The following is a 57,671-nucleotide window of genomic DNA, read 5'->3' on the forward strand; positions in this document are numbered from 1 at the left end:
AAGTCTATTTTGAGGTAGCTAAGGATAAAAATAGACCATTTAAAGTAAAGGCCAAAAAAATAAACACCAGTGTGCTTGGAACCTCCTTTAATGTCAATGCCTATGAGGATGAAATCCCTAAGGTAAGTGTACTAGAAGGTAAGGTACTTGTAGAGACCATTTCCAAAAAGCAAAAGGTGGCTTTGGTTGCCAATCAGGAAGCAATACTAAATCCTAATAATACCTTGAAGAAGCAAACAGTGGATATGGAAAAGGTATTGGCGTGGAGAAAAGGGCTTTTTTATCTAAACAATATATCCTTGGAGGAATTGGGGCGAATAATAGAGAGAAATTATGATGTCCATATCATTTTTGAAGACAAGGCAACAGCTAATCAGACCATCTCAGGGAAATTCAAAAAGGACAGTTTATCAAATCTTTTGAATCAAATACAGTTCATAAAAAATATTCATTGGGAAAAGGTTTCCAATGGTAGAATAAAAATAGCTTCCAGTGAAAAATAGTATGCCTATGAATTAAATCCTAACTCAAGATTACCATTAACCTATGATTTGATACAATAAAGTGGTAAGCCAAAAGTCGGAAATCGGCTTACCACTGCTCATTAAGAATTTTAAGTATCGACTAATGAAACCGTTAAAATTAACTTAACTAACCTTTAAATTTATGTTTAATACTATTACAAAACAATTGCTGTGTAAAACAAAGCTGTTGTCCATATTGGTAGGGCTAAATTTGTTGTGCACACAACTATCCTTAGCAGCTAGAGAGCAAGGGATAAATCCAAAAGAAGTCAGTATAGAATTTGAAGCTGACAATGCTAGTTTGCAGTCTGTTTTTCAACAGGTTGAATCCATGACAGAATTCGTATTTCTATACGATGAGTCGATAATTAATAGCGAATTAAGGTTTAGCTTAGCCAAGAGCAAACTTACTGTAGCAGCACTTTTAGATAAATTATCTACAAAATATCCATTGAAGTTTCAGCAGCTTAATAATAGTATTTCAGTTAAACTGGAGGAAAGACCTGTTGGGCCTTTGGATAAGATTAAAATTACTGGTACCATTCGAGATCAAGGAGGCCAACCACTACCCGGAGCTACTGTCTTGGTAAAAGGAACCAACCTGGGGACAGTAGCTGACCTTGATGGGAAGTTTACTATCACAACGGATACAGATGCTATTTTGATATTCAGCATGATGGGCTTTAAGGATCAAGAAATCAGTGTTAACAATCGCTCAAACATCAATATGGTACTTCAGGAAGAAAGCGCTGCTTTGGATGAGGTTGTTGTATTTGGTTATAGTGCCGTGGAAAAGAAACACGTAGCATCGGCAGTTTCTGATTTGGATATGGAAAGGGTAGTTAACCGCCCTCTTGCAAAATTACAAGAAGCTTTTAGTGGGACGCTCCCTGGGGTAACCATGATGCAAGCTTCAAATATTCCAGGAGGAGTTCCGGGTAGTATTAATATTCGTGGTATTGCCACTTTACAAAGTGCTTCCCCATTGGTAATAGTGGACGGTATGGAACAAAGTTTAACAGACCTTGATCCCAATCAAATCAAAAGTATAAGTGTGCTAAAGGACGCTGCTTCAGCTTCTATGTATGGTTCCAGAGGAGCTAATGGGGTAATTATCATAGAAACCAAAAGAGGTACTACCGGTAAATTCAAAGTTGATATGCATGCTTGGACTGCGGTTAATGATCCTATTATGATGCCGGACTTTGTCAATTCAGCTGATTATATGAGGTTGAACAATGAAGCAAGGTCTATTCAGGGGCAAAGCCTACTTTATACTGAAGAAGATATCGCTTTAAGTGAACAGGGAGAATTACCTAATACCAATTGGGTAGAGGAAATTATGGAAAGAAGGGCACATTCCTATAATGTTTCCTCTAATATCTCCGGTGGTGGTGGGGTAGGTACCTTTAACCTAATGCTGGCATATCTTAAGGAAAATGGGCTTAATATCAATGAAGGAAGTGAGAAATTTACTGCTCGTTTCAATACCAATATCAATATCAACGATAAGTTTGTTCTTTTAGCTGATTTCTATGCAAGAAGGTTACAAGTGGATAGACTTTATGCCAATACTAATGGTCACGGTTTATATACAGATGCATGGAGGATGAATCCTACTCAAGCAGTATTTTATGATTCAGACCTTCCAGAGCACTATGCCTTATACGATGATCGGAACCCTGTGGCCAGTATTCACCATGGTGGCCTTTATAACAATCTTTATGATCGAAGTACGATAAACTTAAGACCTAAGTATCATATCAATGACAACTTGCACTTAAGCGGTAATGTTTCCTATATGATCAATAAGTCTGCTAATAAATATAAAAGAGAAACTTTTAAGTTTTATGATGAAGAAGGGAGACCAACCACTACCTGGCCCAATGCAGTCGGTGCATCTCAAGGAGTCAGTGTAAGTCAGTTTACTGCAAGAGGTAATATCAATTATGAGAGTAAACTAAGGAATGAAAAAGACAAAATCTATTTGATAGCTGGTTCAGAGATCATGAACCATGTTTATACAGACTATAGAGAAATTGCCAAGGCTTCATTCTATACCAAGATGAACTATTCGTTTGATGAGCGATATCTATTAGAGGTCACTGCGAGAAAAGATGGTAGCTCAAAATTTGCTCCTGGATACCGATGGGGTTTCTTCCCTTCTGCAGCGGTAGCTTGGAATATGCACAATGAGAGTTTTTTCAGGGATCTTAACGAAAGAGGCATAGTAAACAATATAAAATTTAGATTTTCCTATGGTAAAGTAGGGAATGAAAATGTAGCGCCATATTTATGGCAAGAAAGCGTAAATACCTGGGGCTGGACCATGAGGGTGCCTAATCCTAGTTTTACATGGGAAAACCAGACACAAAGTAATATTGGACTAGATGTGAATTTGTTTAAAAACAGGCTTTCCTTAACAGGTGAAATTTATAATAAACACTCTACAGACCTAGTATATGGGGATTTCCCTGTTCCTCCTTTGACTGGTTCCTATTATCTGGAAACATCTGTTAATATCGGTGAAGTAGAAAATAAAGGTTGGGAAGTATCAGCCAATTGGAGTGATAATATTGGCGATTTCCAGTACAGTATTGGAGGTATGTTGTTTGACAATAATAACAAAGTACTTAAAGCAGGTTATAATGTTTCAGACACCTTGGTTTTTAAAGGTAATATTGATAAAATATGGTATAACGGAAGTGCGATAAATAATTATTACGGATATGAAAGTGACGGCTATTTCCAATCTGAAGACGAATTAAACTCCACTGAAGCCAAACTTCCAAACACCCTTCCCGGAGATATTCGATATGTAGATCAAAACAATGATGGTATCATTAATGAAAAGGACAGGGTATATCTAGGAGATCCTTTTCCTCATATGAACTATTCCGTCAATATGAATTTAAGATATAAAAACTGGGATTTCAGTTTCTTAGGTCAAGGAGTAGGTAAAAGACTAGGAAGGGTAAATGGTCTTGAAGGATATCCAGTAATTATGGATGGTAGTACTAATTCTCTTGGTACTCCAAGGCAATATTATATGGATAATAGATGGACTCCTGAGACGCCTAATAGTAGGTTCCCAAGGGTATGGACCGGCACCAGCCCAAATGCCAATTTAAGTGATATATGGTTGAGTGATGCTTCCTATTTCAGGATAAAAACTTTGCAATTGGGCTATACCATTCCTAAACCGATGAAGGGAGTTCAAAATTTGCGCATGTATGTTAATGCGCAGGATGCCTTCACTTTTACCAATTGGGAAGGTCTAGAGCCTGAAGATAATGGAGGAAATGGCAGCTATCCAAGAATGGCTACTTATAGTCTTGGCGTGAAATTCACCATACTTTAAACTAATTCTCAGAAATGAAAAGATTCACCATAATATTAATAATAGCATGCCTGTCCCTTACGGGCTGCGAGAACTTCTTGGATAAGACAGATCCAACAGCAACATCATTTGAAGAGTTTTACAATGATGAAGAGGACCTACGCCGTGTAGTTTATAGTAGTTATAGAGATGTTTTTACACATAATAGTGACCGTAGGTTGATGCTGTATATGCAGGATGGAAGATCAGATAATGCCTATGCCCGGCTAAGTGGCGACCATCATCAGATTATTGGAAATGGCAACCTTAATGCCAACTCTAGTGCCATGGAATACTATTATAGTTTACATATGAAGCACTTAGGAAGACTAAATACTTTTATCGATAAAGTAGACGTGCCCTATGTAGAAGATGAAGCAGTTAGAGAGAGCTATTCCAATATCCTTCAAGGAATCCGTATTTGGCACTATTTTATATTGACTTCAAGATGGGGCGACGTACCTTTTGTCTTGGAACCTGCAGATCTTGATAAAGCTAGACAGCCTGCGACACCAAAAGAGGAAATTTTGGAAACTATTTTCCCTTTGGGTGAAGAAATAGCCAATAAGCTTCCTGTGGGTACTTATTCCTCCAACAAATACATGTTGAACCAGCTTTCTTTAAAAGCCATCATTATGCGCTATGCATTGTATTTTGAGCGCTACGAATTAGCAGCAAGATTGGCCAAAGAGATTATGGATAGTAAAGAATATGCCCTGCATCCTGTTTATGGGGAATTATTCCAATATGAAGCTTCTGATAAAAATGATGAGGTGATTCTTCATCAAAACAGAGAAAGTTTCAGTGGAAGCACGTATGCATTTCCTCATTTAGGCCCTCATTTTAGAACAGGATACGGTCAATCCTATATTGTACCATTAAAATCATTGGTGGACAGTTATTGGACTTTGCAAGGCAATACCATTGATGATTGTCCTTATCATACGAAGGAAGAATACGAACTTGATCCTAATTTAAATAGAGATCCAAGATATGCATTCAGCATTATGGGGCATGGCGATGATTTTTATGGCGAAACAATAGATGTTTACAATCCTGAATCTACCATGTTTTATGAAAAGACCCGTGCTGGAGGTTCTGGATATTGGTTCCGCAAGTTCGTTTCTGATGATGATGCTTTCAAGAATGGAAGTAATATGGAGTTCCCTCTTTTAAGATATGCAGAAGTTTTGTTGACTTACGCTGAGGCAAAAATCATGTTAAATGATGTGGATGCACTGGCCAAGGACTGTATCAACCAATTAAGAGAGCGCGCTGGCTTGGATATGTCTGAAGCAGATGTAACACTTCCAGAATACAGTGCCTTTAGCCAAAATCAATGGGTTCAATTGATCCGAAATGAAAGAAGGATTGAGTTGGCTGCGGAAGGTCGTAGGTATGATGATATTATTCGTTGGAGGATTGCTGAGGATGTATTGAACCAACCAGCTTTGGGACATACGAGGAAAGTGGATGGACAATTGGTTTCCCTAAAAATTGAAGACAGATCTTTTGCTCAGCATCAGTATTTATGGCCATACCATGAGAGTAGTTTAAAAGTCAATCCTGGATTGGAACAAAATCCTGGTTATTAATTTTACTTGTTTTGTATAATTGAATTTGGGCCCAAATAGTAATTCTTTTGGGCCCTTTTTTAAAATCAGTTATATGATTCTTTTCAAGGAATTTTTGCTTCAAATTCACGCTACTATTATCTGAATCTATAAATAGAAAATTATCAAACTTACATGAGAGGACTGCAACTAATTTTGTTTGTGATACTGGTATTTGGTTTACATCCTTTATTGGCACGACAAGAAACATTTGGCCCAGAGACTCAAAACCCCAAAGTAGAAGGTCACAGGGGAGCTGCAGGGTTAATGCCACAAAACACCTTGGAGGCGATGATTGAAGCTGTCAAATTAGGAGTAAACACTTTGGAATTCGATCTTCAAATATCAAAGGACGGAAAGGTCATCTTAGCGCATGATGCCCATATTAATCCAAAATATACCTTAGGAACTCAAGGAGAAGAAATACCGGGAGAAGAGGCCAAAAGGTTAATTTTCTGCAAAATGAATTACGCTGATATAAAGGAATATGACATCGGCAGCAAGTATCATGATAGGTTTCCAGATAAAAAAAGGTTTAAAGCAAGGATACCACTGGCCTCTGATGTGATTGATTCAGTGGAGAATTTTATCCAACACAACGGTTTGGAACCTATATGCTACAATATCGAAATAAAATCAAGCAAGCTAAAAGAGGAAAAAGGACTCGTTTATCCATATGAGGAATATGCGGACAAGGTGATGGATATTTTACTAAGCAAAAACTTGAAAGATCGCTTGGTAATTCAGTCTGGAGATCCCAGGTGCCTAAACTATCTTCATAAGAAATATCCTAATGTGCGATTGTCATATTTGGCTGTTTATAAGAAGGATTTTGAAACCTATATGTCCAAGTTGAATTTTGTGCCTGAAGTGTATAGTCCCTTGTACACGATGGTAGATGAAGCATTATTAAAAAAATGCAAAAGTTCAGGAATGAAGCTGATAACTTGGACAGTAGATGAAGAAGCTGATATCGCCAAAATGATTGAATTGGGAGTGGATGGGATTATCAGTAACTACCCGAATAGGGTTCTTGAACAACTGGCCAATCAATAAATATAAGTAGATTAATTGGCTTGGGCCATTTAAATGTTTTTGAAAGTTTCAAATAGCTTGTTTTGACTCAACATTAGAAGATTTCCATAGACTACTAATTCTTTTTGCATAACTAAATAATCCATAAGAAAAATGAAATTAATTTATATCATATTGTCTATCTGGTTGGGGTTAATTTCCTGTAAAGAAGGTGAGCAGCCTACACCAGAAATGGAAAAACCAAAAAGCACAAAAGAAATCACCGTATTGTCCTATAATATCCACCATTCCAATCCTCCATCCAAGCCTGATTTGATTGATTTAGAAGCTGTAGCAAAGGTGATCAAAGAGAGTAATGCTGACATTGTGGGTTTGCAAGAAGTCGATGTTTATACCGAAAGGTCAGGATCGGATTTACATATGGCCGAAAAACTCGGCGAATTGGCCGGCTATGATTATTATTATTTCTCAAAAGGTATTGACTATAAGGAAGGAGAATATGGAACAGCTATCTTATCCAAGTATCCTTTATCAAATGAAAAGACGATCAAGCTCCCTAAAGAAGAGGGCACTGAACAGCGAACCCTTTCTTTGGTTACGGTAAGTCTTACTGAAGAATCAAAGATTTATTTTGGAAATACCCATATGGATTTTACAAGTGAGTCGAATGGCTTAGCGCAAGCAAAATTTATTACGAAGTATTTTGATGAATCTACGGATAATGAAATTCCCGCAATTGTAGTAGGTGATTTTAATGCCGTTCCCAGCAGCCCCGCCATTCTTCATTTTGATAGATATTTTGAGCGGACTTGTAAATCAGGCTGTGCCAATACAGCTTCTACCAACAATCCAAGAAAGATCATTGATTATATTATTTATAAAAATACTAAGGATTTTGAGGTTGAATCACATGAGGTGATCAACGAGACTTATGCATCAGATCATTTTCCAGTTTTGGCAAAATTGATTTTAAAGGAGTTTTGAGCTTAAACTGTAAATTATTAAAAATAGTCTTAAAGCTTTATAAATCCCCTAGATTGCTAGGGGATTTACTATTTTCTATGATTTTTTGAACATATATTTGGTTAAGTCAGAATGCTTAGCGTTTGCCTTAATAATTCAATATTAACCCAAAAATGTACTTTCATGGACCGTAATAAATCAATACTGCAATCCTTTGCTTATTTTTTGATTGCCTTATGTTTGATATTTGTGGTATTGAAAGTGGCTTCATTTATTTTTATTCCTGTTGCATGGTCTGGACTTTTGGCGATAGCATTATTGCCCGTATGTGATTGGTTAGAAGAAAAAGGAATTTCTAGAAAAATAGCCATCATTGCAAGTATCCTGATGACCACTTTGACCGTAGCTATTATCATTTATGTTTTGGCCAACCAACTGGTTGGTTTAATGAAGAGTACTCCAGCAATAGGGAATAAATTAGAACAGTATCTTATTTCAATTCAAAATAGTCTTCAGGTTTTTGGTGTTCAAATTTCAGAAGGAGACCTGGATATACAGCTGTCAAGTTTGATCGATACAAAGACCATCAGTGGATTTTTGGTTGATTCAGTAGAAACCATTATGACTTTGGGGATAATGCCGGTATTAGTTTTCTTTTTTATTTATTACAGGGAGTTTTTTATGGAATTTTTACGAAGACTTCAAACTAGCCATACTGATAAAAAGTTGGGCGATCGGTCCTGGATAGTTGAGGCAAGTGGCTTAATTAAGAATTATTTAATTGGACTTTCTTTAGTGACCATTATCGTGTTTGTAATGGCCAGCATTGTTTTTTATGTATTGGGAGTGAAATATTTTTTGTTCTTTGCTTTGTTTGTGTCAATATTTAACCTGATTCCTTATATCGGTGTGTTTATATCTTCTTTTATTTCAGTGGTATATGTACTGCTGATTACAGATTCATTGATATATCCCTTATTGACGCTATTACTCTTATGGAGCATTCAGCTAATTGAAAATAACCTGATTACACCCATGGTGGTAGGGATGAAGATAAAATTAAATCCTTTAGCTGTCATCTTGGCAATTATTCTAGGAGGCTGGACTTGGGGGATATCTGGGGTAATGCTTTTTATACCTTTGATGGGGGTATTAAAAATTGTGTTTGATCATGTAGAAGGATTAAGCCCATATGGGTATTTGTTGGGGAATGAAATTCCAGAGTTTAGTCAGAAAGAGACATTATGGTCTAAACTGAAACGTAAATGGAAGGTATAGGTGAGTTTTACAAATTTTTTCTTCTAGAGAGAAATATTGCTTTAATCTTAGTTTTTCGTTTATCTGATGGACTAAAAATAAAGTCTCCATGGGAGGCTAATTGGTGTTAAATTTATTTTCCTATTAGATAAATAAATTTTCCAGATCAATTGCCATAACAACCATGGAGACCTTACTGATATTTATTAACCCTAAGCCTAGACTATATCTAAACCTTGATTTAAAGGTGTGAAAATACTGCAGTTATTACCTATCCTAAACGTTCAAAAAGCTATCATTTATGAACGTTCTTTTTGATATAGTTTTGGTAAGGTTTTGATAATCTGTTGGTTGTTGTATTTGGGTAGGTCTTAAAATACTGCTGAGCTAATAAAAAAGTGGAGCCATTTGATGGCTCCACTTTTTTATAGTAAAATGAATTGAAGGTATTTTCAAATTATCTAAGATAAAGCATCGCTACCTTAATAAATCTTCTTTCAATAGATTATTGGGCGACTTGTCTACCATTAATACTTGTATTTTTAAACTGAAGGTGATGGATATAATCTAATTTGACATCCTGATCCTCGGGAGTAGAAAGTTGGATGTTTTCCAAGCTTAAATAGGATACTTTGTATTGATCAGATTCTCGAGTATTGAATACTTGGTCACATTCTAAATCAATATTTCGAAATCTGATGTGATCAGCTGCTGATGTTCTGATGTTCTTTTCACCTTTAAGGTCAAAAAACTGTGTCCAAGGCTTAATGTATAACATGCTTTTTGCATTTCCTTTTATATCCTCTACCAAGATGTGTTCATAGTGCTGTGGCGTGTCCGGTCTCATTTTTAACCATAAGAGCCGTGTAGCATGTGATACCTTAGTCCTGCGTAGGATGATATTTTTGTTGTGGATGGATTCACTTCCGCAGGTCAAGGCACTGTGGCAATATCCGAATTCGCAGTCTTCTACAATAATATTATAATTTCCACCATTATTTGGATCTTTGTCTGCATTGGGGCCTTTTCCGCCTTTCAAAGCAATGGCATCGTCATTGACGGACATATAGCAGTTTTTTACCAGTACATTTTTGCAGACATCCAGGTCGATGGCGTCAGAACTTGGCGCTTTTTCATGTTGAGGTTCGTGGGGTGCAAAAATATAAAGATCAAGTATTTTTACATTTTCGCATTTATAATAATGAGAGGTCCAAAAGGGGGAATTGATCAATCGGATTCCGGAAACCTGGATATTTTTACTATTTGAAATGAACAGTAGTCTGGGACGCATTTCATCCAGATTGGTACATTCTGGATTCCATTTTCTTCTAAGCCAAAAAGATCTCCAGAACCGCAAACCGTTTCCGTTAAGAGTTCCTTTTCCTGAAATGGTAAATCCATCTAGACCATCGGCATTGACTAAGGCTGCAAAATACTTCCTATTTTGTCCTTCTATACGGGTGTCCAGTAGTTTGAAATGACTGATATCATCACTTCCTTTTAGTACAGCACCTTCCTTAAGATGGAGGTGGGTGCCAGGCTTGAAGAATAAGGAGCCACTAAGAAAAGTCCCTTTAGGTATTATAATAACCCCTCCGCCATTTTTATATGCTTGGTCAATTACTGCTTGGATCCTATCGGTTTGTACAAGGGTACTGTCTACTTCTATACCATAATCAGTGATTTGGTAATGCTTGCCGAGTTCATTAATATCAGTAGCCTTTGTTTCTCTAAACCAATCAGGGATAGCTGTTCCATCAGGGAATACTTCATTTTGAGCTAAAATTGCCTTGGTACTGATAAGTAGGAATAAGAATGTTAAAAGATAGGTTTTCATGAGTATAGTTTATTTATAATAGGCAAAAATCTAGTATTACAAATTGCCATATCATCAGTTGTGCTGCTTAATATGTTTGGAAAGTAAATAAAAGTGTGGAACTAACAATGCTGTAATGTCATGGTTGTCCAGAAATTGAAATTTGGCATTTAGGAGAAATTTTACAGTAATTAATATTGGGTTTGTATTTATTTGTTTGATCCTGAATATTTTATTTAGTGTACTTAAGCGACCAGTAGAATTAATTTTATGCTTAGGCCTTGCGTATTTGTTTATCACTTTCATGTGGTTGGTTTGATTAAGGAGATTTTAACAGTTGCATTCAGTCCCTCATAACCAGATAAGGATTTATATAAGGTAATTGTTTATGCCATATAGAATTGGCATGACGCTGCATCCATCAATTCTAACAATTTGTATTTTCTTCAATTCTCTTATTTATGTGCCTCAGAACAGTGCATAACGGTTTTGTTTTTATTTTACCATAATTTGGTTGAATATCCAGTTTAAGGAAATGAAACCCGAAATGATCATTATGAAAAAATTTTATGGAAATTTACTGGTCTTAATGACCCTTGCCTTCTCGACTTTGTTTTTACCTTCTTGTACTGAGGAAGGCCTGGAACCTGCAGAACCTATAGCAGGTTTTACGACTGTTACAAATGAGCTGGAGGCTACATTTAATAATTCTTCTGAAAATGTTAGCTCTTATTCTTGGAATTTTGGTGATGGCAATACTTCTACGGAAGAAAGTCCCACTCATACCTATGAATACGCTGGAATATATACTGTCGTATTAACTGCTAAGGGAGCTAATGGAACCATAGTTGAAGCCGATGAAGATATTACCATTGTCGAAAATTTGAAAGCAGATTTCGCTTTTGAAATGGAATATTTGGCAGTTAACTTTACCAATTCATCCGAAAATGCGGTTTCTTATTCATGGGATTTTGGAGATGGCAATACTTCTACAGAAGAACATCCTATGCATACTTATGAAGAAGCAGGCACTTATACAGTGGTATTGAACAGTACTGCTCAAGGTGGAACGAGCGTTCAGACCAGCCAGGAGTTGACAGTAGTAGGTCCGCCAATGGCCGCTTATACATTTGATGACGAGGGTCTTACTGTGAACTTTACCAATACTTCAGAGAATGTAATCAGCTATTCATGGGATTTTGGCGATGGGAATAGTTCAACGGAAGAAAACCCAAGTCACAGCTATTCTGCTGCAGGTACTTATACTGTTGTGTTGACTGCTACTAGTGATGACGGGAAAGTAGTTACAACTAGTCAAGAGGTTACTGTTGAAGTTCCTGTAGATACCTCATTATTTACGATCATGTTTATTACCGATGATGCCAATGATGATGCTCAAATAGAATGGCTAAGGGAAAAGGGTTTTAATGTCAACACTTATTATAATGGTGCCTTGAGTACAGCGCCTCAAGAAGATATAGATATGCTCAATGCGGCAGATTTGATAATCATTGGCCGAAGTGGCAGTTCATCTGACTTTGATGGAAATGATAAGATTGCCTGGAATGCCTTGACAGCACCATTGATTCTTAATACACAATGGGCTGCAAGAAATAATCGACTTAACTGGTTCAATAATAGCGGTAATCCAATAGCATATAATCCAGCAGGAGGAGAGGTGATTAGTGCCCAAATTTTGAAAACGGATGATGCCACCTTTGATGAGGTTACCCTAACTGAGGAGAATCAGCTTGCTTGGATCAATACGCCAATCAATTTTCTTTATGCGGCTACAGATACTAATGGAGAAGTATTGGCAGAGAGTGTAGGAGCAGCAGGAGGTGACCCTGGATCAGGCGCCATGTTATATGTTCGCTTTGAGACCGGTACAGAGTTTTATGATGGAGCAGGTGAATCTGCAGCTGGACCAAGGACATATTTTGGTTTTGGTGCTGATGAGGGAGGAGTATCCTATTATTGGCAGCTTACTGATGAGGCAAAGGCAGTTTACTTTGAGGAAATCCTTAGACTAGTTCAGTTATAGGACTCCATCAGGAAATAGTTATAAAATTAATTAATAGGGATTTGTTAGTGAGCCAGCCGTTCTCAAATGAGGATGGCTGGTTTTTTTTAATTATATGTTTACCCGTTTTTCTAACCGTATCTTATTAATCAAAGGAGGTAGGTGTCTTTGTGAGATATATATATTATCTCTGTAAGACTATAGTCTTTGGTCGGATAAAAATTATTCATTCACATAAAATGAAATCTTGTTTCATTGGACCATTACTATTTTGAGCTTTGTCCTATTTTTTCGATTCCTTAATGTATTGGCTGGGGGAGCTGCCAAAGTGTTTGGTGAAAGCCCTACTGAAATTATTGGGAATATTATACCCTACTTTATAAGCAGTTTCGGTAATATTATAGTCTCCAGTCAATAAATATTCGGCAGCCTTATTCATGCGAAAAGTATTGACAAAATCAGCAGCGGATTTGTTGGTCAGCGCCTTAATTTTTCTATAAAATTGGGAACGGCTCATATTGAGCTGCGCAGCCAAGGAATCTATATCTAGATTTTCAGTTTCCAGATTACTTTCTATCAAGCCTTTGATTTTTTCAAGGAATTTTTCATCAGCGGAGTTGATTGCAATCTTTTTGAACTCTGCGGATGATCCTTTTGAAAATATTTCCCGCAAGAGACGACGTTGCTCGAGAAGGTTTTGTACTTGGGCTTTTAATATGTCAGTATTAAAAGGTTTGGTGACATATGCATCGGCTCCTGTTTCATAGCCTTCCATCTTGGCTTCAGCAGATTGGCGAGCAGTGAGTAAAATAATAGGTATATGACTGGTACGTTCATCTGTTTTGAGTTGTTTGCAGAGTTGTAGTCCATTCATATCCGGCATCATTAAATCACTGATGATGAGGTCGGGAATACTATTAACGGCTTTGTCAATACCTTCGATACCATTGGTAGCAGTTGTGACCCTGTATTCCATATTGAAGCTCATTTCTACATAAGACCGAATATCTGTATTGTCATCAACCACCAAGATCAGAGGGGTTTCAGTATCAGAATCGTTGGTATGCTTAGTGGATGGATCAATGCCAGTAGTTAGGGGTTCCTCAATATTTATTTCTTCAAGCTTGCTTGGGGGAATTTCATGCGTTGAATCAATACTTACAGGTAGAAATACTGAAAAACTTGTACCTTTTCCTAAAGTACTGTCCACCTCAATTTTACCACCGTGCAGACCCACTAATTCCTTGCAAAGGCTAAGTCCAATACCTGAGCCTTTTTGCTGCTTTTTATTATGAGGACTCTGATAGAATATTGTGAATATTTTTTCCTGATCTTCTTTGGGAATCCCTTGGCCATTGTCCTGCACAAGGATGGTAATTCCCATGGTTGGACTTGTGGTTTTGTCTACTTTAAGGATGATTTGTCCATTATTAGGTGTGAATTTAAAAGCGTTAGATAGAAGGTTGTTCAATACCATGGTGAGCTTATCGGCATCAAAGTCCATGATAAAATGGTCAGTAGAAGTCATTATTTTAAAGTCAATAGCACCTTTTTTGGCCATTTCTTCAAATGAACTGCCAAGACTAAGAACAAATGAAATTATGTCTGAATGCTGAAGATTGAGTTTTAAATGACCTGATTCCAATTTACGGAAATCCAATAGTTGGTTGATGAGCATTAAAAGTTGATTGGCATTTCGATGCATCAAAAGGTGGTATTTTGCTGCAATTTGTTTTTTGGGTTTTTCTTTCAAAAGTCTTTCCAGTGGATCAATAATCAACGTCAGAGGCGTCCTAAATTCATGGGATATTTCCGTAAAAAATTGGAGCTTGGCCTGATGGATAGCTTCCCTTTTTCTATAGCGTATTTTAGCAATGAGGTAACGGTATACCATCCAGGCAAATAATGCTAAAGCTATCAAGTAAATACCAATAGACCACCAGCTCAGCCACCAAGGTGGTAGCACTTTTATCCGCAAGGTGGCAGGTTGTTCACTCCATATTCCATCACTATTGGCTCCATATACCCTAAATACATAATCTCCAGGAGATAGGTTAGAGTAGGGGGCTATCCTTCTGGAAGCATCTGTGTAAATCCATTCGCTATCATATCCTTCGAGTTTGTATTTGTATTTATTGCTTAGTGGGTTAGTATAGTGCAAAGCTGCAAATTCCAGTCTGAATGTCTTGTCCCACCAAGTAAGTGTGATTTCCTCCGTTGTGAGTAGGGAATTTTTCAATATTTCCCTGTCCCTGACTTTGGTTCCCAAATGCACATCTTCGTGCATGACATTTAGATTGGTCAAAATGACTTTTGGAGGAAAAGGATTAATTTTTATTTGCTCAGGAATGAACGAAGTGAGACCATTTGACCCCCCAAAAAACAGTTTACCGTTATTCTTGTTCAGAAAAACAGCACTTTGCTTGAATTCATTGCCCTGTAAACCATCAAAAATATTAAAGTTCTTTATTTCACCATTAGTTGTGTTGATTTTGCTCAGCCCTTTGGTGTTGCTGGCCCAAACAGCACCATTACCATCAAATGCTACTGCCATGATAAATTCATCAGTGAGACCATTTTGTAGTGTGAAGTGTTTGAATTTTTGTTTGGTAGGATCAAATACACTTAAGCCCGCATCTGTGGCTATCCAAATACTACCACTGTTATCTTCTGTCAAAGAGTAGGTACGGTTACTAAGTGGGCCTGCATCCACTTTATTGGAATGGGAATAATTGATAATGAAAGGTTTGTCATCCAATTTCGGGGAAATGTCTAAAGACATTCTACTTATTCCTCCTTCTTCTGTTGCAATCCAAAGGGTGTTTTCTTGGTCAATCAGAAGGTCCATGATTTGTTTTCCAGCAAGTCCTAAGGTATTGTCGTAACAATGAAAAAGGTCTTTTTCCTTGTCATATCGGGAGAGACCATAAAAAGATCCCACCCAGATATTCCCTTGTTGATCTTCTTCAATGGAAAAAATCCCGATACTACAATCTGTTTTTGCGGCATGGAAAAAAGCATCTTTTTTGGGATCATAATAGGACAGACCATTTTTGGTGCCTATCCAAACCAAGCCTTTGCTATCACAAAATAAACTCCGTATCTGAAGGTCTTTGAGCTTGTTGTCACCAATATAAGTATAAGTGGAATTTGTACTAGTGGTGTCTATAATCGTGATACCATGGTTTTCTGAGCCTACCCAAATCCGGCCTTCATGATCGGTACAAATTGCCCTTACCACATTGTCTATCAATCCTTGGCCATTTTGGTCTTTTCGATAATTTACAAAAGGTTTGGTGTTAAGATCTGTATGGTTGATCCCACCAGATTGGGTGCCTACCCAGAGATGGTCCTGGTCATCCAAATAGAGGTATTTGGTGAATTCATCAGAAAGTGATTGAGGATCCATGGGGTCAGGATAGTAAATAAGGGTGTCATTCTCTTGTTTATAGATTTGGATCAATCCATTTTTAGAAGTAAGCCAGTTATATTGTTCATTTTCCTCATATTTGATATGGTAACTATAACGGGCACGTAACTTTTCTTGAATAAAATTAGGTGCTTGCTCAATGGGGAATTCCTCAAAGTTTTCTTTTCCATAATTGTACCGATAAATCATGGTTTTGGGTTCTACCTGAATCCAAACTTGTTTCAATGAATCTGTTACTATGGCACTTATTCTATTATCCCGAAGAGCTGTGCTGTCATTTCCATTGGCACGAAAAATCTTAGTATTGTACCCGTCATAACGTACTGCCCCTCCCCAGGTGCCAAACCACATAAAACCATATTTGTCTTTTGTGATGGCATATACAGCGTTTTGTGGCAATCCATTATTGACATCTAACTGTTCGAACTTTAACCGCATATTTTGTGCGTTTCCTTTTTCCATAGTGATCTGGATAAAAAGAAAATGAAATAAAAGAGAAAATATAAAAATCCGGGACATGGTTCTCCAAGTTGTTTATGCCAGTAGCGAAAATAGAATTAATTTTCTTTTATCCCACAGGATATGGGAGAGATTAAAGTTCTAACCGTAAAGTCATTTCTTTTTATCAAAAATAGGTGATATGAATTGTGCTGATTATCTGATAAGATAAGATGGGGAAATGATAAATAAAATCGATTTAGTTGTTTTATCCTCTTGATTTTAAGAGTTCTATCCAAGGTTAATACTAAGTTTCTTTTACTTGTTATAAGTCATGATTAAATAATATACTTTTTATAGGAAATTAAAAATACTAGCCGTCTACCAGTATAAGCCATAACACTATTAGCAAACCAGTTTTATAAATTTCGTATAAATCCATTTTTGAAAAATCATTCCTAATTGGAAGTTTGATTCTTTAGAATCTTTTATAAGTCAAGAAGGATAGGGTTTTCATTAAGGGATTCAGTGTTGATTAACAAAACCTCAATAATCTATGAACAACTTTACTAAACTGCTTTTTGCATGTTTTTGCTTGTCTGGGGTCTTTCTTATTGGTTGTAAGGAAGAATTCGATGAGTATTATGCTAGGCCGGAAGGTTTGGAGGGGCCTATTTATCAGGTGCTCTCTGATTCTGTTCGGTTTAAGGGAAATTTTGACCATTATTTGGAATTGGTGGAGAAGGCAGGCTATAAGCAGACACTAAGCTCTGCAGGTTACTGGACCGCTTTTGCGCCCAATGATGAAGCCTTTGAACTTTACTTCCAAGAAAACAATATCAATGGTGTCGATGACATCAGCGAAGAAAAAGCACGTGAGATTGTTTCTTATTCATTGGTTTACAATGCCTATAACCTGACCGATCTTGCTTATTATCAAACTGGACCGCAAATGGATACACTTTCGTCATCATTTCGAAGAAAAACTGCCTATTATAAAGGAGTCTTCAAAGAAATGGTAGAGGGGACAGAGCTGGATATCGTGGCTGCCAATAGGAACGGGATCGGAACTTATAACCTCGATGACAATAATAATAAGTATTTGCCTTATTTTTTACAGCATTACCTGGATCAGTTGGATTTGACTGCTGATGATATTGAAGGTTTTTATGATCGACCGTTTTCAGGCGCTCAGGTTGCCGATGCAAATATTGTTCTGAGCAATGTAATTGCAGAAAATGGTTATGTGCATGTGGTAGACCGGGTAATAGAGCCGATGCAAAATATAGCAGATTACCTCTCTGAGAATCCCAATTATAGCTTGTTCAAATCCATTTTGGAAATGGAGTTTAGAAACAGGCAAAACAATACAGCCATTAGTTATGATGCTGCCTCGTATCCAGAGTTGACTGAACGATTTTCTCCAGTATATGACCTTGGGGGACCTGTTCATGTCAAGTCATATACGGGTGCTTATGCTTTTGCGCCAAATAATGAAAACTTTCTCAGCGGAGGAAATGATGCCCAATCAGACAGTTGGACACTTTTTGTCCCTGAGAATGAGCCGTTGCAGCAATTTTTGGATGAAGTGCTGCTAGAGTACTATGGAGACCTATCGAGCGTGCCAGATCAAATTTTGTTTGATTTTGTTAACATGCATATGTGGCAGTCTGCTATGTGGCCAAGCCGGTTCCAATTGTTTACCAACTTGCTAAATGAGGAGGCTAGATTTGATCCTGAAGCGGATCTTACAGACCAAAAGGTACTCAGCAATGGCTTGTTCTATGGTACCAATAAAGTCCAAGAGGGTAATTTCTTCTTTACGGTTTATAGCCGTCCTTATTTGGATCCTCAGTACAGTATCATGAGAACGCTTTTGGATAGTTATAGATTCACCGTTTCCGATCCAGGTCAAAACTTTGCTTTGATGATGATGTCCAACCAGCAATTGAATGAGGCCGGATTTGAATATGACCCAGGGGCAAGGAACCAGTGGACCTATAATGGAGAGCCTAACCAAGCCTATGAAAGGTTGATTAGGATGGTAGAACTTAGCATAATCAGATTAAGTGATCCTGATGAGCTTGATGATATTTCCGGTTCTGGAATATTGGAAACCTACGGAGGTGAATACATCAAATATGAAAATGGTGTGTTTGTCGCTTCAGGAAATGTAGATAGTGATGAGCCAGTAGGTGTAAATACAGATGAAACTTACCAGGCAAATAATGGAGTGGATTTCTATACTGATGGATTGCTGAATTATACTGAAAAAGTACTTTCGGAGAAAATTTTGGAGACACCCCAGTTTTCCAAGTTTGCTGAATACCTTGCTAATTCCAGTATTTACGATCCTAATTCTTTACAGATCGAAGGAGTTTCTCCAGGCCAGTTTTTTACTGTATTGGTTCCGTCCAATGAGGCCATGGATGCTGCGATCGCTGAAGGGGTAATACCAGCGGACCCATATACCAACGATTCGGAAGAATTGTACGCTATAGCTACTTTCCTCAAATACCATTTTGTTCCAAGGGATATTATCGTACCTGATGGTAAAAAAATTGTCAGTGAAGAGGGTGAAGATTTTTCTACACTTTTCGCTACAGTGGAAGGAGAAATCAAAAAGGTTATTATCGATAACAGTGCCAACGGTTTTCAGCCTCCATACACCATGACAGTGACTGATGAAAAAGGAAATGTAGCCAATGTAAACATCCCTAACAGTAATGTCCTGGGAAGTTATGCGGTATTACATGAGATAGATAGAGTATTAGAAACTAACTAACCCCAATAACCAAAATATTTCTTATGCAAGATTTTACCAAGAAACTTTTGTGGTTTGTCATGGGGCTGACCTTGATATACACAGGGGCAAATGGCCAGCAACAGCAGGCACAAACCCTGGAAATTGTCAAAGGACAGGTCATTGACAAAGAAGATCGGACATCGATCATTGGTGCCACTGTTGTAGAAGTGGATAGTGATGAAAGGACTCTGAGAGGAGTGGCCACTGATGTAAACGGTGAATTTTCCCTGAGAGTATCCAGCAAACAAAATAGGATCAGAATTTCATTTATAGGCTATAAAACCATTACACTTCCTATCGATGGTCGTTCTGAGATCAACGTACAACTGGAGTTTGACGTCAGTGAACTGGATGTAGCCGAAGTGACGGCTGAGAAGATGATTGATCAGGGAATGATGAAAATAGATGAGCGTGACCTGACTTCTTCCTCTACAAGGGTAGATGCTGAACTATTAAAGGAAATGTCAGCCTTATCCATTGACCAAGCCTTGCAAGGAAGAATGGCCGGTGTGGATATTGTATCCAACTCTGGAGATCCTGGTGCAGGGATGTCTATTCGTATTAGAGGTACGACATCCATTAATGGCTCTTCAGAACCTTTGATTGTTGTGGATGGTATTCCTTTCCAAACTGAGACATCCAATTTTGACTTTGCCAATGCCAATGAACAGCAATATGCTCAGCTATTGAATGTGGCACCTTCTGATATTGAGTCCATTACCGTATTGAGAGATGCGGCTGCCACTGCACTATGGGGGTCCAGAGGTTCTAATGGTGTTTTGGTGATCACTACCAAAAGAGGTTCTAAGGGCAAACCAACCGTAACCTACAGTTTCAGAGGTGCTGTGACCAAGCAGCCTGATCAGATCCCCATGCTGAATGGTGACCAATATTCCACTTTGATTGCTGAAGGCTATATGAATAGTTTTGGCGTGCCTTTGAATATTAATGCCAACAAGGAATTCTCTTATGACCCTTATGATCCTTACTATTTTTATAATTACAGCAATAATACAGATTGGATCGATCAGATCACGCAGCTGGGCCATATGACTGACCATAATATCGCCTTATCAGGTGGTGGAGAGAAAACCCGTTACAGGGTATCTGTCAATAAAAATGGTTCAGTTGGTACAACCAAAGGGACAGGATTTGACCGATTTGCGACAAGAATAGGCTTGGATTATCTGGTATCCAAAAAGATTCGTATTATGACAGATCTTTCTTATACCAATTCAAAAACGACTAGGAACTGGAGAAATAACCTTCGTTCTGTGGCCTATGAGAAAATGCCTAATATGTCAGTTTATGAATATGATGTGTATGGTAATTTGACCCCTAACTATTTCTCTCCTGAGTCCAATATCCAAGGATCATTTGCTGGTACCTATAATCCTTTGGCCATGGCTGAGGAAGCTTCCAATGTATCAGAGAGCAATCGGATCATTCCAAAGTTTACTTTGCAATATCACATCAGACCGGATCTGATGTTCCAGTCTGATGTAGCATTCGATATCAATAATACGAAATCATATGATTTTTTACCTCAGGTGGCTACAGGCTTGCCTTTGAACAACCAAAATGTTAATAGAGCTTCTAATTCTGATTATGAGAATTTGATTACCCAGACTTTTAGTAAACTGTATTATACACCAGATCTGGGTGAAGATCATAGTCTGATGGGATTATTGATGTTTACAACCTATGAAGTAAGGAGTGATGGTTATTATGTGGGGACGACCAATGCGCCGTCATCATTCTTGCAGGACCCTTCCTCAGTGACCAGGACAGATAATATCTCACTTTCTTCTTCTACTAGCCAGTCTAGGGCCATTGGCATGTTGGCCAATGTACAGTATGGTTTTTTAGATCGCTATATTATCAATGGCTCTTTACGAAGAGATGGTAGTTCTAAGTTCGGTTCAAATAATAGGTGGGGAACTTTCCCCAGTGTTTCAGGTAGGTGGAGAATTTCTGGTGAGCCATTTATGCAAAGCCTAAGCGTGATCAACGAGTTGAGCTTAAGGGCCAGTTACGGTGAGAGTGGCAATACTCCCCGGTCTAACTACCTGCATTTTAGTACCTTTTCTAATTTGAATTGGAATTACTTGGGCGAAACCGGTGTGGTACCGGATAACTTGGAGTTGACCAATTACAAATGGGAAAGTGTTGGACAGACCAACTTCGGTTTAAACTTGGAGATGTTCCAGAGTAGGTTTATAGTAGGATTGGACGTTTACCGTAAGCGCACTAAGGACTTATTCTTCAATGGCCTTAGGATTCCAAGTTCTTCCGGTTTCTCTTCCATAGATATGAATATAGGTACCATGGACAATAGAGGCTGGGAGCTTTCAGTATTTACTACTCCGTATAAGAAAGGTGATCTCAAAATCGACTTTGATTTCAATGTGGCCAGAAACGAAAACATCATCCAAGAAATTTCTGATTTGTATCAAACCGATAACTTGGAGGCGATGCAGTCCAATGGGAATTATTTTGTGACCATTCAGGAAGGAAACCCATTAGGTTCATTCTATGGGTTCAAATACAAAGGGGTTTACAAAGATGGCGAATCGACCATCGCAAGAGATGCCAATGGTAATGTGATTACAGGTCCTAATGGTGATGTGGTGCAGATGATGTTCAACTATCCAAATATCGCTTATGAATTTCAGCCTGGTGATGCCATGTATGAGGATATCAATCATGATGGAAATATCGACTACAGAGACATTGTATGGTTAGGTGATGCCAATCCGAAGTTGACCGGTGGTTTTGGCCCAAGGATCACTTATAAAAATTTGCAGATTTCAGGTTATTTCAATTTCCGCTATGGGGCAGATATTGTGAATCGCACCAAAATGCTGACCGAAAACATGTATGGTTATGACAACCAGAATACGGCGGTACTTAATCGTTGGAGGAGGCCTGGTGATGAAACTGATATGCCAAGGGCATTGATCAGAACAGGTTATAACTGGTTAGGGTCAGACAGGTATGTAGAAGATGGTTCATTTATGAGGTTTAGAACGCTTACAGTTCGATATGGTATGCCGAAAGCATTTTTGGACAGAATCAAATTAAAGGACTTGAGTTTTTATGTGACAGCAGAAAACCTTTTTACCTGGACCAATTATACAGGTCAGGATCCAGAGGTAGGTTTGATGAGTTCCAATGCGAACAGACTCTTTCAAATTGGGTATGATGAGGCACGTACTCCTCCTTCCCAAACCTTTACCCTAGGTATCAACGCGCGGTTCTAATTTGTTCAATAAAAGAAGATAACCATGTTTAAAAAATATATATCCTATACATTTCTGGTTTTGATGACCATTTTGGGATCAGGCTGTGACAGCTGGCTGGACCTTCGTCCAGTGAATGGGGTGGTCAAGCAGGACTTTTGGCAAACCAAAGAGCAAGTTAGATCTGCTTTGATTGGGGCTTATGCCTCGTTGAATGGTAATTATAGAGGCTACCAACTGACAGAGAGGATGTTTCTTTGGGGTGAGTTGAGAGGTTATATGTTGGCTCTTAATACGGGTGCCAGCTATAATGATACCCAAATTATTTTTGGGAATATCCAAGCGACTAATCCCTTGGCGGATTGGAGTGGTTTCTATGGTACCATTAACCTGTGTAATAATGTCATTGAAAATGGTCCTCAGGCATTGGATACCGATGAAACATTCCAAGTGGAAGACCTGAATAATTATGTGGCAGAGGCAAGAGGCTTAAGGGCGTTGATGTATTTCTATCTCGTAAGGACCTTTGGAGAAGTACCCTTAGTGACTGATGCGATAGACAGTGATGAAGATGAATTGACCATGCCCAAAGCCAGTGAAGAAGAGGTGCTTGCACAAATATTAGAGGATTTGGATCTAGCGGAAGCTGATATTTATGAGTCTTATGAGACTTCAGCTGCTTCTAAGGGCAGGATGACCAAATATGCCATCAATGCCCTTCAGGCAGATGTGCATTTGTGGATGGAAAATTATGAAGAAGCTGTTGAGGCAGCGGACAAGGTGCTAGCAGGTCCTTATAGTTTGGTAGAGCAAGAGAACTGGTTGAGGTCTCTTTTTGTGGAAGGAAATTCGACAGAGAGTATTTTCGAAATCCAATATGAGGCGCCTCAGAACAACGCCTTCTTTAATATGTTCAGCACGGTCCAAGGAAGAAGGTTTTTGGCCTATCCTTCTGTGCTGGAAGACACCTATGGTTTTGATATCAATTTTCCAGAAGAAATTGATGCAAGAAGTATTGATGTTACGCTAAAGTCCAGCGGAGAAATCTGGAAATACATCGGTTTGGGAGAAAGTCAACGTCGCCAAGCGACAGATTCCTATGCCAACTGGATTGTTTACCGTCTTGCAGATGTAATGCTGATGAAGGCGGAAGGGCTCTCCCAAATTGGTAGGGGAGAAGAAGCGCTTGAAATTGTTGCCGAAATAAGAGAGCGAGGTGGTGCAGTGGATGCTACAGAAGAAAGTCCTTCAGCTTCAAGTGCCAATGATATCGTGCGTTATGTATTGGCCGAACGGGCTAGGGAATTGGCTTTTGAAGGAAAACGCTGGTTTGATCTGCTAAGGGTATCCAAAATGGATAATTACTCCAATCTGGATTTAATGTTGAACGCGGCGATTACCAATGCCCCTGAGACTAATCTGAACTCAATTTTGAACCAATTAAGGGATACGCGAAGCCATTACCTTCCAGTGTTTTATCTGGAATTGGATGCCAACCCTGAGCTGGTTCAAAATCCTTACTACATCAAATAAACCTAAAATATCTGCAGATGAATACTATATATATAACATCAAACTGGAGCAGGTGGACAGGATTTCTCGTATCAATACTGTTCTTGGGATTGATCAGCTGTGAATTTGAACCACCTTCCAATATCAATATCACTGATGATACCAATATCAGTGGCTATTTGAGACAAAACCCGGATGAATATTCCAGCCTTTCGAAGGTTTTGGAAATCTCCAATACGGAGGGATACCTTGGCGCTTACGGAACATATACTTTCTTTGCGCCCAATAATGAGGCCCTAGAGGGATATTTGAATGATAATGGTTTGAGCCTTGAAAGTTTAAATGAAGAAGAAGCGAAAGATATTGTAAGATATCACCTGCTCACAGACACCATTTCTACAGCTAATTTTACTGATGGGAAATTGCCCATACCTACAGAATATGGGAAATACCTTGTAACTGGGGCTGAATATGTGGATGGACAGACTTCTATACGGGTAAACCGTCAGGCCAATATTATTCAAAGCAATATCAAATTGGGGAATGGGGTCATGCATGCCATTGACAATGTGCTGTCCCCTCCGACAAAGACTGCTGCAGCGTGGATTGAAGATAAACAAGAATATTCTATTTTCTCAGAAGCATTAAAATCAACAGGTTGGTATGATGTCTTGAATAATGAGGAAGAAGGTGTTTGGTACACTGTAATGGCAGAGTCTGATGAGACTATGGCAGCAGCAGGTTTTGATAGCTATGCTGCTTTAGAAAACCGTTATTCTCATTTGGGAGATCCGAGTAATCCTTCAGATAGTCTGAACTTGTTTATGGCATATCATATCCTGCCAAATATCAAGTATATAGCAGATTTGGTGACAGCTACGGCCCACGAAACCCAAGCCCCGCAGGAAGTAATCACCATTAGACTAAAAGGAGAGGAAGTGTTGGTCAACGAGGATGTATTCTTTGGGGTTTTGGAGCCTGGATCTGCAATCATAAGAGCTGAAAGTGACAATTCTGTTACCAATGGAGTAGTGCATAAAGTAGAAGAGCATTATGCCATCAAGCTGAGAGCGCCCACTGCAGTGTATTGGGATGTGGCTGACCAACCGGAAATCAGGCAGCTGACTCAATATTTCAGGGTACCTGGAGCACCCAACTATACCTTCAAATTAGGTGAATTATCAAAGATGTCTTGGGGAGGAAACTATGTAGACTATATGGTTAATTATATTCCACCTAGCCTGAATGAAATTTATTATAACCATGGTGATTTCATGAAAATAGAGATTCAAGGAAATAGACTTACTTCAGTTGAATTCACTACGCCTGTTTTGGTGAAGGGAAGATATAAAGTGTGGGTTTGCCATTATGGTGACAAGTGGAATAATGGCGCTGAGCTCAAAATGACTTTTAATGGTGAAGATATACCAGGGGCAAGACTATTGGATACACGAATTAAGGCACCATCCGGAATGAATGAAGATGAGTTGGAGTCCAGAGGATGGAAAGAGTACCTGACAGCAGGTTCCAATGGCGGTAGAATTATGGGTCGATTCATCGGTACCATTGATGTACAGACTACAGGAGAGCATACTCTTCGATTTGACAGAATTACCGGTATCGGGCGTAGTAATGGTGGGCTTTGGTTGGATATGATCCATTTTATCCCAGAAGGAGATAACCAGATTTATCCAAAATTTGCGCTTGATGGATCGCTGGTGTATGAAGAGGATGAAGACTAAAATATGCCTTCTGGAAAATCTATGTCCTATAATTTTCAAATAGAAATAAGATGATCAAAAAATATAAAAATCACTTGCTAATAATAATTTTCATTGGTCTGAGCGCGTGCTCAGATCAATGGGAAGAGCATAATAATGCTGCGCAGGATTTGAACAATAATTTGGTACAGCTAATTCGGTCAGATGCTGACCTCAGTACTTTTGCAGATCTTTTGGTGGAGTCCGGATTGGATAAGCAGCTGTCTTCAGGTTCTTATACCGTATGGGCACCGACCAATGCGGCATTGGCAGACTTGCCATCAAGTATTACAGGAGATGAAGAAGCTTTAAAGCTTTTTGTTGGTAACCATATAGGATATCAAGAAAATCTTAGCTATCAAGCCGATGAGGAGCCAGTAAGGGTTAAAATGATGAATGGGAAAGTGAGTGTACTGCGTGAAAACAGTATTACTTCTGTGGATGAATCAGCTTCATTTGAATATGCTGATCGTCTAGCAAAGAATGGAGTACTCTATAAAGTGGATACTTATATGGTTCCCAAAAAGAATATTTGGGAAGTATTGCAGGAAGAGAGTGATAATCCGATCAGTCAGTTGGTCATGAATATGACCATGACTGATGAGTTGACCATGGAAAAGTACAATTACTTCCAATATGATGTCGCGGATTTGAGCAATGAAGACTCTACCTATACTTTTATCATGTTGGATGATGCAGCTTATGAAACATTCCAAATGGAAATGGAACCTTATTTTAAGGACACCCTACCAGATGAAATGTCCATGCCGCTTTCATTAGGGCTTACCAAGGATTTGGTGTTCACGACTTCCTATTATGAAGATGTTCCTGATACCATCCTATCTGTGGATAGTGTAAGGGTCGCTTTTCACCCTGAAAATGTAGTACGCCAGATCAATGCCTCCAATGGAGTAGTTTATATGATGAATGATTTTGATTATAAGCTCTCTGACAAAATTCCAGCGATTAAAATTGAGGGGGAATACTTTGATGCAATAAGTGGCAGTTCAGGTCCTGTAAACATTCGAGCAAGGTCCTGGGCCTCCAATGAGCGTGATCTGTTGGTCTACAATCACAGCACACCGTCTTATCATGTGACCTATAACGTCCCGCAGGCGCATTCCACGAAGTATAAAATTTATTGGTTAGCGAATAATGATAATTACTGGCCGAGAAACAACTGGCAGAGTATAGCGATTGACTCAGTCAGCAATCTTCCTTATGGGAATAAGATGGTGGAGTTTAATAATCTTGAAGAGGTGTTTATTGGGGAACATGAAGTACAAAACTATGGACAATTGAAGCTGATCCTGAAGGCCGAATCTACCTCAAATAATGACTGGAACACTTTGGTTCTGGATTACCTGAAATTAGTTCCAGTATTTGAATAAACCCAAAATCAGAAATCAATGAAGCTAAAAAATATTTACAAGATATGCGCAGCTGCTCTGGCCATTCAACTGGGGTTTGCTGGCGGCATGATGGCCCAAGAAGTAGAGGAGGTAAAGGTACTGCCCAATAGCAAATCTATTTACTTGGAAGAAGTATTGACGGGTAAGATAGTTTCCAAAAGAACTGGAATACCTTTAGAAGGCATAGGTTTGTCCTATAAAGATATTTCAGCAAGCTTCTCCAATTCAGAAGGGGCCTTTAAATTGACTGTTCCAAGTTATTCTACCACGATTGTAGTTAGCTTGGGAGATGATGTGGTTAAAGAAATCCCTTTAAAAGGAAGAAGTGACATTGAAATTGCCCTGTCGGATTTTGAGTTGCGTCAAGCAGGCAAAGGTTTGGTTCAGCTACCTTATGAAGAGAGGTTGTCTCATCAGGTAACAGGAGCGGTATCAACCGTTGACCTTACCGATGCTTGGAAGGGCAAAGCCAATTCTCCTGAAACGGCATTTCAAGGAGAAGCAGCTGGAGTCAATATGATCAGAAGAGCCGGTACCCTAGGGATGGGTGCCAATACTTTTATTCGTGGTCTTGGTTCATTGAATGCCAATGCCAAACCTTTGGTGGTTGTGGATGGAATGATCTATGATATGAACGAGTATGAAGGTTCGGTAATCAATGGATTTACATCCAATCCATTATCGTTTATAGATGTTAAAGACATTGATAAAGTAACTTATCTGAAAGACGGAGGATCGATTTATGGCACAAAGGGAGCGAATGGCGTCGTGCTGATTACTACATCCAGGGCGAAGGATTTAACGACAAGAATTGATTTTTATACCTATGGTGGAGTCAATGCACAAAATAAAAACCTTCCAGTGATGGAGGCCGACGAATTCAGACCTTACTTTTCTGAAATGTTACGCAGCAAAGGACTCACTACTAATGAGGCATTGAGTCACCGTTATCTGAATGAAATACCAGATACCCTGGGGTATTATAATTATCACAATAATACCAATTGGCAAGATCAGGTAATGCGCACCAGTTATGATCAAAACTATTTCGTTAAAGTATCTGGGGGGGATAATATTGCGAGCTATGCCTTGTCTATAGGTCATTTGAAAAGTCGAAGTGTGGTGGAAGGAGAGGGATTTTCTAGATCAAACGTAAGGTTCAATGCTGATTTTCAAGTTACGGAGAAATTTACTGCTGGGACCAATATGGCCTTTTCCTATGCGGTTACGGACTTGTACCAATATGGTTCTGAGGTGAATAATATTAGTCCTCTTTACCTTGGTATGGTGAAGTCACCGTTTTTAGCACCGAATATATTCTCAGAAGAAGGTATTGTATCCCCTAACTTGAGCGATTCTGATTCCTTGGGAATCAGTAATCCCCGGTCAATTATTGAAAACACTCAGGCGCAAAACAGAAGGTTCCGCTTCTTTGGTTCTTTCAATGGTAAATACCAATTCAATGATCATTTCAGCCTTCAAAGTTTATTTGGCTTGACCATTGATCAAAACAGAGAGTCTTTTTTCGTGCCTGACTTAGGAGTGGAAGAAGAAAACGGGAGCAATACTATTATAAAAAATAAGATTGGCGGACAGGTGCAAAGGCTATTTTCAACCTATAGTGATACCAGGTTTGATTATAATAATACCTTTGGTTATGCCCATAACTTTGACTTGGGCCTAGGTTTTAGATTCAACAGCAACAAATTGGAGGAAGATAGAGGTTATTCCTTTAATTCTGGTACCGATGATTTTATCACACTAGGATCTGGTGTAGTGAGTCTAAATCAAGCTTATGGTAATACAGGAGAGTGGATTTGGATGAGTTATTATGCTGATGCAAGCTATAATTATCTTAATAAGTATTTTGTGGATGTCAATGTAGCAGTAGATGGTTCTTCAAGATTTGGTCGTGAGGCTAAGGATGGTATCAGTCTATTTAACCATAAGTTCGGAGTTTTCCCTTCTATCAGTGGGGCATGGTTGATCTCTTCTGAGGATTTTATGGCCTCTAATCCGCTTGACCTAATTAAATTACGTTTGAGCTACAGTCAAACTGGAAATGATGGATTCGGAAATTATAATCAATATCAATTGTATAGGGGATCCAATGTTATGGCTGTTCAGGGCTTGGTAAGGTCGAATATTGCCAATGATCAGATCCAATGGGAAACCAATTCAAAAGTAAACGCAGGTATTGACCTAGCTACTGCCAACAGTACATTAGGTTTTAGTATCGATGTATACCAAAATACCATTTCCAATATGCTTACTTACCAACCACTTAAAACCATGGTAGGTTTGGACTATTATTTGACCAATGGCGGTGAAATGGTTAACCGAGGAATTGATTTGGGTATTTCAGCTAAAGTATTGGACAGAGATGTCAAATTGGATATCGGACTTCAGGTCGGTACCTATACCAATGAGGTTAAAAAGTTGCCTTATGACGAAAGAATTACCCCTATCGCTGGAGGCGAGGTCATCACCATTACTGGTGAGTCTGCAGCTATGTTCTACGGATTTGAAACCGATGGTATTTACAGTACGAGCGAAGAAGCTACTTCTGAGGGTTTAGTAACTTATACAGAAAGTGGAAACTTGATTCCGTTTCAGGCTGGTGATGTAAAGTTTATCGACCAAAACAATGATGGCGTGATCGACGAAAGTGACAAGACCATCATAGGCAATCCCAATCCTGATTTTTATGGTGGCTTTACGGCCCATGCTACCTACAAGCGCTTTACGTTTGATGCGGCATTCTCCTTCAGTTACGGAAACGACGTTTATAACTATTTGAGACAGCAAATGGAAAGCATGTCTAGTTATGAAAACCAGTTCTTAAGTGTTAGAAATCGATGGAGAGCAGAAGGTCAAGAAACCGACATGCCGAGACTGGCCTATGGAGACCCTGCTGGGAATAGCCGTTTTTCTGATAGATGGGTAGAAGATGGCTCATATCTAAGACTGAAAACCCTTAATATCAGTTATGATATTCCGGTCAACGGTTCCATTATAAAGAATGTGAATGTATATGCGGCTGGTCAAAACTTGTTGACCATAACCAACTATCTAGGCTATGATCCAGAATTCAGCTATACCAGTAGTGTTTATGGGCAAGGTGTAGATGTGGGGTTAAGTCCGCAATTTGCTAGTGTGTTGTTGGGACTTAAAATCGGATTGTAATCATGCAAAAGTTAACGAGAATCTTAAAAGCCCAAAGTATGAAAATGATATCTATCCCTTTTAAAAAGTATATAGCAGCGGCCACGATAAGTGTGGGCTTGTTTTCCTGCTCTGATATGCTGGATGTGGAGCCAACTTTAGAGTTGGATAAAGACCGATACTATCAAAATCAGCTGGATGCTGATGTGGCTGTGATGGGCGTGTACGGTGAAATGATGAAGCTGGCCGAGCAATATGTGGTGTTGAATGAAGTTAGAGCCGATTTGATGGAGCCCACCATGATGGCTGATGCTGACTTGGTTGATTTGAGTAATCATAGTGTAGTGGCATCTGATAACAACAAATATGCAGATCCAAAGCCATTTTATAGGGTTATTTTAAATTGTAACGATGTTTTAGAAGGTTTGGAAAGAATGCGGGATGAAAACAGGATTACAGAGGATCAGTATAATCAGCGCCTATCTGATGTGGCAGCGGTGAGAACTTGGGTTTATTTACAATTAGGTATTCATTTTGGAGAGGTACCTTATGTGACCAAAAGTATTGAATCTATTGATGATGTCAACAATCCTAGTCTTTTTCCAAAGCTAAGCTTGATGGAATTGATAGATGAATTGGTTGAATATATGGAATCCATGCCTTATCTGGATGCATATCCATCCAATATTGGTTTAGTGGGAAGCTCTGCGGGGTATGACCTAAGTACTTATTTCGTAAATAAAAGAGGTCTTTTGGGTGACCTGTATTTATGGCAGGGGAATTATATTAAAGCAGCAGAAATGTTCAGGACCATCATGGAATCATCAACTTCAATGGGGCCTGGTGCAGGAGCAGTATATTATGATAGAATGCGACTTTCTTGGAGTTCTTCCAATTATTTTAATGTACGGTATGGAAAAGAGAATGATATTAATTCATTGTTTAATGATAATATCAATGGTTGGCGGTCTATTTTCGGTCGTCCTGCAGGAGAGCGATATTCCTATGATGTATGGGTTTGGGTAATGCACTATGACAGTGATTTTGCTCCTGAGTATCCTTTTATTAGGCTTTTTGCCAATGAAGGCGAGGGGGAATATCAACTTAAACCTTCGCAATCCATTCTTGACAAATGGAACAGTCAAACTCAGTGGAATAATGTGGAGTTTGATGCTCGTGGAATACTATCTACTAAAAACTGGGGAACCATGGAGCCAGAAGTAGGTAAGTTTACCTTTAATTATAATGCCATGAGCACTCCGCTGCAAAAAGAGGGGAAATGGATATTAGAAAGAGCTGCTTCAGTACATCTCAAGTTTGCCGAAGCTGCTAATATGGATAACCTGGATGGTATCAGTCAGCTTTCAAGAGCCCTTATCAACGAGGGTATTAGGGAAGCTTTTACTCCAGATGACTTTTCTGGTGATGATGTTACTGATATTCAAAACACCCTAGAATACGGTGCTCCTTATGATTTTGATGCCAGACAAGGGGATTTTCCAACTTACAGGGGGCCTTGGTATAGACATCAGGGAATCAGAGGAAGGGCATATTTGCCTCCTATAACCTTGCCAGAAGATATTACAGGTGTACAAGAGGAAAAGTATTGGACAGAAGACCTGATTATCCAAGAGTCTGCCTTGGAACTGGCATTTGAAGGACACAGATGGCCGCAACTGCTTAGGATCGCGATGAGAAGGGATCCATCTGTTTTAGCTGACAGGGTATATGATAAATTGTCCAAGTCGAAAAATGCAGAAGCTGTGGGCAGAGCTGCAGGAGTTAGATCCAAGCTAATGAGTGGTGATTGGTTTTTACCATTTCATTGGGAGGAGTAAAGAAGGGTAGAGACCTAAAGACCTGTCAGGTTATGAAAACCAGACAGGTCTTTTTTAGGATTGACCATCCTATAAATAGGTTATCATTAGGTTGAGTCAAAGTTTTAATCCTATTTATAATATGCTTGTTTTTAAATAATTACAATTTTAACTATTGTTTGACCTAAAATAGAATCGTTTGAGGTGAATGGATTAATTGGTGTGGACACATCTAAGGATAAATTTGAAATTACTACAATTGAATAATAAATCATGTTAACCAACTTATTAGAAAAAAAAGGTGTAGGACGAATTACCTCCCTATTTTTGTTATCATTTATTTTTATCTCATCTCTAGCTTCTGGTCAGGACCTAAGGCAGATGGAAGCGCTTGATAGGGGACTTGTGGCGATTCCGACTGAAGATGGTGGTAATTTTGTGAGCTGGCGTTTACTGGGGACAGAACAGCATGATCTTGGTTTTAACCTTTACCGAATTTCAAAGTCCGGAGATAGTAAAAAACTTAATCCCACGCCATTGACCAAGGTTAGTAGCTATTTGGACAAAGGAGATTTGGGAAGCAATGTATTGTATGAACTGAGAACTGTTATTAATGGTAAAGAGCAGCCATTATCTGAACAGAAAAAGGCATGGGAAAATAATTATTTGTCCATTCCCCTAAAAACCCCAAAAGGTTATATGCCCAATGACGCTTCTGTAGGGGATTTGAACGGAGATGGTCAATATGAAATTGTATTGCATCAAGCAGGAAAAACTCACGATAATTCCCATAAAGGCTTGACAGACCCACCTATTCTTCAGGCTTATACCCTTGAGGGGAAGATGCTTTGGGAAATTAATTTAGGCATAAATATCCGTGATGGTGCCCATTATACCCAGTTTATGGTCTACGACCTAGATGGCGATGGCCGGGCTGAAATAGCCTGCAAAACAGCGGACGGTACTACAGATGGATTAGGAACAGTCATTGGTGATCCAAAGGCAGATTGGCGCAATAAAGATGGTTATATCTTAGAAGGCCCTGAATTCTTGACAATTTTTGATGGGCTTAGTGGCAAGGCACTGGCCACTACGGATTATATTCCTCCAAGATATCCTGGGAAATTAAATCCAAGTACTGAGGAATTGAAGTCCTTATGGGGTGATGGCTATGGTAATCGTATGGATAGGTTTTTAGCCGGTATTGCTTACCTAGATGGAGAACGCCCCAGCTTGATCATGACCCGCGGATATTATACAAGGACGGTGCTTGCAGCTTGGAATTGGCGGGAAGGTGAATTGTCTGAAGTATGGACATTTGACAGTGAGGACGGTGATCCTTCGCATAAGCCTTACGGAGGACAAGGTTACCACAGCTTATCGGTGGGAGATATAGATGAAGACGGGAAAGATGAGATTGTATTTGGGGCCATGGCCATTGATGATGATGGTTCAGGTATATATAGTACTGGTTTAGGTCATGGAGATGCATTACACCTGTCGGATATAGACCCTGAGAGGCCAGGGATGGAAGTCTTTGGGATTCATGAACATGTGAGGCATGAGCATGGGGCCAATTTAAGGGATGCGGCTACAGGGGAAATTATTTGGTCTTATCCTTCTCCAGATGTAGGTCGTGGTTTGGCCATTGATATAGACCCTAGGTACCAAGGCTACGAGAGTTGGGCTTCGGGTGAGGGACTTAAAGGACTTTGGAACGCCAAAGGAGAAATGATTTCTGAAAATAAACCCCGATCATGCAATATGGGGATTTGGTGGAATGGAGACCTGCTCCGTGAAATCCTCAATGGTGTGGACATAGACAAATGGGATTTTGAAAATGAACGATCCCATAGGATTTTTAGCGGAGTAGATTATACTTTGGCTAAAAACAATGGTACAAAGTCCAATCCGGCATTGTGTGCGGATATCTTTGGTGATTGGAGAGAGGAGCTTATCGGAAGAACAGCTGATGGGAGTGAACTGAGAATTTTTAGTACGACTATACCAACGGAATTCAGGTTTTATACCTTGATGCATGATCCCGTATATCGACTGAGTATTGCTTGGCAAAATGTGGGTTATAATCAGCCAGCTCATACTGGTTTTTACCTGGGCGCCGGTATGGCTACTCCAGCATCACCGATGATCTCCAACAAATAATAAGACTTGTAAATGGATTATATGAAAAACGATTAAAAGAATTTTCTTTATTTATTAACTCTAATTACTCAAACTGGAATAGATGGGGATTCAGCTTATTTTTATCAAAATTCACAGTTTGATTTAACCATTATATAGGTCCTGTTATTTATCAGGACCTATATTTCTTAATTCATCACCAGCTTTAGTAGACTTATTAGGATCTATTAAAAAGGTTATTACAGCATAATGATTAACAAGCCATGACTAGAAGGAATTCAATTTTCAGACTTTCTATTTTTTTATTAATCTTTCAATTGTTGACGATTGAACTTAGCTATGGAAATAAAATTTCAAAAAAAGCATGGCTATTCACAAATACAGTTAACTTTTCTGAGTCCAAAACGAGCATCAGAAGCCATCATGAGAAACCTAATTGGTGGAAGTACTTTTCGAATTATTATAGCACTTTTGAGGAAAAGGTTGAACGTGAGTCGAAAGATAATAGTATTGACCTGGAGGCTATCAATGCGGTAAAAAATAGGGTATTATTTAAAAAGGAAGAAAGTGGGGAAATTTTTATAGATCATGGTGAAGCTGAGGTAGTAAAAGCGGCCTTGTCCATGCTGCAGAAAGATTTGAAATCAGTTTTTGATGCAGCGCTTGATATTAATTCAAAAGAACCAAGGCATGCTAAGGTGATTGTGGGAACTGTAGGGAATAGCGAGGTTATAAGCGAATTGGAAGAAAAGGGATTGGTAGACCTCTCTACGGTAAGGGGACAATGGGAGGCTTATTTGATCAAAAATATAAATTGGCAAGGGGAAGAGGTCTTAGTAATTGCAGGTAGTGATAGTAGGGGGACAGCTTATGGTGTTCTTGAATTATCAAGAATTATAGGGGTTTCACCTTGGGTATGGTGGGCTGATGTGGTCCCTGAGCAACAAGATGTATTTGAAATTCCTGAGAATTTATTCATTACAGATGCGCCTAAAGTTAAATTTAGAGGTGTTTTTCTCAATGATGAAGATTGGGGATTGCAGCCTTGGGCTGCAAAGACTTTTGAACCTGAAACCGGTGATATTGGTCCCAAAACCTATGAAAAAATTTTTCAATTACTTCTACGGATGAAGGCCAATACGATATGGCCAGCCATGCATCCTTCTACCAAAGCATTTTATACCATTCCAGGAAATCAGGCAATGGCAGCGAAGTATCAAATACACATAGGAACTTCACATGCGGAGCCGATGCTTAGGAACAATGTAGATGAGTGGGACCATAAACGATATGGAGAATATAATTACGCCAGCAACAAAGAAATGGTCAAGCAATACTGGCAGGACCGGGTAAGCGAATTAAAAGAAGATGACCGCTATATTGTTACCTTGGGGATGCGGGGCATACATGATTCAGGTATGCAAGGTGATTTTACCACTGAAGAGCGCGTGAAAATGCTCGAAAACATTATTGGAGATCAAAGGAAAATGTTGAAGAATACCCTTAATAAGGATATTACGGATATTCCACAGGCATTTGTTCCCTATAAAGAAGTCTTGGAAATTTATAGTGAGGGAGCCAAGGTTCCTGAAGATGTAACCCTTGTGTGGCCAGATGATAATCACGGCTATATAAGACAGCTTTCCAATAAAGCTGAGCGCATGCGTTCCGGTGGAGCAGGAGTATACTATCATATATCATATTGGGGGCGTCCGCATGACTTTTTATGGCTAGAATCAGTTCCTGTATCATTGATATGGGAGGAAATGAACAAGGCTTATCATACCAATGCCAAAGATATCTGGATTGTCAATGTCGGAGATATCAAACCCAATGAAATCGGTTTAAGTTTTTTTTTGGAGATGGCTTGGAATCCGTCCCAGTTCTCGCCAGAAAGCCTAAATACTTATTATACCCATTTTGCAATAGAGCAGTTTGGAGAGACTCATGGCCATGAAATCGGAGAAATACTTTCGCATTATTTTCAATTGGGCTTTTCCAGAAAACCTGAACATATGGGATGGACTAGTGTATATCCCAATACGGATATTCAAGATCCAGAATTATCCATGTTTAATAACGGAGATGAAGTACAGCAGCGATTGGATGCTTATATTCAGTTGGAGCAGCAGGTTGAAGCATTGCAAAATAAAATACCTGAAAATTTGAAGGATGCATTTTATCAGTTGGTGGGCTATAAAGTATTGGGTGCTGCTAATATGAACAAGAAGCTATTGTATGCTTACAAAAGTAGGGTTTATGCAGGGCAAGGAAGAAATAGTGCGAATATATATGCAAAAAAGTCGAAGCAGGCCTTTGAAAAAATTAAAGAGATAACTGAAAGCTATAATCAACTAAATGGAGGAAAATGGTCATATATGATGACCGATAATCCTAGAAAGCTTCCCGTTTATGGTATGCCTGAAACAGGTGCCGAGTTAAATCATTCAGAAAAGATTGGAGGGGGTATTATTCCTGAAGGCTTCACTGAGGCTGTAAAGCCAGATACAGAAGTTGCTTTACCTGGCTTTGTCTCTTCTACAGATCGGGAATATTTTATAGATATTTTTAGTTCAGGTCAGGAAGCAATAAGTTGGACAGCCCTCTCCAATGATCCATGGATCCAAATTTCCGCACAGGAAGGCAAGACGACTACTGAAGATCGAATTTGGGTGTCGGTTGACTGGTCCCTTTTTCCAAAAAACCAACATAGAACTTCATTTATTGAATTAGATTTAAGTGGAGATACTTATAAGGTACAGGTAAATGCCAAGCAATTAGATATCACTGGAAATCAAGCAATATTTGTGGAAGATAATGGCACTGTTTCTATAGAGGCAGAGCATTTCAGTGGATTACAAAATATTACAGGTGCTGAATGGAAGATCATACAGGGGCTAGGGAGGCAAAATGATGCCGTGGGAACTTTTCCGGTATCTGCAATACCTCTCCCTATTGAGAAAAAGCAGGTGCCAACTCTTTCGTATCAGTTCATAAGTCCATCCAGCGGCAAAGTCAAACTTAGGGTTCATTGTTTGCCCTCTCAGCCTATCAATGAAGATTATGGCCTTAGGTTTTTAGTAAGTATTGATGGCGCGGACCCTATCCTTATGGATGCTTCACTCAAGGAGGCCATGGATGAGCATAACGGGGAGTGGAAGACCAATGTACTACGTGCTGTGAATTTTGTTGAGACGGAAATAAGTTTGCCAAATACAGGAATGCATACCTTAGAAATCACCATGGTGGATCCCGGTGTGGTAATCGATAAAATGGAGATAATAATTAACGATGAGCCAGTTACTTATTTTGGTGCGAGGGAAACCAGAAACCAATAATTGATAAGAACTACGTTAATTTTTGTCCTAGAAAATAAAGCGAATATTACATAGTTCGGTCTTATTGTCTGGGGAACTTGTATTGTTAAAGAAGATCTTAATAATAGTATTAAATACAAAGATAATGGCTTTAGAAAAGACTTGGCGTTGGTTTGGGGAAAATGATTCCATCACATTAGCACAACTTAAACAGATGGGTGTGGAAGGAGTGGTCACGGCTTTACATCATATTCCGAACGGAGAAGTATGGACCATAGATGAAATCCAGAAAGTTAAAAATAAGATTGAAAAAGCGGGCATGCGTTGGAGTGTAGTGGAAAGTCTACCTGTAAGTGAAGGAATTAAAACCCATTCTAATGATCGACCCAGATTAATCGCCAACTATCAACAATCAATTAGAAATTTAGGAGCATGTGGGATAAATACCATTTGTTATAATTTTATGCCTGTTCTTGACTGGGCCAGAACGGATCTCCAGTACAAGCTTCCAAATGGAGCGGAATCTATGTACTTTGATTATCCCACTTTTGTAGCTTTTGATGTCTTTATACTTAAGCGCCCTGGGGCAGAGCAGGACTATCCTGCACCAATATTGAAAAAGGCCAAAGTAATAATCCAATCTATGACTGATGAAGAAGCGGAGAAGTTGGTGAATAATATTATAATTGCTACTCAACAGTTTATTGATGGAGTGGTCGATAGTTCAAGTCTTGACCCAAAAAAAGAATTCCTTTCCTATATTGATGTCTATAAAAATATAGACAGGGAAAAGTTGCGTGAGCACTTAAAGGCTTTTTTAGATGAGGTGGTACCTGTGGCTGAAGAGGTAGGAGTGAGGATGGCCATTCATCCAGATGATCCTCCATTTTCATTGCTAGGCTTGCCAAGGATTATGAGTCAAATGGAAGATTATGAATGGTTACTGAATGCCCAAGAATCTGAAAGCAATGGAATAACTTTTTGTGTGGGTTCACTTTCTGCGCTTAAACAGAACAAGCTTCTAGAAATTATTGATAAAACTGGAGATCGAATTCACTTTGTGCATCTTCGAAATACTGAAGTTTTGGAAGATGGTAGTTTTTATGAATCAGGGCACTTAACAGGATCCCAAGATATGGTCAATATTCTTGAAGCGTTATTAAAAGAGCAAAAGCGTAGAAAATTTTCTGGCCGTAAGGATTTCTTGATGCCTTTTCGTCCTGATCATGGTCTTAAGCTACTGTCTGATTTCAAGGGTAACTTTAATCCAGGCTACCCATTAATAGGCCGCCTTAAAGGTCTGGCAGAAATAGAGGGAATAATGAAAGGTTTAGAGGCTTAAGCTTATTAAACCCTAGATAAGTATTAGGCTATCTATTAATAGGGAAGTTTCATAGTTCTTCATAAATGATGGTGAGTCGAATTTTATCAAACATATTTCAAGTTATTGGTTATAATAAAAAGCTGAATCACAAAAACGGACTTTATTTACACCTTGTTTGCCTTTATTTCTCTTTTGGAAATAGGTGTTGGTACTTTTTGTTGAATGATGGTTGAATGCTTTTATTTATAATATTTCCAAGAAAACTTTGCACTGGTAGTAAAGTATCCCCTAGACATCCCCAAGGAATCTACAAAGAAACTATTAAGGAGAGGCAAGGAAAGTAGGAGTAAAGAGGAGATACAGTGGGAACATCGAGGAGACATAGTGGGAACGTCTAGGGGACGTCCAAATTATATTTGGTCAGTAAAGTAGGATAGACTTGGTTTTTTCCTTAGAATATTACCTGTTTTCGAATAGTCCGATGGGATGTATTGATTATTTTTGGATCAATTGATGGGTTTTAATGAACAGCCTTTTATCTTAGATTTTAAGTTTGTAATGCTAAACTTAAATATTTAGTAGCTTTTCAGTTATGGAAAAAACGCGTAAGATTAAAGATATATTTATTGAAGGAGCTATCCCTCCGGATAAAATTGCTAAATCAATAGCAAATCACAGTACCAAAACGGCCATTGGAGGACATTCAATATTTTTAGGGCAGATCAGAGAAGATAAAAAGAACGGAAGAAATGTAGTGGCGATAGAATATACCGCTTATAGGGACATGGTATTGGAGAAGGCAAGAGAAATCAGAGAGGAAACTTTTTCCAAGTATGATCTTACTTGTATGCATATCTACCATAGCTTGGGAGAAGTGAAAGTTGGTGAAATTTGTCTGTTCGTTTTTACATCATCTGCCCATAGAAAAGCAGCAATTAAAGCTTGTAATGAATTGGTGGAGCGAATCAAATCAGAACTTCCAATTTGGGGAAAGGAAATTTTTGATGACCAAAGTGAGGAATGGAAAGTGAATACTTAAGGGAATGGGTACCTCTCCAATTTTTAGGAATCATCTTCTAAACGATAAGGCTGGGAAGTGAATTAGATACTAAAGATTTCATTTTACAGGAATCAGAAAAAGAGGCTGCCTCAAAAATCCAGGCCTTGTGATTGTAGCGATAGCGAAGAGAAGACTGACTTCCTTCAGGCAGGCAATCTCCCCATAAGTACAATGTGAGTGTTTCGAGATCACTTTGCTTCGCTCGTGATAGCCTGTTCCGGTCTCGATCGGGGACATATTTTAAACTTTTGAGACAGCCTTTTTTATTGAGCTATAGGTTTGATTTAGTAATGATGAGAATTCTTATATATGATTATCCGTTTTAAAACCAGTAAACTTATTTCTCTCAGCCTGTCCGGATTTATCGGGAGATTCCACGGATCTACACAGATTTAATTTAGTGTTTCTGAGAGATATGTGTTCTCTTTTTAGCAAATGTTCTGAATGGTAAAACTTACTGGTACAATTGCGGATATACATATTCCTATATTATTATATAGGAATATCATATCTGTTTCGTGGATCATCAAGTTAATTGTTCGTTGAATGGCATTTTACGAATTCTTTTTCCGGTTGCAGCAAAAATAGCATTGGACAATGCAGCGGCTACTGGAGGAAGAGCAGGTTCTCCTAGTCCAGCTGGAGCCTCATCAGAATCAACAAAGTCCACTTCAATATCGAGTGGTGCATCTTTCATTCTTAGAAATTTGTAAGCGTGAAAGTTGGTTTCTTCCACTGCACCATTTACAAAGGTAACCTTCGGGAACATGGCATGACAGATACCGTCTACGATGGCTCCCTGAACTTGGTTTTCAGCTCCGCTACGATTGATCACACGACCACAGTTGACCGCACAATAAACCTTAACTACCCTGGGTTTACCATTGACCAATTCAATGTCCACCACTTCTGCTACATAGGATCCAAAGGAATACCATGTAGAAAATCCTCTGAAAATACCCTTTGGCGTATTGCCCCAGTTGCTCATTTTTGCGACATGTTCGACAACGCCTTTGTATTTGTCAGGGTCATAGGATAAACGCCCAACTGGATTAACTTTTGCCTTATCGAATATTTCCAGCCGAAAAGCTACAGGATCTTTTTTTAATTCAACACAAATCTCATCCATAAATGATTCGGCTACATAGGCTAGCGTACAAGCCCCAGGCGCTCTCCACCAACCAATAGGCGTGTTGCTTTCATAACCTTGCCCAATGCCTCGGTAATTATCCAGGGCTCCGGCCACATAGCTGTTTCCCCTTGCTCCACGCCCAATGGCCACTCCTGACTGGTACCAGCCTAAAAGTTCATTTTCAGAAAGTGTAGCTTGAAACCTGTACATTTCAGCTGGCCGATAAAAGTCATTTTGCATATCATCCTCCCTGGTCCATTGTACCTGTACTGGTGATTTGGCTGCTGCCGAAATCAAGGCTGCTTCAACACCGTTATCCGTCATCAATTTTCTTCCAAAACCACCACCTTGTCTTGGTGTCGCTACCTTAATGTTTTCTTCGGGTATGTTTAATTTCTTAGATACCTGGGCTCTCAATGAACCTGGTACCTGTGTGGGGCCGTATAATTCAACTTGATGCTCTTTTACATCCGCAAAGAAGTTAAGCGGCTCCATTTGGCCATGGGATAGGGTAGGGATCTCATAAGTTACATCCAGCACTTTGCTGGCCTGACTCTTAGTAGTTTCAAAATCACCGTCATTTCTGGCTGGTTCCACATTTTCATCCATGACCATTTTTTCAAATGAGGCAAAATGTGCTGAGGAACTTTCCAGTTTTTCAGCTGCTTCCCATTCTATTATTAGAGCGTCACGGCCTTTCTTGGCTGACCAAGTAGAAGTAGCCAGTACAGCAACAGAATTTTCTAGTTTGATGACCTTTTTCACCCCATTCACCTTAAGTGTCTCGGCATCGTCCACTGATTTTAATTTTTTTCCATAGGCCGGTGGGCGGGAAACCATGGCGAACAACATTCCTTCTCGACGAGTATCTATGCCAAATAGAGCTTGTCCCGAGGTTATTTTTGATGCATCTACATCATTGACCCTTGTTCCAATGATTTTGAAATCCTTAGGGTCCTTTAGTTTCGGAGAGCTTGGGATTGCTAGCTCGGCAGCTTTGGAAGCAAGCATACCATAATTAAGCGATTTACCGGTAGGTGAATGTTTGATTTTGCCATTTTCAGCATAACATTCCGAAACGGGCACTCCCCAAGTTTGTGCAGCAGCAGTGGTCAACATTTCCCGCGCAGTGGCACCGACAATCCGTAATTCATTAAATCTTCCTCTGATGGAACCGCTTCCTCCTACACTTTGTCTACCAAACTCATCTTTCAAAGGAGCAAATTCTACCTTGACATCTCGCCAGTTTATTCCCAACTCTTCAGCAATGATCATGGGGAGCGATGTTTTGACGCCTTGCCCTATCTCTGGATTGGGCGCCATTATTACTACCTTCCCATCCGAATTTAAAGAGATATAAGCATTGGGCGAGAAAAGGTTTTCCCCTGTCTGTTTTAGGTTTGCATTAGCGTTTAAAAAAGAAAAACTCAAAAGCATTCCTCCACCAGAAATGGCTGAGACTTTCATGAAATTTCTTCTTGATATTGTAGATTTCATATTAGTTCTATATTTTTTCTGATGCAGAATGAATCGCTTTTCTAATCCTAACATGTGTACCACATCGGCAGATATTGGTCATTGATCGATCGATGTCTTCATCGCTGGGTGTAGGATTTCTGGATAATAATGCAGCAGCGGCCATTATTTGACCTGCCTGACAATAACCACATTGGGAAACATCATTTTCTTCCCACGCTATTTGTAGGGGATGATCTCCGGTTTTGCTTAGCCCTTCAATGGTCACTATTTCGTTATCTGAAACAGCGGAAATGGGCAAGACACATGATCTGATGGCATTCCCATTCATGTGAACTGTGCATGCACCACATTGGGCCACGCCACATCCGAATTTAGTTCCCAGGAGATTCAGGTGATCACGTAAGACCCACAGTAATGGTGTATCTTCATCCACTTCTGCAGTCATTGTTTGGCCATTTACTGATAGTGTATATTTTGGCATGATTTAAGATAGTATAGTGGTGAAATATAGTCTGTTAAATAATATATGTTTAAGTTAAATTTTATGCCTAAGACTTAATAATAGTTTTCAAACTATAAATTAGAAATTTCAAATAAGCCTAAAAATTTTTAGTAGTATAAGGAGGCCGTATTATAAATTAAACGATTTTCTATTCAATATATCGAACAATTTTATAATTTATGGCTTGATTTAAGTTACGACTTTTTGAATAAAAGTAAACATTGATGGAGAGTTTTATAGCTTAGAGTAGCTCGTAAAGCTTTTTATCTCAATGTTTAGATTTGAATAATATTTGAATTATGAATCAATTGTCTGGATGGATGATTGGGTAGGTCTTAAAAAGTATAAAAGATATAATTGATTCTTAATTTGAGCTAGTGGATTTTGGGGACATTTATCAATCATTCTATTAGCTGAAATGGATAATCATGGACCAAGCCGAAAAGCTTGGGGAAAACAGTCTATTTTATCTTTGATATTCGCTATTTATTAAATGCCGTTTATTTATGGATCCAGATTGCAAATCTGGACTAAGAAGAGAGTTTATGAACAAAAAAGAGGTGTAAACCCAGCTTTACCCTAGCTTTACCCCAGCTTTGATACAGCTTTGCCCCAGCTTTGGTATTACTTTGGGGTAAGGTAGGACCAAGCCGAAAAGCTGTGGAAAAACGGTCTATTTTATTTTTGATCTTCCCTATTTATTAACCATATATGGATAAAGATGAACATGGATATTTATTTATAATACATCTGTGTTTACTTTTACGCAATTGACTGTCTAGGCAGGTATGTGAATTAAACTACGCTTAATCTGGCAAGGGTAAACAAAATTTAAGTTTGAAATTATTCACTCCCAGAAATATTTATTGATCCATAATCATATTTCAAAATAAAGGATAAAACCGTGTTCATTTTAAAAGTCTACATATAAAAAAAGGTCGGAATAAATCCGACCTTGGTGGGCCCACCTGGGCTCGAACCAGGGACCCCTTGATTATGAGTCAAGTGCTCTAACCAGCTGAGCTATAGGCCCGGAAAAGCATGTTTTAGAACGTTGTTCTATTGGATCCGATCAGCTATTCAATTCTCATTGCTTAGATGACTTTTTCCTTGCTTTTGGGAATGCAATGTTACATATTTGATTTCAAAACAACAACAATTACCTGTATGAAAATTGATAAAAATGTAGATTTTTTTGTCTTCGATCTCGGCGGGGTGATCATTGATTTGGATATCCCTTTTACCCTCAAGCAATTAGATGAAAGTTTAGTGAATGAAAAAAAATCGGCTAAAGAAAACTTTATGGCGCATCCTGTACACCATGCCTATGAAAAAGGGGAAATCGATGATGCTACTTTTAGAACTGAAATAAGAAATGTTTTCAAAAAGGACTGGACAGACCAACAAATAGATAATATTTGGAATGCGATGTTAGGTAAAATCCCTATGCATAAAATTGAGTTATTGAGAGCGCTTAGGAAAACACATCCAGTTTATATGCTTTCCAATACCAATGCTATCCATTTTAGAAGAGTGGAAGAAATTTTATTGGCAGATACAGGCGTTGGGAAATTTGAAGAGCTGTTTGACCACTTATTCCTGAGTTATGAAATGGGCTGTAGAAAACCTGATACCATTATTTATGAAAAGGTATTGGAACATATTGGACAGCCTGGCGAAAAAGGGATCTTTTTTGATGACACAGCACCGAACCTTTTAGGTGCTGAAACAGTTGGCTTAAAAACATGTTATATTAATCACCCTAATGCTTTGATGGATTACTTCAATAATGTACAGTAAAAAAGAATATTTCCGGCACATATCCCTTTTTATCATCACTTTTGTTTGTGCGACCTTAGCGGGAGGAGAGTGGCTATATGGCAGGTCCTTGATGAGTAGTGAAAATCCATTGACATGGCCGTATTTTATTAAATCTATGGCCTTTTCCATCCCTTTCATAGGTATTCTATTGATACATGAATTAGGGCACTTATTTACCTCTATATACCATAAAGTAAAATCTTCATTGCCTTTTTTTATACCTTTTTGGTTAGGTTTTATTGGTGCGCCTTCCATCGGTACCATGGGGGCCATCATAAAAATGAAATCTATGGTGAGCAGTAGGAAGAAATTCTTCGATATAGGTGTGGCAGGTCCTTTGGCTGGATTTATTATTGCATTTGGGGTCTTGACTTATGGCTTTACGCATTTACCTGATTCAGACTATATCTATGAGATTCATCCTGAATACCTCGAAGAGGATTATAATCCTGATGAAGCAGCGGCATTGACGATAGAATTGGGTGATAACTTGTTGTTTTGGACTATGGAAAAAGTGTTGGCAGATCCAGAGAAAATGCCTGATATGGGAGAATTGATACATTATCCCTATCTCTTTGCAGGTTATCTTGCCTTGTTTTTTACAGCCCTGAATTTGTTGCCTATTGGGCAGTTAGATGGTGGACATGTAATTTTTGGTTTATTCCCTAAGTCACACAAAAAGATCTCTTTGACATTTTATAGCTTATTTATGCTTTTTGCTGGCTTAGGAATCGTCAATCCCTTTATGGAAACGAGCTATCTTTTAATTGCCTTACCCCTTTATATAGGCTTTGTTTTTATCTGTTTTAGAAAAACCAGTTTAAGCCTTCAGTCAAAGTGGGCTTTGGTATTGAGCATTGTTATGCTACAATATTCAATCAGTTATTTCTATCCACATGCACAAGGCTATAATGGATGGTTGTTATTTGGTTTTTTATTGGGAAGGGTATTGGGTATAGAACATCCTCCAGTTATTGATGGCAGCCCCTTAAACGGTCCTAGAAAGGCTTTGGCTTGGTTGGCTATATTGGTGTTTATTCTTTGTTTTACACCACAACCATTTCAAATCAGTTGATGCTTGCCATTTTCAATTTTCAAAAAACAGCCTATTAAGGAATTATATTTAAAAAATGTAATTAGCCATTTGCTGGATAAGCTATGGATAAAAAAAGAGTAGGGAATTAATCCCTACTCTTCTTCTAATTCTCTAAAAGCCAAGATCCCTCCTAATACATTTCGGACTTTGGTATAGCCTTTTGTTTCCAAGAATTGCTTGGCATTGCCACTTCTGGCACCAGAACGGCAATGGACTACCAATTCTTCATCTTTATATTTTTCGATCTCATCTAGAGAATGTGGTAATTGCGCCAAAGGAATATTTAGAGCACCTAAATTATCCTCTTCATATTCCCATTCTTCACGAACATCTAAAAAGGCAAATTTTTCATTTTTGTCTAACCTTTCCTTTAATTCTTCTACTGTAATGTCTTCCATAATTATTTTACTAAAATTCTAATTGTTTGGGTGGTGTTACCTTGCCAAGCTTTAATGAAGTACACTCCTTCTTGCTTGCTGACAAAATTAATGATTTTGCCATTTTCAGCAGGTACCACTGAAATATTTATTTCCCTGCCGAATGCATCAAACATTTTGACAAGATCAAATTCTCCTTTTAGGTTAACCCTATTTTGGGTAGCAGGGTTCGGATAAGCTTCTATTCTCGATCCCGGAAGTTCCTCTGGATCTATTTCAGGGGGCGTTACTTGAAGATGGGGGCGGATCATTAAGGATCCCTTTACCTCTGTATTTTCCTGCCAAATACCGTTGGTATTATAAAATACTTCCTCAGAAGTATCATTGGATTTATCTAATCCCACATGAATAAATTCATTGGTAAATTGGGCAAAACCAATATAAAAGACCCCATCCACTTGAATGGCTGTATCCAATTCAAACTTCGTAAATGCTTCTAGTGAATTCTTCGGCTGAATCAATACTTCCTTCGTGAACCTTGGGGGCTCTTCAGGATCGGACCATATCATTAAATCTACCGCGGTACCACTTTGGGCCGCATTGGTGAAGTTAATGCTGATGGCATTGATATAAGCAGTTTCAGAACTTTCATATTTAACGGCTAGCATCCCTGATCTTTGGTTGATACCGGCTGCATAATCTACCGTTCCTCGATCATAAGCATAATAATCTCTAATTGGAATGGTGGTTTTGATCGTATCATTTAACCTGAAATCGACTGTTTCATGGTATAAAGTATCAGTACCTTGAATTTCATCAATCAGATAATTATCGCCAGAACTGAGATATACGACACTTTCCATATCAAAAGCTTCTTCTCTTTCTTCTATATCAAGATCTCCGGGAGGATCACTACTGAAATTCCTGCGCTCATTGGCTAAGGGAACCGGATTAAAAGGAGTATTGGCATTTAAGCTCATAATGAGCTCTTGACTTTCCTTTTCTCTGATTAAAACAGAATACTCCATTGCCCTAAAGCGGTCGTTCAAGTTATTGAACTGATTATTGATGCTCGACAATAGGGGGGCAGTGCTTGCATTAAGCTCATATAATGGGATGGCATTGTATTTCCCTAGAAAGTTACTGTTTGCTTGTGTAAGTGCCCTATCTTGGTAATTAAGGTCATCTGGACTTCTTTTACTATTCAAATAGATATAATCAATCAACCAAGTGTCAAAGGGACCTGAAAACCTGCCTGAATTTTGGAATCTAAACTGGAAGCCATCATGAAAATAAATTGGATCTAAAAGTAGAATCTCCTGCTGAAAGTCTTGGGGCTCATCTCCACCATATTTTTCCCAAATAGTATTCCAATTACCTAAGGAATCCAAAAACAAAAGTTCAAGTTTGTCTGCTTCATCAGGCAATTCGGCATTTCCTCCCGCTTGCCAAAAAAAACTGAAATAAGTGCTGTTCTGCTCACTTTCCTCTAGGGTACTCAAGTCAATCAATTGAGAGCTTATACGGTCACAGATTCCTGAAAGTGTAATATCGGTACTATATGGTTGTCCATTGGATTTGGTACCATCCAGTAAAATTGTCCCTATGCTAGGGGCATCTATGGCCGCTCCCATACTGATATGGGTTCCTTGATTGATCCATTTATTGGTGTCTAGGGAACTTGAGGAAAAATCATCCCAAAACGGTAAAAGCAAAGGCTCTGCTTGAACCTTTGCACTAATATTGTTTTCCATTGGCTTATGGTCAGCTCTATTTACTCCCAACTGCCTTAATTGTGCCTGTACCTGCTGGGTAAAAAGTGGCAGAAGTATCAAAAAGTAAATCCCTATTTTGGCTTTTAAGCTCATTAAAAATTATCTTGATTTTCTAATTCGGAAATCCAAACGTCAATTAGTTCTCCTGTTTTAGCCTCTATACCTGATGGTGGTAGTTGTTTGATTATAGTTCCTTTAGGCACAGTATCAGTGGATACATAATTGATTCTACCCAATCTAAGCCCAGAACCTACTACCAGAAATTCTGCATCTGCCTCTTCCATGCCCACAAGGTTGGGAATAGCCAATGTCTGTTTGCCCAGTCCATCACCCACAACAAGGTCAATTTGGGAACCTTTTGGAATCTCAAAGCCTTCTTTGATGGTTCTTCCTCTATATTTCTGATCCAGTACGACATTTTGGCCAATATCTGGAACATAAATGATTTCGCCCCTTTCCAAGCCATAAATAGCCAACACTTCCTGCGCATTTTTTATCAAACTGTTTACCAGATTAGGCATTTTAATCATAGGGGCATTTTCAGCATTTAAGGTAATATAAATTTTTCTACCTTGTTTTACCTTTGTGCCCGGTCTTGGGTTTTGCTTTAATACGGAGAGTGGTTGGGCATCTGCTACAAAACCACTATCAGCTGATATTTCATACCTTAAATCACGAGAAGACAAATAGTCTTCAATTTCATCATAATGAAAGCTTTCCAAGTCGGGGACAGTTACTGTCTCTCCATGATTGGTGTATCCCGGTAAGTATACCTCAAAAAAGAAAAATAATAAGGCAAATAATAATCCCAGAATAATGATAAGATGGGTTAAGATTTTTTTTGTGCCTGCTTTGAAACTACTCATTGATGAAAATTTGGTTATAATCCCCCGTAAAGGTAATTTTAATTTTGTCTTCTTAGAATGATTTTTTCTATAAATCGTTTACATCACCATAATAAACGTGCCAATAATTGTTAAAAACCTTTAATGCTATTAATCGCCCTATACAAAACCCAATTAATGAATGATCAACCTCTTAGTAATGGCCAAACTGTCACTTTGGATCTTAACGATAAATACGCCTTTTGTAAACAATGATGTACTGAAGCTATAGGTTTGGTTCAATGTTCCAGGATAAATAACATCATGTACTACTTGGCCCGAAGAGGCAATTACCTGTATCTGTACATCCTCAAAGTCTTCTAAATTAAAGACAATATTGAAGATATCAGTGGCTGGATTAGGATAGACCACTGCATTGCCGTTCCCAGGATTTACTGGATCAGGATTATTGGAAAGGAAGAATTCTATATTGTCTAAATAAACAGGATTGGCGTTTGCCGAACCATTTTCTATTACAAAAGCCAAACGAATATTATCCATTTCATCACCGGTAAAGGCAGAGAGGTCGATGAACTCTCTTCTAAACTCTTCATCTGAATTAGGATTGATTGGTGTCGTTCCAGTAATGGTATTGAGTTCTTCACCCATATATTCCGCTAATTCCTGATCGAAATGAACACCACCGTCAGTACTTAGCAGTACCCTCATTCTACTGTTTTCTTTCATCGCACTTGCTGCTCTTTCGAAGAAAATACTCGCTTGACGTGTCAGGCTTAGGTCCATTACGGGAGAAGCAATCCAATAAGTACCATTTGTACTTTCAATATTCAGTCTAGCAAGGTTATCTCCTTGCTCACCAGTTTGCTTGGAGGTCAACTCCCAGGCATTTTCGCCTATTTCAGGACTGATACTTAACCATGGGGAAAGTTCCAATGTATTATCAAAATATTGCCTCCAAGGAGCTTCTATACTATCTGCATCTTGTATATAGTACCTTGAAATTGTACTAGTGCTGCTATTGTTTTGGTCAAAATTTGGAGAACGCAGCGTATAGGTTACTTCATTAAGACCATCTACCAAGGAATTGGGAAGTTCCAATAAGATACTTTCTTCTGGTGCTATATTATTACCTTCTGCTATTAATGTCTGTTGTCTAGCACCATTTACCATTCTATCCATTAGGAAAGTATTTACAGGCAATGTACCTGTGTTCGTCAACCTGAGGACTTCCATTTCTTGTGAACCATCTGTAATAGGTGAGGGGCTGACCACTTCTTCCAATGTTAAGTTATACTTAAACTCCTCAGAAGGTCTGATGCGGATGTTCTTGATAAATAGATTATTGCCGTAACCATTAATACCAATAAATGCAATCCTAATGTTTCCAAGTTCAGCATATTCACTGAGGTTGACTACTTCGGTCCTGAACTCAGATTGTTCGCTGGGAACATAACTGTTTTCATTTTCATCAGCAGTAATAAGACTATCCTGGGTCTTGGAATAGGGTGGGTTCAAAAGGTCAAAGCTATTCCCACAATCCGTGGAAATCCCTATAATCAAGGCATCATCTAAACCATCTTGAGGATAAGGAGCATAAGCCATTTCAAAGACTAATTGGGCATTGGGATAATTACTTAAATTAATTTGCGGAGAAATAAGGAAATCTTGCTTCCCTGCTGCATCATAATTATAGAAGTTGATGCCAATGGCATCTTCTATATTCCCATCAATATTAAGTGTTTCTTGGGCCCAAGTTATGCCTCCATCTTCATTTTTTACTGTCCATAAATTATCAAAATCATCTGCTTGATATTTATAAGGCAGGCTAAGTTCTGCCTGTAGTGTAGGAGAAGAAGATAGTCTGTTATTGGCTATATTATCATCTTCACCACCATTGACCGTCAGGATTTCAATCTCAAAATTGTTTTCACTTAATGGTAAATTCAGACTTGCAAATTCAAGATTGATAGATTCGCCCTGACTTAATGATAGATTAAAGCTTTTTTGCTCAATTACCTGACCATTCAATCGAATCATCAATTCAGCACTGTTCACTGGGTTAATTCCCGAATTAAATACGCTCACTTCTGGAGTTAAACTAGCTGAACAGATATAATTTTGAGGAGTGATGATTTGCTCGACAGCAAGATCTGTTGGGAAAATTACAGGTTCTTGGGTTGCTCTGCCATTAACCAAATTCACCCTTCTAGGGCTATTTGCCAAGACTACATTCATTCTTTCCAACTGCCCTTCTGTGAAAATGTTCATACAACGGTCTGGCGTGTAGTCCATATAATTTTCAATCATATCCCTGGAGCCACATGTTACTCTTGGGCTAGATTGGCAATTATTATTACTGGAACTTTGGTCTGGAGTATCTAGCACATAATCATCCACATCGCAACCTCCATCGCCCCAAACATGTCTCAAACCCAAATAATGTCCAATTTCATGGGTGGCTGTTCTCCCTAAGGAACCGGAGGAAGCATTTCCGCCTGTTCCAAAGTAACGATAATCTATGGTCGTTCCATCCGTTTCGTTGGAGCTTGGTGAAAAATTAAGACCATCTAAATCCGAAATAGGAAAGGATGAATAACCTATATAAGGACTTTGAAGTGTTACCACCCATAGGTTTAGGTACTCGTTTGAATCCCAGTAGGATAACTGACTGATTAAATTAGCGTCGGCTTGGGTATAGGTCGATTTCGTTCCTTGAACCCTATTAATTCCATCCGTGGGAAGGCCCTTGGGGTCTTGCTTGGCCAGCACAAACTCGATATAAGTATCTGCTGCTACATCTAAAAATTCAGCAGGTGTGTTGGAGGCATCATCATTTAACCTTCTAAAATCCTTGTTTAGGATATCTATCTGTGCCAAAATCTGGGAATCAGGAATATTCGCTCCTTCGCCAATCGTTTCCCCGTTATGAATGACGTGGACCACTACTGGTATTTTTCTAACCTCTGTGGCAGCTGATCTAAGCTGAGGCTGAAGTTTTCTAGTTTGGATCTTGTCTGACATCCAAGCTTCAAAGTAATCCTTCGAACCAAATAAACCTAAGGCTTCTTCTTGCTTAGCTTCCAAATATCCAGCTGCACACTTTTCTGGTCTATCTTGACTTGTACTTTCGGAATGAAATATATTTGCCTGTATGCTTTGAGCGAGTACTGGTGAGAGTTCAAAAAACAAAAAGGATAAGACCAACTTTATCCTCAAAATTAGCATTATCCTCTTCATTAATTACTTCTTAAAAACAGGTAATTGATTATTCAGCTACTGAAATATTGATGGCTTCAACTCGATTAATTTCTGGAATGGCTTTTTTTACGGCCTCTTCTACACCAGCCTTAAGTGTCATCGTTGACATCGGGCAAGAACTACAAGTTCCAGTTAATTCAAGTTGTAATACCATTTCCTCAGTTAGGTCTACAATCTTCACATTACCTCCATCTGCTTCTAAATAGGGGCGAATTGTATCCAACGCCGTCTCTATTTTTCCAATTAATTCAGTATCCATTTCTTTTTATTAGGTATTAACCTTTACAACCTTGGTTTTGTTTTTGTCTGCATTTCTGATGGCCACTTGCCTTGCCAGTGATTCAGCCAAGTCTGAAAAGGCTTCTTTTGTAAGTCCTTCTTTCAGCACTGCTGGATATCCACTGTCTCCACTTTCTCTAATTCCTTGAACAATAGGTATTTCACCTAAGAATGGAACTTCAAACTTTTTGGCTAGTCTTTGACCACCTTCTTTACCAAATATATAGTATTTATTATCCGGTAATTCTTCAGGTGTAAAATAAGCCATATTTTCCACAACACCTAAAACGGGTACATTTATTTGTGGCTGCTTGAACATGGAAAGACCTTTGGTAGCATCAGCCAAGGCCACTTTTTGTGGTGTAGTTATGATTACGGCTCCAGTCACAGGTACTGTTTGTACCATTGTCAAGTGGATATCAGAAGTGCCCGGAGGTAAGTCTATCAATAAATAATCCAACTCTCCCCATTCTACATCACTGATGAATTGCTTCAAAGCAGAACTTGCCATTGGTCCTCTCCAGATGACAGCACTGTCTGCTGGGGTCAAGAAACCTATGGACATTAATTTCACACCGTATTGTTCAATAGGAATGATGATATTTTTACCATCTTCCTGTTTAACTGCTGGCTGTTCAGCTTCTACATTGAACATAGTAGGGATAGAAGGGCCTGAAATATCTGCGTCTACCAGTCCTACTTTTGCACCAGTGGCAGCCAAGGCTACTGCAAGATTTGAAGAACAGGTAGATTTACCCACCCCTCCTTTACCAGAGGCAATGGCAATAATATTTTTTACTCTCGGAAGAAGCGGAGCATTGTCACGTACCGTGGTAACATTGGAAGTCATGGTAATGTCCAATTCAAGCTCAGATCCGAATTCCTTTTCCAGTGCTTCTTCACAATTGTTTTTGATCAGTTCCTTTAGTGGGCAGGCAGGAGTCGTCAGTACGACTTTAAAACTTAATTTATTGCCTTCCGCCACTACATCCTGGATCATCCCCAAGGTCACAAGATCCTTTTTAAGATCTGGATCTTCAACTGTGGAGAGTGCTTTAAGTACCTTTTCTTTACTTATAATCATTCGGGAATGTAAATTTTGCGCAATTTAAAGTTTAATAATGCTATTTAAAAACTGTTATCCAGAATATCTGGTTCTTTATGGAGATTATTAATAAATTCCATTAATTATATGGAATAAATTTCACTTCTATTGTAGCTATAACTCTTGGTTTTAAAGAATAGTTTCTGCAGGAGTGGCTTTCCTGCTCTGTTTGTTTCACAATACTTTTCTATCTTTGAGCATATTCTCCATTCAGCATGTCATTAAGTAAAATTACAACAGAAAAAGTCAAAGACAGGGCCGATATTGAAGAGGTGGTCAATGACTATGTACCCTTAAAAAAGAAAGGTCAAAACCTTTGGGCCTGCTGTCCATTTCATAATGAGAAATCCCCTTCTTTTTCGGTTTCCCCAGCTAAGCAAATTTATAAGTGCTTTGGTTGTGGCGCTTCCGGGGATTCCATTCAATTTGTTATGGATGTGGAAGGCATTGGCTTTAATGAAGCCATTCGGCAACTTGCTCAAAAATATGGAATCGAAATAGAGGAGGAAAAGGCAGCCACTCCGGAGGAAGTTCAGGCCTATAATGAAAGAGAAAGCCTTTATATCGCGCAATCCTTTGCCCGCGATTTGTTTTCCGAGAATTTACTTGAAAGCGATGAAGGCAAGTCTATAGGTTTAAGCTACTTTAAAGAAAGAGGCTTTAATCTTTCTATCATTGAAAAATTCGACCTAGGTTATGCCATGGACAGCTGGGATTACCTTCATAAATCAGCGCTAAAGGCAGGACATTCTGAGGATATATTATTAAAAGGAGGCTTAATTCTCCAAAAGGAAGGTGATCCCAACAGAAAGTATGATCGCTTCCGTGGCAGGGTAGTGTTTACCATACACAACCTTGCTGGAAAGCCTATAGGTTTTGGCGCTAGAATCCTTACCAACGATAAGAAGCAGCCAAAATATATCAACTCACCTGAAACGGCCATATACCATAAAAGTGATGTGTTATATGGGATGTATCAGGCCAAGCAGTCTATCAGAAATGAGGATAATTGTTATTTGGTTGAAGGCTACACAGATGTTATTTCCCTCCATCTTTCAGGGATACAAAATGTAGTGGCTTCTTCTGGTACATCCTTGACAGAAAACCAGATCAAACTGATCAAGCGTTTTACAGACAATGTAACCGTACTCTATGATGGTGATGCCGCTGGTATCAAGGCCTCACTCCGTGGTATTGATATGCTATTGGAAGGTGGATTGAATGTCAAGGCCGTGGTGTTTCCTGATGGTGATGATCCTGATAGTTATAGCCGAAAGGTGGGCTCTGAAGCCTTTCAGCAATACCTCCATGAACATGCAAGGGATTTTATAGCCTTCAAAATTGATCTTTATAAGGAAGAGGCGGCCCATGATCCCATCAAAAGGGCGGATACAGTTCGACAGGTTGTACAGAGTGTGGCCAAAATTCCTGATCCAATAATCAGGTCGGTATATGTGAAGGAGTCTGCTCGTCTGCTGCAGATGGAAGAGGAGATCGTCTTAGCTGAACTGAATAAAATATTACTTAAAGGCCAAAAGGATTCCTATTTCAAAGCTAAGGGTCAAGCGGGGCCTCCTGAAGAACCTCCTGTGGACTTCATGGCGCCCGATACACCTTTTGAAACTTTTTTACCGGAGGAGAAGCCCAAGACTTCTATAAAAGATTCATTAGCGCTTCAGGAACGCGAAATGATTAGGCTTTTGGTCAGCTATGGCTTTGAGAAGATCACCGAGGAACTCCATGTATGTGAGTACCTATTTGAAGAAACTGGTGACCTGGAATTTGAAACGCCTATTTACAGGAAAATCTTTGTGGAATATAAAAGAGCATTGAAGAAAGGCGTTTTACCCAATCCTGATTATTTTATCAGGTTAGATGATGGTGAAGTAAAAACAGAGGTGATCAATATGATTTCCCAAAGGCATGAGATGTCAGATAACTGGCAGCAAAAGCACATGATCTATACCAATAGGGAAGGGGATAATCTGCCTAAGACTACTTTTAATGAAATCCACCGATTAAAGAGAAGGGTCTTGGAAAAAATGGTGGATGAAACTATACAAAAAATTAAAGTAGCAGAAGAAAAAGGAGAGGTGGATGAAGTATCAGATTTTCAGATGGTTCTAATGGCCTTGAATGAATCTCTCCGTGAAATCAATAAGCAATTGGGAACAGTAAAGTCCAGGTAGTCCAAACTAAATAAAGGCTTTCTCGGTTTTAGACAATAAAGGATGTATTTTTGCATCCAAATTGACCATTTAATAAAATAATATGGCTGAAGAATTAAAATTAGATTCCATCGAAGAAGCAATTGAAGCAATAAGGGAAGGTGAAGTGGTTATTGTGGTGGATGATGAAGATAGAGAGAATGAAGGGGATTTTGTATGTGCTGCGGAAAAGGTTACTCCCGAAATAATTAATTTTATGGCTACTCACGGTAGAGGCCTGATTTGCGCACCCATCATAGAAGATAGATGTGAAGAGCTTGGATTAGAATTGATGGTAGGTAGAAATACTGCCGCTTATGAAACCCCATTTACTGTTTCAGTTGATTTGATTGGTCACGGTTGTACAACAGGTATTTCAGCAAGTGACCGTGCCAAAACCATAAAGGCGCTTTTGGATGATGATATTCATCCTGATGAGTTAGGCAAGCCAGGCCATATTTTCCCACTTAAGGCTAAAAGAGGAGGCGTATTAAGAAGGACTGGCCATACTGAAGCAGCAATTGATTTAGCCAGATTGGCTGGATTATATCCTGCTGGTGTATTGGTTGAAATTATGAATGAGGATGGTACCATGGCCAGGGTACCTGATTTGATGGAAGTAGCCAAGAAGTTCAATCTTAAGTTTGTAAGCATTAAGGACCTGATTGCCTATAGACTTAAAAATGAATCCTTGATCAAAAGAGAAATAGGGGTAGAAATGCCTACTGAGTGGGGTAATTTTGACTTGATTGCTTATAAGCAGACCAATACCGACGAAACCCATATGGCCTTGGTAAAAGGTGAATGGAAAGAAGGAGAACCCATCTTAGTAAGAGTGCACTCTTCCTGTGTAACTGGAGATATATTTGGTTCTTGTAGATGCGACTGTGGTCCTCAATTGCACAGTGCCATGGAAATGGTAGATAAAGCAGGTAAAGGTGTAGTCCTTTATATGAACCAAGAAGGACGAGGTATAGGCTTGATCAATAAGCTTAAGGCCTATAAATTACAGGAAGAAGGGATGGATACTGTTCAGGCGAACCTTGCTTTAGGATTCCCAATGGATAAGAGAGATTATGGTGTAGGGGCGCAAATCCTCAGGGATCTTGGTGTCTCCAAGATTAAGCTTTTGACTAATAATCCTACTAAAAGAGCAGGTCTTTTGGGTTATGGCTTAGAAATTGTGGATACGGTAGCATTAGAAATAAGTCCCAATGCCCATAATGAGCGCTATCTCACCACGAAGCGAGATAAAATGGGACATCAGATTTTGAAAAAGCAAATCAACAAATTGAAATAATCGAAGAAGCTCTGATAAAATCAGGGCTTTTTTTCTGATAAATGGGACGAAATCACTAACTAATCCGTCTTGGTTTTCGTTATTTTAATATAGATCAAAGCTCAAAATGACATGAAAAAACTATTCTATATATTGATTTTCGCATTTGCTTTTTCTCAAGTGGCTGTAGGTCAAGATTTTCCGTCCGAGATTTGGCATGATGGAAAAGTGGTTTTGGATAATGGAGATGCCTATCAAGGAAAAGTTAAATATGACCTGGATAATAATGTTGTACAGCTAAGAGGGGAAAGTATTCAAACATTTAGCAGTTCTTCCATAAGCCGATTTGAAATTTTTGATGAATACTATGGAGGGATCAGAACCTTTTACAGTTTGCCTTATGATGTTAATTCTAATGGCTATGAGGTACCTATTTTCTTTGAATTATTGACCGAAGGAGAAGATATAACTTTGTTATGCA

The 57,671-nt window shown here is 38.8% G+C and carries 33 protein-coding genes and 1 tRNA gene (2 of these 34 running past the window's edge); 23 read left to right on the top strand and 11 right to left on the bottom strand.

The genetic code is table 11. The annotated features are described in order from the left end of the window. The 6 genes from H7U17_RS17895 to H7U17_RS17920 form a co-directional block, all read left to right on the top strand. Positions 1 to 503, top strand: partial view of a FecR family protein gene (locus H7U17_RS17895; protein ID WP_186758123.1) — the 3' portion only. 460 nt of this gene lie to the left of the window's left edge; 503 of the gene's 963 nt are visible here — the last part of the coding sequence; the start codon falls outside the window, past its left edge; it ends in the stop codon at positions 501 to 503. Between the two features lie 163 nt (positions 504 to 666). Beyond that, positions 667 to 3,885, top strand: a complete 3,219-nt coding sequence (locus tag H7U17_RS17900) for a SusC/RagA family TonB-linked outer membrane protein (protein ID WP_186758124.1) — start codon at positions 667 to 669, stop codon at positions 3,883 to 3,885. A 14-nt stretch (positions 3,886 to 3,899) separates the two neighbouring features. Then, the gene (locus tag H7U17_RS17905) at positions 3,900 to 5,498 is read left to right on the top strand and encodes a RagB/SusD family nutrient uptake outer membrane protein (protein WP_186758125.1); all 1,599 of its coding nucleotides are present in this window, start codon (positions 3,900 to 3,902) and stop codon (positions 5,496 to 5,498) included. A gap of 153 nt (positions 5,499 to 5,651) precedes the next feature. Then, a complete protein-coding gene (locus H7U17_RS17910; protein WP_186758126.1) occupies positions 5,652 to 6,572 on the top strand; it encodes a glycerophosphodiester phosphodiesterase family protein in 921 nt (306 codons plus the stop codon). A 132-nt stretch (positions 6,573 to 6,704) separates the two neighbouring features. Next, complete coding sequence (locus H7U17_RS17915) at positions 6,705 to 7,535, top strand: endonuclease/exonuclease/phosphatase family protein (RefSeq protein WP_230981479.1); 831 nt, start codon at positions 6,705 to 6,707, stop codon at positions 7,533 to 7,535. 162 nt (positions 7,536 to 7,697) lie between these two features. Next, positions 7,698 to 8,792 carry an AI-2E family transporter gene (locus tag H7U17_RS17920; protein ID WP_186758127.1) on the top strand — a complete coding sequence of 365 codons (1,095 nt, stop codon included), beginning with the start codon at positions 7,698 to 7,700 and terminating at the stop codon, positions 8,790 to 8,792. 484 nt (positions 8,793 to 9,276) lie between these two features. On the opposite strand, the gene H7U17_RS17925 is transcribed toward H7U17_RS17920, so the two are convergent. Further along, entirely contained in the window at positions 9,277 to 10,608 is a 1,332-nt protein-coding gene (locus tag H7U17_RS17925) for a rhamnogalacturonidase (protein WP_186758128.1), read from the bottom strand. A 535-nt stretch (positions 10,609 to 11,143) separates the two neighbouring features. On the opposite strand from H7U17_RS17925, the gene H7U17_RS20775 reads away from it, so the two are divergent. Further along, a complete protein-coding gene (locus H7U17_RS20775) occupies positions 11,144 to 12,631 on the top strand; it encodes a PKD domain-containing protein (RefSeq protein WP_186758129.1) in 1,488 nt (495 codons plus the stop codon). Between the two features lie 262 nt (positions 12,632 to 12,893). Here the strand turns inward: H7U17_RS20775 and H7U17_RS17935 are convergent, their stop codons facing one another. After that, the gene (locus H7U17_RS17935; RefSeq protein ID WP_186758130.1) at positions 12,894 to 16,502 is read right to left on the bottom strand and encodes a hybrid sensor histidine kinase/response regulator transcription factor; all 3,609 of its coding nucleotides are present in this window, start codon (positions 16,500 to 16,502) and stop codon (positions 12,894 to 12,896) included. Between the two features lie 532 nt (positions 16,503 to 17,034). Between H7U17_RS17935 and H7U17_RS17940 the strand changes: the two genes are divergently transcribed. The 11 genes from H7U17_RS17940 (at position 17,035) to H7U17_RS17990 (ending at position 40,014) form a co-directional block, all read left to right on the top strand. Further along, positions 17,035 to 19,263, top strand: a complete 2,229-nt coding sequence (locus tag H7U17_RS17940; RefSeq protein ID WP_186758131.1) for a fasciclin domain-containing protein — start codon at positions 17,035 to 17,037, stop codon at positions 19,261 to 19,263. Positions 19,264 to 19,286: 23 nt separating this feature from the next. After that, positions 19,287 to 22,547, top strand: a complete 3,261-nt coding sequence (locus H7U17_RS17945) for a SusC/RagA family TonB-linked outer membrane protein (RefSeq protein ID WP_186758132.1) — start codon at positions 19,287 to 19,289, stop codon at positions 22,545 to 22,547. A 24-nt stretch (positions 22,548 to 22,571) separates the two neighbouring features. Continuing rightward, entirely contained in the window at positions 22,572 to 24,059 is a 1,488-nt protein-coding gene (locus H7U17_RS17950; protein WP_186758133.1) for a RagB/SusD family nutrient uptake outer membrane protein, read from the top strand. Positions 24,060 to 24,076: 17 nt separating this feature from the next. Next, positions 24,077 to 25,780: a fasciclin domain-containing protein gene (locus H7U17_RS17955; RefSeq protein WP_186758134.1), complete on the top strand. Its 1,704-nt coding sequence runs from the start codon at positions 24,077 to 24,079 to the stop codon at positions 25,778 to 25,780. A 74-nt stretch (positions 25,781 to 25,854) separates the two neighbouring features. After that, the gene (locus H7U17_RS17960) at positions 25,855 to 27,189 is read left to right on the top strand and encodes a fasciclin domain-containing protein (RefSeq protein WP_230981480.1); all 1,335 of its coding nucleotides are present in this window, start codon (positions 25,855 to 25,857) and stop codon (positions 27,187 to 27,189) included. Between the two features lie 18 nt (positions 27,190 to 27,207). Next, a complete protein-coding gene (locus tag H7U17_RS17965; protein WP_186758136.1) occupies positions 27,208 to 30,396 on the top strand; it encodes a SusC/RagA family TonB-linked outer membrane protein in 3,189 nt (1,062 codons plus the stop codon). A gap of 2 nt (positions 30,397 to 30,398) precedes the next feature. After that, positions 30,399 to 32,213 (top strand): RagB/SusD family nutrient uptake outer membrane protein, encoded by a 1,815-nt coding sequence (locus tag H7U17_RS17970; RefSeq protein WP_230981481.1) that lies wholly within the window; start codon positions 30,399 to 30,401, stop codon positions 32,211 to 32,213. Positions 32,214 to 32,465: 252 nt separating this feature from the next. Further along, complete coding sequence (locus H7U17_RS17975; protein WP_186758137.1) at positions 32,466 to 34,355, top strand: rhamnogalacturonan lyase; 1,890 nt, start codon at positions 32,466 to 32,468, stop codon at positions 34,353 to 34,355. 242 nt (positions 34,356 to 34,597) lie between these two features. Beyond that, positions 34,598 to 37,672, top strand: coding sequence for a glycosyl hydrolase 115 family protein (locus H7U17_RS17980; RefSeq protein WP_186758138.1), 3,075 nt, complete (start codon positions 34,598 to 34,600; stop codon positions 37,670 to 37,672). 124 nt (positions 37,673 to 37,796) lie between these two features. After that, positions 37,797 to 38,993: a mannonate dehydratase gene (uxuA, locus tag H7U17_RS17985; RefSeq protein WP_186758139.1), complete on the top strand. Its 1,197-nt coding sequence runs from the start codon at positions 37,797 to 37,799 to the stop codon at positions 38,991 to 38,993. A gap of 574 nt (positions 38,994 to 39,567) precedes the next feature. Beyond that, a complete protein-coding gene (locus H7U17_RS17990) occupies positions 39,568 to 40,014 on the top strand; it encodes a molybdenum cofactor biosynthesis protein MoaE (RefSeq protein WP_186758140.1) in 447 nt (148 codons plus the stop codon). A 547-nt stretch (positions 40,015 to 40,561) separates the two neighbouring features. On the opposite strand, the gene H7U17_RS17995 is transcribed toward H7U17_RS17990, so the two are convergent. The 3 genes from H7U17_RS17995 to H7U17_RS18005 all read right to left on the bottom strand — a co-directional run bounded on the left by H7U17_RS17995 (position 40,562) and on the right by H7U17_RS18005 (position 44,181). Further along, positions 40,562 to 42,664 (bottom strand): xanthine dehydrogenase family protein molybdopterin-binding subunit, encoded by a 2,103-nt coding sequence (locus H7U17_RS17995; RefSeq protein ID WP_186758141.1) that lies wholly within the window; start codon positions 42,662 to 42,664, stop codon positions 40,562 to 40,564. Between the two features lie 7 nt (positions 42,665 to 42,671). Beyond that, positions 42,672 to 43,127, bottom strand: coding sequence for a (2Fe-2S)-binding protein (locus tag H7U17_RS18000; protein WP_186758142.1), 456 nt, complete (start codon positions 43,125 to 43,127; stop codon positions 42,672 to 42,674). Between the two features lie 977 nt (positions 43,128 to 44,104). Next, a tRNA-Ile gene (locus H7U17_RS18005) sits at positions 44,105 to 44,181 on the bottom strand. Positions 44,182 to 44,315: 134 nt separating this feature from the next. Between H7U17_RS18005 and H7U17_RS18010 the strand changes: the two genes are divergently transcribed. Both H7U17_RS18010 and H7U17_RS18015 read left to right on the top strand, forming a co-directional pair. Further along, positions 44,316 to 44,948, top strand: a complete 633-nt coding sequence (locus H7U17_RS18010; protein ID WP_186758143.1) for an HAD family hydrolase — start codon at positions 44,316 to 44,318, stop codon at positions 44,946 to 44,948. Continuing rightward, entirely contained in the window at positions 44,938 to 46,044 is a 1,107-nt protein-coding gene (locus tag H7U17_RS18015) for a site-2 protease family protein (RefSeq protein WP_186758144.1), read from the top strand. The genes H7U17_RS18010 and H7U17_RS18015 overlap by 11 nt, the downstream gene beginning before the upstream one ends. A gap of 113 nt (positions 46,045 to 46,157) precedes the next feature. Here the strand turns inward: H7U17_RS18015 and H7U17_RS18020 are convergent, their stop codons facing one another. The 6 genes from H7U17_RS18020 to H7U17_RS18045 form a co-directional block, all read right to left on the bottom strand. Further along, the gene (locus H7U17_RS18020; protein WP_186758145.1) at positions 46,158 to 46,463 is read right to left on the bottom strand and encodes a rhodanese-like domain-containing protein; all 306 of its coding nucleotides are present in this window, start codon (positions 46,461 to 46,463) and stop codon (positions 46,158 to 46,160) included. A gap of 2 nt (positions 46,464 to 46,465) precedes the next feature. Beyond that, positions 46,466 to 48,310, bottom strand: a complete 1,845-nt coding sequence (locus H7U17_RS18025) for a T9SS type A sorting domain-containing protein (protein ID WP_186758146.1) — start codon at positions 48,308 to 48,310, stop codon at positions 46,466 to 46,468. Next, the gene (locus H7U17_RS18030) at positions 48,310 to 49,083 is read right to left on the bottom strand and encodes a PASTA domain-containing protein (RefSeq protein ID WP_186758147.1); all 774 of its coding nucleotides are present in this window, start codon (positions 49,081 to 49,083) and stop codon (positions 48,310 to 48,312) included. The genes H7U17_RS18025 and H7U17_RS18030 overlap by 1 nt, the downstream gene beginning before the upstream one ends. Before the next feature lie 153 nt (positions 49,084 to 49,236). Continuing rightward, positions 49,237 to 52,299, bottom strand: coding sequence for a T9SS-dependent choice-of-anchor J family protein (locus H7U17_RS18035; protein WP_186758148.1), 3,063 nt, complete (start codon positions 52,297 to 52,299; stop codon positions 49,237 to 49,239). A gap of 28 nt (positions 52,300 to 52,327) precedes the next feature. Continuing rightward, positions 52,328 to 52,579 carry a NifU family protein gene (locus H7U17_RS18040; RefSeq protein WP_186758149.1) on the bottom strand — a complete coding sequence of 84 codons (252 nt, stop codon included), beginning with the start codon at positions 52,577 to 52,579 and terminating at the stop codon, positions 52,328 to 52,330. A gap of 9 nt (positions 52,580 to 52,588) precedes the next feature. Next, the gene (locus H7U17_RS18045) at positions 52,589 to 53,683 is read right to left on the bottom strand and encodes an Mrp/NBP35 family ATP-binding protein (RefSeq protein ID WP_186758150.1); all 1,095 of its coding nucleotides are present in this window, start codon (positions 53,681 to 53,683) and stop codon (positions 52,589 to 52,591) included. A 236-nt stretch (positions 53,684 to 53,919) separates the two neighbouring features. On the opposite strand from H7U17_RS18045, the gene dnaG reads away from it, so the two are divergent. The 3 genes from dnaG to H7U17_RS18060 all read left to right on the top strand — a co-directional run. Further along, positions 53,920 to 55,893, top strand: coding sequence for a DNA primase (dnaG, locus tag H7U17_RS18050; protein WP_186758151.1), 1,974 nt, complete (start codon positions 53,920 to 53,922; stop codon positions 55,891 to 55,893). 82 nt (positions 55,894 to 55,975) lie between these two features. Beyond that, entirely contained in the window at positions 55,976 to 57,211 is a 1,236-nt protein-coding gene (locus H7U17_RS18055) for a bifunctional 3,4-dihydroxy-2-butanone-4-phosphate synthase/GTP cyclohydrolase II (RefSeq protein ID WP_186758152.1), read from the top strand. Positions 57,212 to 57,322: 111 nt separating this feature from the next. Continuing rightward, positions 57,323 to 57,671 carry the 5' portion of a hypothetical protein gene (locus H7U17_RS18060; RefSeq protein WP_186758153.1) on the top strand. The gene runs 284 nt beyond the window's last position, so the window shows 349 of its 633 coding nt (coding positions 1-349); its start codon is at positions 57,323 to 57,325; its stop codon lies off the right edge, out of view.

Origin of the sequence: Echinicola salinicaeni, assembly GCF_014280965.1 — a bacterium.
GTDB classification, from domain to species: Bacteria; Bacteroidota; Bacteroidia; order Cytophagales; family Cyclobacteriaceae; genus Echinicola; species Echinicola salinicaeni.

Coding starts and splice junctions, on each gene's coding strand:
- H7U17_RS17965 (WP_186758136.1), top strand. CDS start 27,208: ATGAAGCTAAAAAATATTTACAAGATATGCGCAGCTGCTCTGGCCATT.
- H7U17_RS18055 (WP_186758152.1), top strand. CDS start 55,976: ATGGCTGAAGAATTAAAATTAGATTCCATCGAAGAAGCAATTGAAGCA.
- H7U17_RS17915 (WP_230981479.1), top strand. CDS start 6,705: ATGAAATTAATTTATATCATATTGTCTATCTGGTTGGGGTTAATTTCC.
- H7U17_RS18025 (WP_186758146.1), bottom strand. CDS start 48,310: ATGAGCTTAAAAGCCAAAATAGGGATTTACTTTTTGATACTTCTGCCA.
- H7U17_RS17955 (WP_186758134.1), top strand. CDS start 24,077: ATGAATACTATATATATAACATCAAACTGGAGCAGGTGGACAGGATTT.
- H7U17_RS17920 (WP_186758127.1), top strand. CDS start 7,698: ATGGACCGTAATAAATCAATACTGCAATCCTTTGCTTATTTTTTGATT.
- H7U17_RS18000 (WP_186758142.1), bottom strand. CDS start 43,127: ATGCCAAAATATACACTATCAGTAAATGGCCAAACAATGACTGCAGAA.
- H7U17_RS17935 (WP_186758130.1), bottom strand. CDS start 16,502: ATGGAAAAAGGAAACGCACAAAATATGCGGTTAAAGTTCGAACAGTTA.
- dnaG (WP_186758151.1), top strand. CDS start 53,920: ATGTCATTAAGTAAAATTACAACAGAAAAAGTCAAAGACAGGGCCGAT.
- H7U17_RS17950 (WP_186758133.1), top strand. CDS start 22,572: ATGTTTAAAAAATATATATCCTATACATTTCTGGTTTTGATGACCATT.
- H7U17_RS18040 (WP_186758149.1), bottom strand. CDS start 52,579: ATGGATACTGAATTAATTGGAAAAATAGAGACGGCGTTGGATACAATT.
- H7U17_RS17905 (WP_186758125.1), top strand. CDS start 3,900: ATGAAAAGATTCACCATAATATTAATAATAGCATGCCTGTCCCTTACG.
- H7U17_RS17940 (WP_186758131.1), top strand. CDS start 17,035: ATGAACAACTTTACTAAACTGCTTTTTGCATGTTTTTGCTTGTCTGGG.
- H7U17_RS18010 (WP_186758143.1), top strand. CDS start 44,316: ATGAAAATTGATAAAAATGTAGATTTTTTTGTCTTCGATCTCGGCGGG.
- H7U17_RS17900 (WP_186758124.1), top strand. CDS start 667: ATGTTTAATACTATTACAAAACAATTGCTGTGTAAAACAAAGCTGTTG.
- H7U17_RS18015 (WP_186758144.1), top strand. CDS start 44,938: ATGTACAGTAAAAAAGAATATTTCCGGCACATATCCCTTTTTATCATC.
- H7U17_RS18020 (WP_186758145.1), bottom strand. CDS start 46,463: ATGGAAGACATTACAGTAGAAGAATTAAAGGAAAGGTTAGACAAAAAT.
- H7U17_RS20775 (WP_186758129.1), top strand. CDS start 11,144: ATGAAAAAATTTTATGGAAATTTACTGGTCTTAATGACCCTTGCCTTC.
- H7U17_RS18045 (WP_186758150.1), bottom strand. CDS start 53,683: ATGATTATAAGTAAAGAAAAGGTACTTAAAGCACTCTCCACAGTTGAA.
- H7U17_RS18030 (WP_186758147.1), bottom strand. CDS start 49,083: ATGAGTAGTTTCAAAGCAGGCACAAAAAAAATCTTAACCCATCTTATC.
- H7U17_RS18035 (WP_186758148.1), bottom strand. CDS start 52,299: ATGAAGAGGATAATGCTAATTTTGAGGATAAAGTTGGTCTTATCCTTT.
- H7U17_RS17945 (WP_186758132.1), top strand. CDS start 19,287: ATGCAAGATTTTACCAAGAAACTTTTGTGGTTTGTCATGGGGCTGACC.
- H7U17_RS17995 (WP_186758141.1), bottom strand. CDS start 42,664: ATGAAATCTACAATATCAAGAAGAAATTTCATGAAAGTCTCAGCCATT.
- H7U17_RS17975 (WP_186758137.1), top strand. CDS start 32,466: ATGTTAACCAACTTATTAGAAAAAAAAGGTGTAGGACGAATTACCTCC.
- H7U17_RS17970 (WP_230981481.1), top strand. CDS start 30,399: ATGCAAAAGTTAACGAGAATCTTAAAAGCCCAAAGTATGAAAATGATA.
- H7U17_RS17990 (WP_186758140.1), top strand. CDS start 39,568: ATGGAAAAAACGCGTAAGATTAAAGATATATTTATTGAAGGAGCTATC.
- H7U17_RS17910 (WP_186758126.1), top strand. CDS start 5,652: ATGAGAGGACTGCAACTAATTTTGTTTGTGATACTGGTATTTGGTTTA.
- H7U17_RS17980 (WP_186758138.1), top strand. CDS start 34,598: ATGACTAGAAGGAATTCAATTTTCAGACTTTCTATTTTTTTATTAATC.
- H7U17_RS17925 (WP_186758128.1), bottom strand. CDS start 10,608: ATGAAAACCTATCTTTTAACATTCTTATTCCTACTTATCAGTACCAAG.
- uxuA (WP_186758139.1), top strand. CDS start 37,797: ATGGCTTTAGAAAAGACTTGGCGTTGGTTTGGGGAAAATGATTCCATC.